Source organism: Stenotrophomonas sp. PvP093 (genome assembly GCF_017876915.1).
In the GTDB taxonomy this organism is placed as follows: Bacteria; Pseudomonadota; Gammaproteobacteria; order Xanthomonadales; family Xanthomonadaceae; genus Stenotrophomonas; species Stenotrophomonas muris.
On the sequence record NZ_JAGIOX010000004.1, the window covers coordinates 2,999,334 to 3,055,947 of the forward strand.

Below are 56,614 nucleotides of genomic sequence, written 5' to 3' on the forward strand. Positions count from 1 at the left end.
GTCACCCACCGCTTCCTTGATGCCGACGATATTGGGGTGGCTGGCCAGTTCGGCCACGGTCTCCGGCTGCATGTCGCAGCCGGTACGGCCGGGCACGTTGTAGAGCACGACCGGCAGCCCGCCCTGGTCGGCCACCGCGCGATAGTGCGCGATCAGGCCAGCCTGGGTCGGCCGCACGTACGGCGGGGTGACCACCAGTGCGTGGCTGGCGCCAAGGGCGGCGGCACGGCGGGTCTGTTCGATGGTCTTGGCGGTGCCCGACAGGCCGGTGCCGGCCATGACCGGGATGCGGCCGCCGATGCGTTCGACGGCGCTGGCCAGCAGCTGGTCGTACTCGGCATCGGTCAGGGTCGCCGCTTCGCCGGTCGAGCCAGCCACGACAACGCCATGGACGCCACCCTCCAGTTGCAGGTGCAGCAGGCGCTGCCAACCATCGGGATCGAGGGCGCCGTCGGCCCGGAACGGGGTCGCCAGCGCGGTGATGAGGCCGGAAAGGGACAAGGACGTGCTGCTCTTGGCTGGGAAGGGAAACGCCCGCCACGAAAGGCTGGGGGCGGCCTGAATGTTACTTGCGGCGCGAAAGCACGGGCAAGTATGCTGGACACCGGTGGATCCCCGCCTCTGGCGGGCATTCAGACTCACGCATGCATTACCCGGAATCGCCTTGACCGACACCACCCCGCGCCCCGCGCCGAGCGAAAACCACCTCCTGATCAACGCCTATACGACGCATCCGGAGTCCCCCCTGCTGTCCGTCACCCGCCGCATCGCCGACAGCGGCTGCAACCTGGTGGACGCACGCCTGGCCACGGTCGGCCGCGATGTCTCGGTCACCGCCCTGGCCACCGGCTCCTGGGACTCAGTGGCCAAGCTCGAGGCGATGCTGACCCGGCTGGAGCGCGAGGAGGGCCTGAAGCTGGTCTGGTACCGCACCGCCGCCAAGCAGGCGCAGTCCAACCTGCTGCCGTACATCGTCGAAGTGATCGCCGCCGACAAGCCGGGCATCCTGTTCCAGCTGGCCGACTTCTTCGACCGCCAGGGCATCACCATCGAGAACCTGCAGAGCACGCGCTACCGCGCCATGCAGACCGGTGCGGAAATGTTCAGTGCACAGGTCACCATCGGCGTGCCGGCCAACATGCACATCGCCGCGCTGCGCGACGATTTCCTTGAGTTCTGCGACCACCTGAACCTGGACGCGATCATGGACCCGATGAAGTTCTGAATGAATTCCTGATTTTTCGCGCGCCTCTCACGGGCGCGTGGCGTTTCATGCAATTGTCTTGGAAAGAACCCAGGCTCGACAGAAGGACCTCATGAACAACGGCGATACCCTGGACAGCACCACCCTCTCCCTGCCGCTGGCGCTGTCCGGTGGCGACCAGGCCACCCTCGGCGACTATGCCGGCCAGTGGCTGGTGCTGTACTTCTACCCCAAGGACAGCACTCCCGGCTGCACCACCGAAGGTATCGACTTCAACGCGCTGCTGCCGAAGTTCAAGAAGGCCGGCGCGGTCGTGCTGGGCGTCTCGCGCGATTCGGTGAAGTCGCACGACAATTTCTGTGCCAGGCAGGGCTTCGGCTTCCCCCTGGTCAGTGATGGCGACGAAGCGCTGTGCAGCGCCTTCGACGTGATCAAGATGAAGAACATGTACGGCAAGCAGGTACGTGGCATCGAACGCAGCACCTTCCTGATTTCCCCCGACAGCCGCATCGTGCAGTCCTGGCGCAAGGTCAAGGTCGCCGGCCATGCCGATGCCGTTCTCGCCGAACTGAAGGCCTCCCAGTCCAAGTGAGTCCCACTGCCTACTGTGTCTGCCATCACCCTGCCAGGCAGCAGGCCGTGGTGGTTTTTCCCTGTCCGTAACCAGGAATCGACGATGACCCGAGGCAAGCGCATCTACGTGCTGGATACCAACGTGCTGATGCACGATCCGACCGCGCTGTTCAAATTCGAGGAGCACGACGTTTACCTGCCCATGCAGGTGATCGAGGAGCTGGACAACGGCAAGAAGGGCACCTCCGAAGCGAGCCGCAACGCCCGCCAGGTGAGCCGCTTCCTCAACGAGCTGGTGCAGGCCTCCGGCCTGGACAACCTGGCCGACGGCATTCCGCTGCAGCGCCCGAATGGGCTGCAGCTGCGCGGCAAGCAGAGCGCCGGCAAGCTGCGCTTCCAGACCAGCCATTTCGACGCTGGCAAGAGCTTCGGCAAGGTGATCCCGGACAACGCCATCCTCGGCGCGATCCTGGCCCTGAAGGAAGAAACCCCCGACCTGCCGGTGGTGTTCGTCTCCAAGGACATCAACCTGCGGATCAAGGCCGCCATCGCCGGCATCGTGTCCGAGGACTACGAGAACGACCGCGCGCTGGACGATTTCAGCCTGCTCTACACCGGCGCTACCGAGCTGCCGGAAGACTTCTGGAAGCGCCACGGCGACGACCTGCGCAGCTGGAGCGACAAGGGCCGTACCCATTACGAAATCCAGGCGCAGGACGGCGAGGAGTGGTACCCGAACCAGTACGTCTACCTGCCCGGCGAAGATGAAGTCGAGCTGCGCGTCAGCCGCGTGGTCGGTGACGGCAAGGTGGTGCTGTCGCTGGTCGATGATTTCCGCCACGGCAGCCACGCCGTGTGGGGCATCAGCGCACGCAACCGCGAGCAGAACTTCGCCCTCAACGCACTGATGGATCCGGAGATCGACTTCGTCACGCTGCTGGGTACCGCCGGCACCGGCAAGACCCTGCTGGCGCTGGCCGCCGGCCTGGCGCAGACGATGGACCAGCAGCGCTACCGCGAGATCATCATGACCCGCGCCACGGTCAGCGTCGGCGAGGACATCGGTTTCCTGCCCGGCACCGAAGAAGAGAAGATGACGCCGTGGATGGGCGCGCTGACCGACAACCTGGAAGTGCTCACGCACAACCAGGAAGGCGGCACGTGGGGGCGCCAGGCGACCAACGACCTGCTGGCCAGCCGCATCAAGATCCGCTCGATGAACTTCATGCGCGGCCGCACGTTCCTGTCGCGCTACCTGATCCTGGACGAGGCGCAGAACCTCACCCCGAAGCAGATGAAGACGCTGATCACCCGCGCCGGCCCCGGCACCAAGATCGTCTGCCTGGGCAACGTCGAGCAGATCGACACCCCGTACCTGACCGAGACCACCTCGGGCCTGACCTACGCGGTGGATCGCTTCAAGAACTGGCCGCATAGTGCACACATCACCCTGCGCCGTGGCGAGCGTTCGCGCCTGGCCGATTACGCTTCGGAGGTGTTGTGAACCGCTGCACCCGCCTGCTGCTGCCCACGGCTGCAATCACCCTCGCAGCCGTGCTGGGCGCCTGCACCACTACGCGCGGCCCGGCCAGTGTGCCCACCGCCGAGCGCACCGGCCAGTCCTGGGTGGTCACCCGCCCGATCATCGCCGCGCAGGTGCTCGACACCTGCTCGCGGCCCAGCCCCGGCCGCGAGGCCGGGCGGGTCAGCGGCTACTGGGCACCCAGCCGGCAGCAGATCGACCAGCTGGAAGCGAATCTGTCTTCGCTGGAGGCCCAGGTGCCGAAGGTGCTCGACTTTGACCGGCAGTACGTCGGTATCGAAAGCGCAGGCCGACGGCTGATCTACATCAATGCCTTCCACCTGCCCGACGACAGCGGCATCAATCCGGCCCGCGAAGCGATCCGCGTCTGCGATGGCGGCGCGCAGTTCTGGGGCGCGGTGTTCGACCCGGCCAGCAACACCTTCAGCGAGCTGCAGTTCAACGGCGGCTTCGGCGGGCCCTGAGGGGCCCCGCCGATGGGAATACGCCTGCCCACCTGGGTCTGGATCGGCGCGGTCGCGCTCTCGTGCGTGGCCGGCATGGTCAACGTGGTCGGCTTCCTCGGTTTCGAGCACCAGGCGGTCAGCCACATGACCGGCAGTACCAGCCAGCTCGGCATGGCACTGGCCCAGGGTGACTGGCGCGCGGTCGGCCACCTGTGGGGACTGCTGATCGCGTTCTCGCTGGGCGCAATGCTCAGCGGCCTGCTGATCCAGGACAGCACCCTGCAGCTGGGCCGACGCTACGGCGTGGCGCTGGCGCTGGAATCGGCTCTTTTGCTGGTGTCCATTCCGCTGTTCGAACAGCACCAGATCTGGGGCGCACTGGCCGCCGCCATGGCCTGCGGCCTGCAGAATGCAATGGCCACCACTTTCAGCGGCGCGGTGGTGCGCACCACCCACCTCAGCGGCATGTTCACCGACCTCGGCATCGGCCTGGGCCACCTGCTGCGCGGGTTGCCACTGCAGGTACGGCGACTGACCCTCAGCGGCCTGATCATCAGCGGCTTCCTCGCCGGCGGCATCCTCGGCGCCTGGCTGTTCGTGCGCTGGCAGTACGACGCCCTGCTTGCCCCCGCCCTGCTCACCGGCCTGACCGGACTGGGTTATGTGCTGTACCAGCAGTGGGCGCGTTGGCGGCATTGAGGGCGGCGCTCCGGGGGGTCAGATCCCTTTTCCTGCGGAAAAGGAATCTGACCCCATCTATCAGCGGCGACGCTACCTCCTTTACGGTGACCACGGCACAATCGCTGGATGAGCCCGACCACTCCCGTTTCCGCCCTCACCATCGCCGGCTCCGACTCCGGTGGTGGCGCCGGCATCCAGGCCGACCTGAAGGCCTTCGCCGCACACCGCGTGCATGGCCTTTCCGCGATTGCTGCACTGACCGCGCAGAACACCCGCGGCGTCATCGCCGTGCATGTGCCGCCGATCGATTTCCTGCGCGCGCAACTGGACGCCTGCTTCGACGACTTCGACATCCACGCGGTGAAGCTCGGCATGCTGGCCAACGCCGAGGTGATCAATGCCGTCGCCGATGCATTGGAGCGCCATCGCCCGCCACACGTGGTACTGGACCCGGTGATGGTCGCCACCAGCGGCGCGCGCCTGCTGGAAGACAGCGCCCTGCAGGCGATGCGCGAGCGGCTGATCCCGCTGGCCACGCTGATCACCCCGAACACGCCGGAAGCAGAGCTGCTGGTCGGACGGAAGATCGGCAACGGCGATGACGCGGAGCGCGCCGCTTCCGCCCTGCTCGACCTGGGCGCCGGTGCGGTGCTGCTCAAAGGTGGCCATCTGCAGGAAGGCAACCGCGTGATCGACCGCTACTTCGACGGCGTCAGCAGCGAAGAATTCATCCATGCCCGCCTGCCGCTGGACGCACATGGCACCGGCTGCACGCTGGCCTCGGCCATCGCCGCGCAACTGTGCAACGGCTTGAGCCTGGCCAATGCCTGCGAAGCCGGTATCGACTACGTTGCACGCGGCCTGCAGCAGGGCTATGCCCCCGGCCGCAGCGAGGTGCTGGTGCTCGATCACTTCGGCGCGGCACCACACGCATGAGCCTCACACCGGACGTCCTCGCCGTGCAGTGCGCTGATGGCCATCGCTACGAAGTGATTGCCTGCGTGCCTGCACAGCCCATCGCGCGCCTGCTGTGGCTGCCTGCACTGGGCGTGGCCGCTCGCCACTACCTGCCGCTGGCGCAGGCGCTGGCGGCGAAGGGCGTGGCGGTGTACCTGCACGAGTGGCGCGGCAATGGCAGCAGCTCACTGCGGCCGTCGCGCACGCAGGACTGGGGCTATCGCGAGGTACTCGAACAGGATCTGCCCACCAGCCAGGCGGTCCTTGTCGCGGCGGATGACGAGGCCGGCGCGCTGCCCTGGATCATCGGTGGCCACAGCCTCGGCGGTCAGCTGGCCTGCGTGCATGCCGGCCGCAATCCGCAGCACTTCAACCGCTTGTGGTTGGCGGCCAGCGGCTCACCGTTCTGGCGTGGCTTCCCACCGCCGCGCGGCTGGCTGCTGCCGCTGGTCTACCGCTTCCTGCCGTGGATCGCACAGCGCCAGGGCGTGCTGCATGGTCGGCGCCTCGGCTTCGGCGGCACCGAAGCGCGCGGACTGATCGCCGACTGGGCGCGCGTGGGCCTGAACAACCACTATGCCGCGGCCGGCATGGACGAAGACCTCGACGCACAGATGGCGCGCGTGCATGGCAGCGCGCAGGCGGTGTTGATGGAACACGACTGGTTGGCACCGACCGGATCGATGCAGACATTGCTGGCCAAGCTGCCGAATGTGGACGCGCAGCTGCGCGTGCTGTCGGGGCAGGAACTGGGCACGCGTGCCGATCATTTCGCCTGGCTGAAGGCCCCTGACGCTGTGGCGGACCGCTTTTTCATTCAGTTGGATGAAAATTTTCACAAAACTGTTGACGGTACGCGCCGACATCCGCATAATTCCGCTCCTGTCGCAGGGCGCCCGTAGCTCAGTTGGATAGAGTACCTGGCTACGAACCAGGCGGTCGGGAGTTCGAATCTCTCCGGGCGCACCACTCGACAGGTTTTCAGCATCCGCCGCTGGAAATGCAGTAAAATTTGATTGTGTACCGCGCGCCCGTAGCTCAGTTGGATAGAGTACCTGGCTACGAACCAGGCGGTCGGGAGTTCGAATCTCTCCGGGCGCACCATACACAGTCAGCACAACAAGTTTATGTAATTGGCGCCCGTAGCTCAGTTGGATAGAGTACCTGGCTACGAACCAGGCGGTCGGGAGTTCGAATCTCTCCGGGCGCACCATTACACCGAAACAGCAGGCCTCGGCCTGCTGTTTTTTTATGCGTGTTTTTCGGCAGGGCTGCGCCCTGCACCCCTGGTAGTGCCGGCCGCTGGCCGGCAACCTCAACGACAACAGCAACAGCACGCATTCCGTGGGTTGGCGGGGCGGTGTCGGAGTGCGGGGACGCCGCAAGTACGTCCATGCAGGCTTGGCAGCCGCTTGCTCGTGTGCGCTTTCCTGCGCACACGGCAAGACCGGGGTTGGGCGTCCTGCCCAACCCGCCCGAGGCATGCCTCGGGCCCATGCGGCTGACACCCCGCACTCCGACACCGCCCCACCTTCGACAGGTTCACGCGGCTGTTGGTAGGTGTCGACCTTGGTCGACACATCTGTCAGATATCGAGTGAATTCAACCACGCATGACGTGGATCCACCGTGTCGACCAAGGTCGACACCTACCAGAGCAGTACGCCGTTCCGACAGATCGCGGAAAACTGTCGAAGGCGGGGTGGGTCCGGTTGCGGGGGCGTGAGCCGCATGGATGCGGCGACCGAGCTTACATGGACGTACTTGCAGCGGCCCCCGCAACCGGACCCACCCCGCCATCTCACGGAATGCACGCTTTTGCTGTTGCTGTTGCTGTTGCTGTTGCTGTTGCTGTTGCTGTTGCTGTTGCTGTTGCTGTTGCTTTGGCCTCGGCGGGTGCAGGGCGCAGCCCTGCCAAACCCCTACCCCTTGGCCATTGCCTGCCACCACTGCGACAGCAGCTCCGGCCTGCGCAGGCGCTCGCGCCACCACCGCAGTGCCGCGCCGTCCTCGCCGGTGCGCCAGGCCAGCCAGAACGTTTCCTCCGGCTTGTGTTCCTCCACCTCGCGGATCACCAGCTGGCCACGCGCCACTGCAGCGCGCGCGCACGGCTCGGGCAGGAAGCCGAAGCCCACACCTTCGCATTGCAGCTTCAGTTTGCTGGCCATGTCAGGCACGGTCAGCATCTCCTGCCCCATCAACAGGCCCACCGTGCGCGGCAGCAACCGCCGCGCCGAATCAGAAACGGCGATCGCGCAGTGCTCGACCAGCTGCTCGCGACCGAGCACGCCCGGCACCTTGGCCAACGGATGATCCGGTGCGACCGCGAACACGAACTCCACCGTGCCCAGCGGCTCGACCACGTAACCACCGCCACTGGGCCCCTCGCCCGGCGCCCCGACCAGCAGGTCGGCGCGGCGGTCCAGCAGGGCCTCCCAGGTGCCGGACAAGGCCTCGCCGATCAGCCGCAGCCGGGTCGGCGCCTCCGCCTCACGAAACGCGGCGATGTCCGGGCCCAGCAGCCAGGTCGGGAACACCGAGTCCACCGCCAGGGTCAGTTCGGTCTCCCAGCCCGACGCCACCCGGCGCACCCGCAGCTCCAGCTCGCGGGCCGCACGCAGGAGATGCCGACCCTCGTCCAGCAGGGCGCGTCCGGCCTCGGTCGGTTCGGCACGCGGGCCGACCCGGTCGAACAGCTGCACGCCGAGGTCCTCCTCCAGCTTGGCCACGGTGTAGGAAATGGTCGAGGGCACCTTGTGCAGGGCCTTGCCGGCGCCGGCAAAGGAGCCGCGGCGGTCGATGGCATCCAGGATCTGCAGGGCATCGAGGCTGAGCTTGAGCATTCGAATTTTTCGATGATGGCCGTCAAAACTATCCGTTTTTCAAACCCCGGGCGCAAGCGGATACTTCTCTCCAACGGGGAAACACGGCAACTACCGCCTCACCCCGCCCCATCGAAACCATCGAACAAGGAGATTCCATCATGCTGCAGATCCGCAAGAGCGCTACCCGTGGCCTGGCCGAGCATGGCTGGCTGTCCTCGCGCCATACCTTCTCCTTCGCCAACTACTACGACCCCCGCTACGTCAGCTTCGGCCCGCTGCGGGTGATCAACGAAGACAAGGTGATCGGCGGCCAGGGCTTCGGCACCCATAGCCACAGCAACATGGAGATCGTTTCCTATGTGCTGGGCGGCGCGCTGGAGCACAAGGATTCGATGGGCACCGGCTCGGTGCTGCGCTACGGCGACGTGCAGCGCATGAGTGCCGGCAGTGGTGTCAGCCACAGCGAATTCAACCACTCGGCCGACGAGACCGTGCACTTCCTGCAGATCTGGATCTTCCCGGACCGCGAGAACATCACGCCGTCCTACGAGGAGACCCACTTCGCCCCGGAGACCAAGCGCGGCCAGCTGCGCCTGATCGCTTCGCCGGACGGTGCCGACGGTTCGCTGCGCATCCACCAGGATGCCCGCATCTTCGCCACCATCCTCGATGGCGGCCAGAAGCTGCACCACGCGCTCGGCAATGGCCGTGGTGCCTATGTGCAGGTTGCCCGAGGCCAGCTGCAGGTCAATGGCATCACCCTGGAAGCCGGTGATGCACTGCAGGTCAGCGACGAAGCGCAGCTGACCCTGGAAAACGGCAACGACGCCGAAGTGCTGGTGTTCGACCTGCCGCTGTAACCACAACGCCCGCGAAGCTGCAAAGCATCGCGGGCGTATTTCCGTAGAGCCGAGCCCACGCTCGGCTGCGGTGTGACAGCCAGCCGAGCGCGGGCTCGGCTCTACAGGACCCGCGTCAGAACCTGTACGTCATCGCCAGCCGCACATTGCGCGGCTCACCCCAGGTGTAGGTGCTGTACCAGCTGAAGATCGTGTAGTAGCGCTTGTCCAGCAGGTTGTTGACGTTGAGCGTGGCCGACAGGCGATCACTGAATTCATAACGCGCCATCGCATCCAGCAACCAATACGGTTGGGTGCGATGTACCACCTTGGCCTGCGTGGCCGGGTTGGTGATCTCGCCGAAGGTGGAATCCTGTCGTGCGGTGCGACGCGCCGCGCGGGCTCAGCCGCCGATGGCGGCGCAGGCCTCCAGGATCAGCGCGGTCACTTCCTTCGGCTGCGAGGCCAGCGAGGCATGGCTGGCATCCAGCTCCAGCAATCGCTTGGGCTGGATGCGCGTGGCCATGGCCTTCTGGTTGTCCGGCGCGATCATGCGGTCCTGGCGGGACAGCTGGTACCAGCTCGGCTTGTGCTTCCAGGCCGGATCGCTGACCGCATCACCGAAGGTGCTCGCCAACGGCGCCTTCTGGGTCACCGCCATCACCCGGCCCTCGTCGGCGCTCAGGTCCTGGCAGAAGCTCTCATGGAACCTGTCCGCACGCAGCCACAGGTAGCCATCGCTGTCGGGTGCCAGGTTCGGCGCTGCCTCCGGCAGGTGCTGCTGGGTGATGCCACCGGGGCTCTCGCCGGCATCAGGCGCGAAGGCAGCGATGTAGACCAGGCCCTTCACGTTGGGCTCGCTACCGGCCTGGCTGATCACCGCGCCGCCGTAGGAGTGGCCGACCAGCAGCACCGGCCCGTCGATCTGCCGGATCATTTTCCGGGTGCGTCCTGCGTCGTCGGCCAGCGAGGTAAGCGGCAGTTCCACCGCCTGCACGCGGTCGTGGCCGTTGCGATGCAGTTCCAGGATCACCTTGGCCCAATGTGCGGCCCCGCCCCAGAATCCATGGACAAGGAGGATGGTCGGTGTCGTGCTCATGTACAGGTCTCCGGCAGCGGCCGGCGGGATGCCGACTGTGCAGCCACTGTCCGTGCGTGGCGTTAATCGCTGGTGACGCAATCGGGTCACTGCAATCGTATGCGTCGTTTGATGTCGTGCATGGCACTTGCCGACCTGGCCTGATAACGATTTCATGGAGCTCTCCCGGAGCTTCGCATCGCGCATGACGCCTTCATCCCCACGTGCCCAGCAGCACGCCACCCGTGCCGCCTTCTTCATTCCCGGCTTCGCCACCGCCGCGTGGGCGCCGATGGTGCCCTACGCAAAGGCCAAGGCCGGGCTGTCCGACGCCAGTCTCGGCGCCGTGCTGCTGTGCCTCGGGCTGGGTTCGTTGCTGGCGATGCCACTGGCAGGTGCGCTGACCGGGCGACTGGGATGCCGTCGGGTGATGGTGATCACCTGCGCGATGATGCTGGGCGCCCTGCCCTTGCTGGTGCTGGCACCCTCGCCCGTGGCGCTGGGCGCAGCGCTGTTCGTGTTCGGCGCCGGCGTCGGTGCATTGGATTGCGCGATGAACATGCAGGCCGTGGCGGTCGAGCGCGACGCCGGGCGCGCGATGATGTCCGGCTTCCACGCCTTCTACAGCATCGGTGGGTTTGTCGGCGCCGGCTGCATGACCGGGCTGCTGATCCTCGGCACGCCGCTGTGGCTGGCCGCGCTGCTTTCGGTGGCCGCGCTGCTGCTGGTTGCCGTGCTGTCGGCACCGCACTGGCGTCCGCAACGGATCCTGCACGAAGGCCCGCTATTGGCGCTGCCGCACGGCGTGGTCCTGTTCATCGGCGTGCTGGCCTTCGTGGTGTTCCTTGCCGAGGGCTCAATGCTGGACTGGAGTGCGGTGTTCCTGGCGGAAGTGCGGCAGGTACCGCGCGACCAGGCCGGGGCCGGCTTTGCGTTGTTCACCCTGGCGATGACCGCGATGCGCCTGTTCGGCGACGGCATCGTCGAGCGCCTCGGCCGGACCCGCACGCTGGTCATCGGCGGCATCACCGCTGCGGCGGGCTTCACCCTGGCCACGCTGGTGCCCTCGTTCCCGGTGGCGTTGGCCGGCTACGTACTGGTCGGGCTGGGCTGCGCCAACATCGTGCCGGCGCTGTTCTCGATGGCGGGCCAGCAGCGGGTGATGCCGGAGAGCATCGCCATCACCGCGGTGACCACACTGGGTTACGCCGGCATCCTCGCCGGTCCGGCAGCGATCGGCGCACTGGCGCATGCCACCAGCCTCGGTTTCGCCTTCCTGTGCGTGGCCGCGCTGCTGCTCGGCGTCGCGGCGTCTGCCCGCGCACTGGCACGACGCGTGGCCTGACAGAAAAAGGGGACGGAGGGGATTAAGTCGTTTCCCGCACACCTGGCCTGGAAACGACTTAATCCCCTCCGTCCCCTTTTTCTCAGCTGCGCGCCAGCCACTCAGCCTGGGCCGGCAGCTGCGGTGCCGGGCACGCGCTCTGCGGATGGTGCTCGTCGCGCGCCATCCAGTCATCGACCACGCCCGCCAGCAGGTCCAGCCGCAGCGGCAGGGTGATGTGGTCCTCGCCGCGCATTTCGATGTAGTGCGCGCGCGGGTTGGCCTGGGCCAGTTCGCGGCCCTGGCTGACCGGAATGTGCTGGTCGCCCTGCCCGTGCAGCAACAGCACGCAGGCGCGGGTATCGGCCAACGCACGCGCGACGTCCACGCGGTCCAGATCGACGTCGATGCGGCGGCTGGCGGCGGCGATCACCTGGTTGATGTCCTGGCCGCCGTAGCGCCAGCGCGCGTACGACGCCACCGCCTGCGCCTTCAGGCCTTCCGGCTGCAGCCCCATCAGGTGCGGGATCATGGTGCGGATCGCCACGCCGGCATTGGCGAACGATTCCATCGCCACCACGCCTTCGACCTGGTCACCCAGCTTGTCGGCGGTGAACACCGCCGTGGCCGCACCATAGGACACACCGAACAGGTACAGCGGCCCGGTCACTTCGCCGCGCGCGCGCAGCTCGCCGATCACATCGACCACGTCATCCGACTCATAGGTGCCATAGCCGGACGGGCCGGTGCCGGACTGGCCATGGTTGCGCAGGTCGAGCGTGACCACGCGGTAGCCGGATTCGGCCAGCTGCAGCGACCATGGCAGCATCGAATCACCGTTCATCATCCACCCATGCAGCAGCACCACGGTGCCGCGCGGCGCCTGCGCGCGGAACGGCTGCGGCACGGCCAGGCTCAGGCCGGTATCCAGCGGCAGGCCGTTCTCGTGGCGCTGCGGCAGGTAGCGGTAACGCGCGCCGTAGTCGCCCGGATCGAATACGCGCCAGAAGATCGGCACGCCATCGCGGCCCGCCGCGAAGCCATGGCGGTTGGGCAGTTCGGCGATGGCCGCGGCGATGCGCGGACGATCGAGCAGGGTCGACACGCCGCCCGGCGCGATCAGCTGATCGGCGAGTGAGGTGGACGAGGCGTTGATCGAGGATGAGCATGCGGCCAGCCACAGGCCGGCGCACGCCAGCAACAACAGCAGCAGGCGCTTCATATCACGTCATAGGGGTGAATCAGACAGATTGGGACGGTAACGCCCAATAGACCGGCCATCTATCGCGCACGGATGACGGCTTGATGACAACGCAGGAACGATTCAGTTTGGTGTAAAAGCTGTATCCGTTCAGTCATTGATCCGGATCAATGAACGCGCGCCCGGGAGTGCCCACAGTGCCGCCATGCGCATCTCGTTCAAGCTCGCCATTGCCCTGGCCGCCACGGTGGCCGCCGCCTACGGCATCGCCCGCAGCACGCCCTACTGGTTCGCACCGCGACAGACCGCGCAGGTCGACATCCACGATCCGGCGCTGATCGCGCAGGGGCGCTACCTGTCACGTGCCGCCGACTGCGCGGCCTGCCACACCGCGCCGGGCGGCAAGCCGTTCGCCGGTGGCCTGGGCATGCAGACGCCGATGGGCACGATCTATTCGACCAACATCACCCCCGATCCGGACTCCGGCATTGGTGCCTACGACTACGCCGATTTCGAACGCGCGGTCCGCCGCGGCATCCGCCACGACGGCCAGCCGCTGTATCCGGCGATGCCGTATGCCTCGTACGTGATCGCCAGCGATGCCGAGATCAAGGCGCTGTATGCCTATTTCATGGGCTCGGTGAAGCCGGTGAAGCAAAGCAACGCCGACAGCACGATTCCATGGCCGGCCAACATGCGCTGGCCTTTGGCATGGTGGCAGCTGCTGTTCGCGCGCCCGCGCAGCTTCAACCCGGATCCGTCGCTGGATGTGGGCCAGCAGCGTGGCGCTGAGCTGGTTGAGGGTTTGGCCCACTGCGGCGCCTGTCATACACCACGTGGGCTGGCGTTCCAGGAGAAGGCGATGGCCGACGATGGCAGCCGCCAGTTCCTGTCCGGCTCGGTGCTGGAAGGCTGGTATGCGAAGAACCTGCGCAATGAATCGACCGGCCTGGCCAGCTGGAGCGAGGGCGAGATCGTCGACTTCCTGCGCACCGGGCGCACCGATCGATCGGCAGCCTTCGGTGGCATGGCCGACGTGGTCGAGCACAGCACGCAGTATCTGTCCGACGCTGACCTGCTGGCCATGGCGCGCTACCTGAAGCAGCTGCCGGCGCGTGAGGGACGCAGTGCGCAGTGGTCGCCTGGTACCGACACCACCACCGCCGCGCTGCGTAGTGGCGACTATCGCGTGGCCGGTTCGCTGGCCTATGCCGAGCACTGCCAGGCCTGCCACCGTGCCGACGGGCGCGGCATGCCACGCGTCTATCCTGCCCTGGCAGGCAACTCGATCGTGTTCGCCGATGATCCCAGTTCGCTGGTGCAGGTGACCCTGATCGGGGGTCGCACCCCGCACACCCCGCACGACCGCATGGCCTTCACCATGCCCGGCTTCGAGCAGCTGCCGAACGCGCAGCTGGCACAGATCCTGACCTTCATCCGCAGCAGCTGGGGCAACCAGGCCAGCGCGGTGAGCGAGGTCGAGGTGGCACGCATGCGCCGGGTGGTGCGTGACAAGCCGGTGCACTTCGTTCCGCAGGAGGCCGCACGATGAAGCGTTCGCGCAAACGTTCCCGCCTGCTGCTCGGTAGTGCGATCACCGTGGTGCTGCTGGCCGGTGCGGGCACCCTCGCCTATCGTCACCTGCACCCGGGCCTGGATGCCGCCGTAGCCAGTACGATCGATATCCTCGATGCACAGGGCAAGTTGGTCGCCCACTACCACGCGCCCAGTGCCGAGGAGATCGCCGGCCTGGGCAATGCCGAATCGGTGATGCTCGGCCGGCGCATCCTCAACGAGACCGCGCGCCTGCTTCCGGACAACGTCGGCAACGATCTGAACTGCAATTCGTGCCACATGGCCGAGGGCAAGCGACCGTTCGGCAACCACTACTTCAATACCGGCGGCGGTGCCTATCCGCGCTACATGCCGCGCCCGGGCAAGGTGATCGGGCTGACCGAGCGCATCAATGGCTGCCTGCAGCGCTCGATGAACGGCAAGCCGCTGCCGAAGGACGCACCGCAGATGCGCGCGATGCTCGACTACATGGCGTGGCTGAGCAGCCCGGTGCCAGAGGGTGCAACAGTGGCCGCGCCCAGTGAGGGCCCCATCGACAGCACGCTGACTCCGGACCCGGTCCGCGGCCAGGCGCTGTATGCCGTGCAGTGCGCCGCCTGCCATGGCGACAACGGCGAAGGCCGACGCGATGCCAGCGGTGACATCGCCTTCCCGCCGCTGTGGGGCGACCACAGCTTCAACATCGGTGCCGGCATGGCGCGCCTGTACAAGGCGGCCGGTTTCATCAAGCACAACATGCCACCGGCAGTGACCCGCGCACCGCCGCTGGGGCAGCAGGTGATGCCGGACCAGGATGCGGTGGACATCGCCGGCTATTTCATCAACCAGCCGCGGCCGGACTTTGCCAACAAGGGCAAGGACTGGCCGCGTGACCCGAAGCCCAAGGACGCACGGTACTGAAGCAGGCGGCGGGTGCCGGCCGTCGCACAACACGATTCCTGCATCGCCACGTCATGCCGATGTCATTGGCGCTGCCGACACTCCGGGGCTTCCCTGCTCTGAAGGTCCGGTCTCGATGCGAACGTCTGCGCGCTTTCCCCGTGTCTCGCTGCTTGCCCTGCTGATCGCTCCCGCACTGGACGCCCTGGCCGAAGCACCGCAGGGCGATGCCGCTGAAGCGCGCAGCAGTGAGGCCCGCACCCTCGACCAGGTGCAGGTGATCGGCCAGGCCACCAGCTATGCCAAGACTTCCGTGCGTGCGGAAACGCTGAACCGGCAGACCGTGATGAGCAGCGTCAACGACGCGCTCAACGAAGTGCCCGGCGTGGTGGTCAGCGAGGCCGATGCCACCGGCTCGTCGGTGTGGGGCACGCAGATCAGCATGCGTGGCTTCGTCACCAACCGTGATACCCAGCAGATCGGCACCACCATCGACGGCCTGCCCAATGGTGGCTCGGGTTACGGCGGCGGCTCGCTGGCCAACCGCTACATCGACACCCTCGACCTGGAAACGGTGGAAGTCAGCCAGGGCACCGCCGATATCTCCTCGCGCTCGAACGAGGCCCTGGGCGGCACCCTCAACTTCCTCACCAGCGATCCGCTGCAGGACAGCCGCCTGCGCTTCGTGGTCGGCGCCGGTGACAACGAGGCGCGCAAGTACTACGTGCGCTACGACACCGGCCTGCTCGGCGGCCACACCCGCGCCTGGGTCAGTGCCTCGTCGGCGCGCGTGCATGACTGGATCGATGGCAGCGGCAAGACCAGCAATGACCACATCGCCGGCAAGTTCATCACCGAACTGGATCGCTGGACCCTGACCGGCTACCTGTCCTACAACGATGCGGACGAGCCGGAGTACACCAGCGTCTCACCGAAGGGCTTCGCGACCAATCCGGATCGCGACAACCTGGTCGGTACCCTCACCGGCATTCCCTACCTGGACCAGAACTACCGTTCCGGCTCGCGTGCGCTGCGCGAGAACACCTTCGGCTACCTGCGCGCGGCCTTCGACGGTGGCAACGGCTTCAAGGCCTCGGTGGCCGCCTACGGGCACCGCATGCAAGGCCGCGGCGACTGGCTGCCACCGTATCTGGCGCAGGTCAGCGATGACGGAGCCGGTCGCCCGGAGTCGGAATACCTCGGTGGCAAGACCGTGTACGGCGGCAGCAACCGTGGCCAGATTTTCTTCGTCAATCCCGATGGCAGTGGCGCGCAGCGCCTGGCCAGCTGCAGCCCGCGCCTTGGCTTCACCGCCGAGTACGATCCGAACTGCTACGCCGGCAACGTGCTGGGCGCGCAGTCGTATCGCCACACCCACTACGACAACGACCGCATGGGCGTGACCGCCGACGTCGAATGGCGCCAGACTTTCGGCGCAGTCGACAACACGATCCGCGGCGGCCTGTGGGTGGAGAAGCTGGACCGTTCGGCACGCCGCGACTGGCATCGCCTGCTCAACGTCGGCCAGGACATCGCCTTCGACCACCAGCCGTACTGGGTACAGTTCGAGGACAAGTACAAGGTCGACGAACAGATGTACTACGTCGAGGACGTGGCCCGCTTCGGCCCGTTCAGCGCGCGCCTCGGCGTGAAGCAGTTCTTCGTGGACCAGTCGCGCCGCCGCGTGATCGGTGCCAGCGAGCACGTCACATCCGACTCCAGGTCCGATCCGCTGCTGTCCACCGGCTTCACCTGGGCGCCCGGCGTGGAAGGCATGGAGCTGTTCGCGGGCTTCTCGCAGAACTTCGCCGCCATCCCCTCCGGCGTGCTCGGCGAGACCGACCCGCAGCGCTTCCGCAACGTCGAGCCGGAGACCGCCGACAACATTGAAATGGGCATGCGCATCAGCCGCTGGCCCCTGACCGCCTCGGTCACGCTGTACAACATCAAATTCGACAACCGCATCGTCTACCTGCCGGCCGGCTTCGTCAGCGGCATCGACTACCTGGGCGAGACCGACGGCGTCTACGAGAACTTCGGCGGCGTGGAAAGCAACGGCCTGGAAGCGGCGTTCGGCTATGGCTGGGACAACGGCTGGCGCCTCAACGCCGCCTATACCTACAACCGCTCCAAGTACCTGGGCAGTGGCGATGCCGCGCGTGATACCCAGCTGGACATCGTCGACGGCGCCAAGGTGATCGGCCAACCCGAACAGACCCTCGTACTCTCGGCGGACTGGCAGGGCGAGAACTGGAACTTCGGCCTGTCCGGCCGTTACCTGGGCACCCGCTACCTCGACGCCGCCAACGTCAACAAGCTGCCCTCGGCCACCGTGTTCAACGCGAACATCGGCTTCGACCTGCAGGGCCTGTCGCCGCGCCTGAAGGGCATGGGTGCCAACCTGGTGGTGAGCAACCTCACCGACAAGCGGTATCTTGCGGGGGTGGACGGCCGCGACAACGCCTTCATCGGCGCTCCGCGCACCGTCGGCATCTCCTTCCGTGTGGACCTGTGAGTGAGCCCGTGACCGATATCGGCCGACGCCGGTTGTTGCAGGCCGGCGTTGCCGCCGGCTTTTCCCCGCTGCTGCCCAGCATCGCCCGGGCCGCCGCGATCGCCCCCGCCGCGCGGACCCGCAGCCTGGAAGACCTGCAGCACATCGTGGTGTTCATGCAGGAGAACCGTTCGTTCGACCACTACTTCGGCACGCTGCCGGGTGTGCGGGGTTTCGGCGATCGCTTCGTCGCTCCGGCGCAGGCACTGCAGGCCGGCGCCCGCGCGCGCAGCCTGTGGCTGCAGCCCGACGCCAGCGGCAAGCGCGCGATTGCGCCGTTCCCGCTGGATACCGCCGCGCACTTCGGCTACATGCGCGTGGAAGGCACGCCGCACACCTGGCCGGATGCACAGCGGGCCTGGGACCACGGACGCATGGGGCAATGGCCGAAAGCCAAGCAGAACCACTCGATGGGCTACTTCCAGCGCAGCGACCTGCCCTTCCAGTTCGCCCTGGCCGATGCCTTCACCATCTGCGACGCCTACCACTGCGCGATGCAGGCCGGAACCAACCCGAACCGGGTGTTCCTGTGGACCGGCCACAACGATGCTGCCGCCCGCGCCGGCGGCCCGGTGATCGCCAACTCGCACGACAACTTCCCCGAGCACGGCGGGCATCCTGCGTCGTACCGCTGGGCCAGCTATGTCGAACGCCTGCAGAAGGCGGGGGTATCCTGGCAGATCTACCAGGACATGGCCGACAACTTCACCGACAACCCGCTGGCCGGCTTCGAGGCGTTCCGCCAGGCCTACCGCGCTGCGCCGGGGCATGACCCGCAGCTGCGCGCACGCGGGGTCAGCACGCGTGGCCTGGCGCAGCTGCGCCAGGACGTCATCGACGGACGCCTGCCGCAGGTCAGCTTCATCATCGCCGACGCGGCCGGCAGCGAGCATCCCGGCCCCTCCAGCCCGGCCCAGGGCGCGGCCTATACCGCGCGCGTGCTGGATGCACTGACCGCCGATCCGCAGGTGTGGAGCCGCACCGCCCTGCTGCTGATGTTCGACGAGAACGACGGTTTCTTCGACCACATGCCACCACCGGCACCGCCTTCGCCGGTGGACGGTGGCTGGGCGGGTGCGTCCTCGGTCAGCACTGAAGGCGAGTACCACCGCCATCCGGCACCGGGAGATGAGAAGTACGACTTCGCCGAACTGCGCGGCCGCCCGTATGGACTGGGCCCGCGCGTGCCGCTGTACGTGATCTCGCCCTGGAGCCGCGGTGGCTGGGTCGATTCGCAGGTGTACGACCACACCTCGGTCATTCGACTGATCGAACGCCGCTTTGGTGTGTCCGCGCCGGACATCTCGCCGTGGCGCCGCGCGGTCTGCGGCGACCTCAGCACTGCGTTCGACTTTGCCCAGCGCGATACCCGCCCGTTCGTCCGCGGCCTGCCCGACGTGAGCGCGGTGGCCGCACGCGCCGCTGCTTTGCCGGGGCGCACCGTGCCCGCGCTGCCAGAGGGGCTGAAGCCAGCGAAACAGGAAAGCGGTGTACGCCCGGCGCGTGCCCTTCCCTATCGACCGCAGGCATCGATTGCTGCGGTCGACGTCGCGGGCGTTGACCTGGCGTTGTCCTGCGAGGGCGCAGCGGCAGTGCTGCATGTCTACGATCGGCTGCGGCTGGAGGCGGTGCCGCGCCGTTACACGCTGCTGCCGGGCATGCCGCTGCGCGAGCGTTGGCCGCTGGACGCCCAGGGCCGCTATGACCTGTGGCTGCTCGGTCCGAACGGCTTCCACCGCCACTTCCAGGGTGCGGCCAAGGCTCCTGCCGTGCAGGCTTCAATTGATCGCGCGGATGGCCAGCTGCGGCTGCACCTGCGCAATCTGGGTGACAGTGCACAGCAGGTGCGCGTGCATGGCGGCGCCTATGCAGGACACATGCCCGAACAGACATTGGCGCTGCCCGCACATGCGCAGACTTCATTGGCGTGGGATGCAACGCCTACCGCCGGCTGGTATGACCTGCGCATCAGCGCGGGTGGGAGTGTGCTGCGTTTGGCCGGCCGCGCCGAGGATGGTCGCCCCGGCACCAGTGACCCGGCGATGGGCACCGAACCGCTGCGGTTCGAGCACGATTGAAGAATCCCTAAAGAGCCGAGCCCATGCTCGGCTGCTTTCGCCCCGGTCGCATTGCCCCGAAAAAAGCAGCCGAGCGTGGGCTCGGCTCTACAGCGCAGACCGGTAGACTCAGGCCTCCTGCAGCCCCGGCCGGCCGTGCTCCACCGCGTAGCGCTTCCAGCTCTGCACGGTACCGTTCGGCCGCATCACCGTATCCAGCGTCTTCATGTCGCCGATCCACGCATCAGGGGTGACATCGCACAGCACATAGCCACGCTTGTCGGTGGTCGCCTTCAGATTGGGGCTGTGCGCAAGCTGGTTGCGGGCGTAAGCGTCCACGCCCTGGCCGTCAGCACCGGAAGTGATCGAGGTGGCGAGGAACTCGCTGGAGACCACGCCCGAGTCACGGTGGTCCTGCACCAGGTCGCTGGCGTAATGCCGGTGCGCGTCGCCACAGGCGGTCACCACGTTGCCGAAGCCGACCTTCTGGATGTGGTCGAGCAGGCGCCGGCGGCTGTCCAGGTAACCCGACCATTGGTCATCGGACGACTGCACCACGCCGTCCTTCTCGCGCATGTAGTTGCCCAGCGCTACCTGGTGGGCGATGGTGTGCCAACGCGGCGCGGCATCGGCCAGGCCATCGAACAGCCAGCGCTCCTGCTTCGCACCGACAATGCTGCGCTCCGGCGATTCCACGTCCTCACGCAGCGCCATGTTCACCTGCTTGCTGCGGTACTGGCGTGTGTCGAGCAGGTGCAGGTCCATCAGCGTTCCGTAGCGTGCGCGCCGGTACAGCTGCATGTGGCCATCGCGCGGGAATGCCGAACGGCGCAGCGGCATGTTCTCGTAGTAGGCCTGGAACGCCTGTGCGCGCCGCAGCAGGAACACTTCGCTGGGCGTATCGTCCTGGTCTTCGGCGCCGGCCCAGTTGTTGTCCACTTCATGGTCATCGAAAGTGACGAACCACGGTGCCGACGCATGCGCGGCCTGCAGGTCGGCATCGCTCTTGTACTGGGCATAGCGGCGGCGGTAATCATCCAGCGTGTAGGTCTGCGGGCCGACGTGGTTGCGCAGGTTGGTGAACGGCTGGCCGTTCATCTTCCGCAGGCCAGGCTGGCTTTCACCTTCGTAGATGTAATCACCGTAGTGGAAGACGAAATCCAGCGGTTCCTCGGCGATGCGCCGCCACGCGGTGTAGTGGCCTTCTTCGTAGTGCTGGCAGCCGGCCACCACAAAGCGCACGCGATCCACCGCTGCCGCGGCTGCCGGCAGCGTGCGGGTACAACCGACTGCACTGGCGTGGCCACCCACGGTAAAGCGGTACCAGTAGGGCCGTCCGGGCGCCAATCCTTCCAGTTCCACGTGCACCGCGTGGCCGAGTTCGGGATGCGCGAGCGCCGAACCCTGGCGTACCACCTTGCGCATGCCTTCGTCCGCTGCCAGCTGCCATTCGACCACCATCGGCCGGGTCGGCATGCCACCGCCGAACACCAGCGGCTCCGTCGCCAGCCGCGTCCACAGCACCATGCCGTCGGCCGTGGGATCACCCGAGGCCACGCCCAGGGTGAAGGGCGTGCTGGCAAAGCGCGGCTTGGCCAGCAGGTTGCGCGGGTTCAGCGTGGTGGCATCGGCCTGCGCGGCCAGCGCGCGTGCCGTGCCCATCCAGGCGCCGGCAGCGGACAGGCCGGCCAGGGCCAGGAATCGCCTGCGATTGATCGTCTCCACGGCTGTGCCCTCAGTTGTAGATGATGTGGAAGTAGAAGAAGCGGCCGTAGTCGTCGATCTCGGTACGGAAGCGCCCGTTCGGGCCGGTGCTGTAGGTCGGCTGGGTGTTGAACAGGTTCTTGGCTTCGTACTTCAGCGTCACGTGCCTGCTGACCTTGTGGCTGAAGGCCATGTTGAAGGTCATGTACGGGTCGTAGTACGAATCCAGCCACTGGGTGTCGCCGAAGTCGACCAGCATCCGGCTGCGGTAGGTTCCGGACAGGCGCAGTTGCGAGTTCTTCCACGGCATGCGCCAGATCACCGAACCATTGAGCGACCAGTCCGGCTGGTACAGCAGCCGGTCCAGGCGTCGCTCGGTGCCATCGGTGATGCGGTAGTTGGTCCTGCCTTCCAGCCGCGTGGCGTTGAAGTACATGTCGAAGCGCTGGCGGCCCCATTGCAGGTTGCGGTTGGCCACCGCGAACTCGACGCCGCGCAGCCTGGACTCATCGGTGTTCATCGGTTGGGTCACCCGGTAACGGGTATCGCCCACGTTCTCGAAGGTGGTCAGGGTGTAGATGTCGTCCTTGATTACCTTGTCGAACAACGCCACCGAGACCAGGCCGTTGTTGCCGTTGAAGTACAGGTCCCATGCAAGGTCGATGTTGGTGGAACGGCGCGGCTGCAGGTTCGCATTGCCCTGCTTGATGGTGCAGAAGCCCCTGCCCTCCTCGTCATCGCCACAGCTGGTGCTGGTGGCCTGGGCAATGTTGCTCGGCGTCGGCCGGCCCAGCGTGCGGCTGGCGGAGAAGCGCAGGCGCTGGTCCTCGCTCAGCTTGAACGTCGCATTCAACGAGGGCAACAGGTTGTTGTAGCCACCGCTCGTGTTGCGGAAGGCGGAGGTATAGGTGGTGCCGCCATCATTGCTGAACGGGCTGTAGGCATCGAAGCGGGTGTGGTCATGGCGCAGGCCACCGATCAGCAGCAGCCGGTCCCAGGCGTAGTGCGCGGACACGTACGCATTGGTGATGTCCTCCACGTACTTGTAGTCACTGGTGAAGTTGGCATTCGGATACGCCGCATTGTTGTTGCCCAGTTCCGGTAGCAGTTCCTCGTTCCACTTGCGGTTGTCGATCAGCGGGAAGCCCGGCACGCTGCCCAGCAGCGTCGATCCCGGATACAGGTAATCGTTGAGCGTGGCGCTGCTCCTGAAGTAGTCGAAGTCGATGTCCTGCCAGATCTTAAGGTGGCGGTATTCCGCGCCGGTGGCCAGGCCGAAGCCACGCGCATCGGCGTCGATGTTGTAGCTGAAGTCGGCGCGCAGGTTGTCGATGCTCTCCTTGGCATCGCGCGGGGAGACATAGGCCTGCGCCGGATTGAGCTTGAACGCCGAGCTGGTCAACAGGCTGGAATCGGACACCGCCACCGCGTTGGGGAAACCGTGGCTGTCGTTCTCGTAGTCGACGAACAGGCTGCTTGGGTAGGCGCGCACACCCCAGTAGACCTGGTTGTTGTGGAAAGTCTCTTCGGTATGGCCGCCACGCAGGCTCAGCCGCGAACGGTCGCCGATGTCCCAGTTGAAGCTGGCGATGGCGCCGCGGTTGCTGCGGTCCCAGCGGTCGTGGCGGTTCTTGATGTAGATGCTGTTGATCTGGGTGGTGCCGCTGTCCTCGGTCTGGTTGCGGATCGGAAACTTGGCGTTGCCGTACAGGTCGGTCTTGTTCATCGTCGAGTTCTCGTAGAACCGGTACGAGTACAGCAGCAGCGATGCGTAGAACGGATCGTCCGACGGCTTCCATTCCAGCTTGGCCGAGCCGCCGAAGTTGGTGATGAAGTTGGTGTAGGTGCCGGTGCTGAAATTGCCGGGCGCACGCAGCCCGTTCCAACCCTTGGCCTCATCCGGCCCGGTGGTGCCGTCGGTGAGGTACTTGCCGGCGTCGTTGTAGTAGTAGTTCGACTCCACCCAGCGCTTAACGCTGTTGCGCGAACGCTGCTCATAGCGTGCCACCGCAACGATGCCGAACTCCTGCCCGGCGCCGAACTGGTTGGAGAACACCATCTTGGCGCTCTTGCCGAAGTGGCCCAGGGTTTCGTGGTTGCCGCCAGCGCTGCGCTCGACGTTGGTCTCGGCCGTGGAATAGATACCTGCCACGTCGGCAAACACGTACTTGCCGGACCGGTCGAAGGCACTGCGGCTGATGATGTCGATCACGCCGCCGATCGCATCCGGTGCCTGCTCCGCACTGAAGCTCTTGTAGATGTCGGTACGGGTGCCGATGTCGCTGGGAATCAGCTGCAGGTTGTTCATGCGTTCGCCGGAGCCACTGCCACCCACGCTGGCAATCGCGATGCCATCGATGGTGGTGTAGTTGAGGTTGGCCTGTACGCCGCGCACCGTCACGTAACGTGGCTCGCCGGCATCCTCCACCGCACTCAGGCCTGGAGCGGCCATCAGGCTCTCGGCCAAGGTCTCGTCGCCGTAGCTGTCCATTTCGTCGTAGACCACCGAATCCTTGATCACCGGTGAGGTCTTCTTCTGGTCGATCACCTCGTGCGCGGCAATCACCTTCACCGTGTCCAGGGTCGGCGCCACCACCGCCTCGGCCTCGCGCGGCTTCGGTGCGCCGGGGTTCGGCGCGTTGCGTACCGGTGCCGGATCGATGGCGATGACATTGCCATCCACCACGGTGTAGCCCAGGCCGGTACCGGCCAGCAGTGCATCCAGCGCCTGCCTGACGGTGGCACCGCGCGGCACCGCACCGGCCATGCGGGCATCGCCATCGGCCGAGTACAGGAACTGCACCCCGGAACTGCGTGACAACTGCTCCAGTGCACGCGCCAGCGGCTGTGCCGCGATCGGCGTGGACACACGCGCCTCCAGGCCATCGGCGGCGGCGGCGAAGGCCAATGGCATGCTGCCGGGAGACAGGGCGAGGATGATCGACAGGTAGAGCGTGTTGCGCATCACGGGTCCTTGGAAGAGAGAAGGCAGCAGGCGCCGCTGCGCGGATCGGCAGCGGCTTCTCCCAAGTAAGAGCCCGCATCCACCAAAGTGGAGAACGCGGATTCGATGAATTTTTTCTGACAGTCCACGGCCACCTCGGCCTCAGCGGCTGCCAACCCGCACTGTGTCGCCCTCGCGGCTCACCACGAAGCGCGGGTCACGTTCGAGGAAGGCCTGCAGCGCACCGATGCGATGCGCATCGAGGCTGCCGGACAACCGTGCCGATGCCGCGCCCTCGTCCAGCACGCGCACCTGCACCTGGTTGTGCCGGTTGAAGGCAGCAGCCACTTCGTCCAAGCGTTCGTCAAGGAAGGACACTTTGCGCTGCTGCCAGTCCAGCAGCATCGACAGTGGCATGTCCAAGGACTCCACCGCATGGCTGCGCGCGTCGACCTGCACCACCCGGCCCTGCCCCAACTGGGCCAGGCGGCGGGCACCCGCGCCTTGGCTCCAGACCTCGACCTCGCCGGAAACCACACCGATGCGCGTGCTCTGCAGCCGTCGCGACACGTCGAAGACTGTGCCGATGTCCCGGATCTCCAGGCCGTTCACCTGCACCTCGAACGGGCGGCGGTCGCGTGCGATGTCGAACGTCGCCTCGCCCTGCAGCAGTTCCGCCTTGCGACTGAACCAGCCCATGCGTACCCGCAGGCGGCTGTCCGCGTTGAGCCGCACCTGTGTCCGGTCAGGTAGCACCAGGTCACGCAGTTCACCGTGGTCGGCGCTGTACAGCTGTTCGGTGGGCATCAGCTGCGGGACCAGGCCCACGCCGAGCAGGGCGATGCAGGCTGCGGCAGCCATCACCCACCCGCGCGTGCGGCGGCGCAGCGGCGCGGCGTGCGGCGCGGCGGGGGCACTATCGAACAGAGGCACCACTTTGGCGGCCGCCTGCCGTGGCGGCGCCGGCGCCTCTTCCGGCAACGGCGATTGCAGTGCCTCGCCGACCTGCCGGTGCAGCGCGAGGGCGTGCATATAGGCGCGCACGTGCTCGGGCGAGCGCTTCATCCAGTCCAGGAACGCAATCCGCTCGGCCTCGTCCAGCACTCCCTCGCGATTGCGCAGAAACCAGTCCATTGCCTCGCAGGCGAGCGTGTCGTCGGCCATGGGCGATGCGTTCCGGTTCATGCGTGCTCCCTGGCGCCCAGCGCCTTCCTGCAGGCCTCCAGACCCTTGCCGATGTGCTTGCGCACCATGTGCACCGACACCTGCAACTGCCGGCTGACTGCCGGGCAGTCCAGCCCGTCGCGGTAATGCAGCTCCATCACCCGTCGCGTGGTCGCCGGCAGACGTGCGATGGTGCTGCGGATATCGTTCCAGCGCTGCGCGCGCTCGAACTCGCCCTCGATGTCTTCTTCGCTTTTCAGCACTTCGGCCAGCTGATCCACGTCTTCCAGCGGCGGCAGCGACAAACGCGCGCGCGCGTGCTCGCGTGCCAGGTTGGCCGCGACCGTGAACAGGTAGGCCTCCGGGTTCTCGATCGCTGCGGCATTCTCGCCGGTGGCCCGCAGCAGCCGCAGGTACACCTCCTGCGCCAGGTCCTCGGCGTCTTCGCTGGCAGAACCGCGACGCAGGAAGAAGCCACGCAGCAGCCGTCGGCGCAGCGCGTAGCTCTTCTCCCAGATCCTCACGCTGTTCACGGCCGGCCAACACCCCGAGGCTGGAAAGCCCCGCAGGGTGACGACCATCGATGACAGTGGCGTTGCAGCAGGCGGCCATGCCAGGCACTCTCCGCCCGGCACATTCGCCCATGATACGGCGCACCGTGCCAACCCTTGCTTGCCAGAGACCCAAGCCGGGCCCGCCTATCGAAGCCGCGGGGCCAGGCCTACGCTTGCCTCCCCGGTGGCCGCCACGGTCGCCCTTCGCGTCACGGCCCCGCCATTGCGACCCCGCTCCAGTGCTGTGCGCCCTGCCGGTGTTGTCGCCCAGGCAGAGCCGGCGCCCTCTGGAGACAGTCATGAACCAAGCCCTGACCCCCTTCGATACCGACCCGCTGGAAACGCGGGAGTGGCGTGAATCGCTGGAGGCGGTGATGCAGGCCGGTGGCCGGCCACGCGCGCATTACCTGATCGACCAGCTCAGCGAGCTGGATGCGCAGCGGCACGGCGATCTGCATGCGCGCGCGTGGACCGCCTACGTCAACACCATCCCGCCGGAGCGCCAGCCGGCCTACCCGGGCGACCTGGCCATCGAGCGCCGCCTGAACGCGATGATCCGCTGGAATGCGATGGTGATGGTGCTGCGCGCCGGCAAGCACTCCAACGTCGGCGGCCACATCGCCACCTACCAGTCGGCGGCGGTGCTGTACGACGTGGGCTTCGACCACTTCTTCCGTGGCCGTACCGACACCTTCGACGGCGACATGATCTACATCCAGGGCCATTCCGCGCCGGGCATCTATGGCCGTGCGTACGTGGAAGGGCGCATCGATCCGGCACGGATGGACAACTTCCGCCGCGAAGCCGGTCGTGACGGCCTGTCTTCGTATCCACACCCGCGCCTGATGCCGGAGTTCTGGCAGTTCCCCACCGTGTCGATGGGGTTGGGCCCGCTGACCGCCGCCTACCAGGCGCGCTACATGCGTTACCTCGAGTACCGCGGCCTGAAGCAGCACCAGGACCGCAAGGTCTGGGCCTTCCTCGGCGACGGCGAGATGGACCAGCCCGAATCGCTGGCGGCGATTTCGCTGGCCGGCCGCGAGCGGCTGGACAACATCGTGTTCGTGGTCAACTGCAACCTGCAGCGCCTGGACGGTCCGGTGCGCGGCAACGCCAAGGTCATCCAGGAACTGGAAGGCACGTTCCGCGCGGCCGGCTGGAACGTGATCAAGCTGATCTGGGGCAGTGGCTGGGACGACCTGCTGGCCCGCGACCACAGCGGCCTGCTGCGCCAGCGCATGATGGAATGCGTGGATGGCGACTACCAGACCTTCAAGTCGCAGAGCGGTGCTTACGTGCGCGAGCATTTCTTCGGCCGTTACCCCGAGCTGCTGGAGCTGGTCGCGCACATGAGCGATGACGACATCTGGGCGCTGGCACGTGGTGGCCACGATCCGCAGAAGGTGTACGCCGCCTACCAGCAGGCGGTGAACACCCGCGGCCGGCCGACGGTGATCCTGGCCAAGACGGTCAAGGGTTTCGGCATGGGCGAAGCCGGCGAAGGCCAGAACATCAACCACCAGCTGAAGAAGATGAGCGCCGATGCAGTACGCGCCTTCCGCGACCGCTTCAACCTGCCGGTCAGCGACGAGCAGCTGGAGGAGATGCCCTATCTGCGCCCGGAACCGGGCAGCGCCGAGGCCGCCTACTTCGCCGAACGCCGCCGCATCCAGGGTGGGCAGCTGCCGGCGCGCCTGGCCAAGGTGGATCCGCTGCCGCTGCCGCCGCTGTCGATCTTCAACACCCAGCTGCAGGGCAGTGGCGATCGCGGCCAGTCCACCACCATGGGCTTCGTGCGCATCCTCACCAGCCTGCTGAAGGACCCGGATCTGGGCAAGCTGGTGATTCCGATCGTGCCCGATGAATCGCGCACCTTCGGCATGGAAGGCCTGTTCCGCCAGATCGGCATCCACTCCTACCTGGGCCAGCTGTACACCCCGCAGGATGCCGGCCAGCTGAGCTATTACAAGGAAGCCAAGGACGGTCAGATCCTGCAGGAAGGCATCAACGAATCCGGTGCGATCTGTTCATGGATCGCCGCCGGCACCGCCTACAGCAACCACGGCCTGGCCACGATTCCGTTCTACATCTTCTATTCGATGTTCGGCCTGCAGCGCGTCGGTGACCTGGCCTGGGCCGCTGCCGACGCGCGTACCCGCGGCTTCCTGCTCGGTGCCACGTCGGGCCGCACCACGCTGATGGGCGAAGGCCTGCAGCACGATGACGGCCACAGCCACGTGCTGTCGTCGGTGATTCCGAGCTGCGTGTCCTACGACCCGACCTACAACTACGAACTGGCGGTGATCATCCACGACGGCCTGCGCCGCATGTATGTCGACCAGAAAGACATCTACTACTACATCACCGTACTCAACGAGAACTACCCGCAGCCGGCACTGCCCGAAGGCACCGAAGCCGGCATCCTGAAGGGCCTGTACCTGCTGCATCCGGCAGCCGCCGACAACGCCTTGCAGCCACGCGTGCAGCTGATGGGCAGCGGCTCGATCCTGCGCGAAGTGGAAGCCGCGGCAGACCTGCTGCAGCAGGACTTCGGCATCGCCAGCGATGTGTGGAGCGCGACCAGCCTGACCGAACTGCGCCGCGACGGGCTGTCCGCCGAGCGCTGGAACCTGCTGCATCCGGCCGAAAAACCGCGCGTGCCCTACGTGCAGCAGTGCCTGCAGGGTCATGAAGGCCCGGTGGTGGTGGCCACCGACTACATGAAGATCGTCGGCGACCAGATCCGTCCCTTCATCAACGACCGCCGCTTCACCGCATTGGGGACCGATGGCTTCGGCCGTTCCGACACGCGTGAATCGCTGCGCACGTTCTTCGAAGTGGATCGCCACTTCATCGTACTGGCGGCCCTGAAGTCGCTGGCCGACGAAGGCCGCATCGAACGCTCGCGGATGCAGGACGCGATCGACAAGTACGGCATCGACACCGGCAAGCGCGATCCGGCCGCCGCCGTGTAACGCCGTTGCATTCACCACGCCTGCCCTGCGGGCGTGGTGAATGCAGCATCGCTACGGCATGCGCTTGAACAGGTTGGTCTGCAGGATCGGCGTACCGTCATGACCGTAGAACGCCTTGGTCTCGGTCATCGTCGCCTGGTCATCCGCCACGGTGTAGATGCGGGTGGAGGCCGGCGTGCCATGGTCCACCAGCTGCATCACCAGCGTGTTCGGTGCAGGCAGTTTCAGGTTGGCCTTGTCCGCGCCATAGGTGCCGGACAGGGCGCCGGGCGTGCCATCCAGGGCCAGCGTGCCGTCGGATTTCATGGTCTTGCCGTCGTTCAGGACGATGTCCACGTGCGAGCTCCAGCGGCCACCACCGGCGTCCTTGAACTCGAGCACCACGTGCTTCGGGCGCTGCGCTTCGGGTAGCGCAGACGTGGCGATATCCAGCGACCAGCGCCCCAGCAGGGGGGAAGGCGAAGTCTCCACTGCCAGCGCCGGAACGGCGGGGAGTGAAAGCGCAGACAACAACACAGCGGACAACAGCTTCATACGTTGCTCCGTTCCAGTGAAGAAGATTCTGCGTGACGCGTTGTGGGGCGCAGCGCCTCGGATCGTGCACAGCATCGGCGCCCGGCGCAAGGCGGGGCGCTGAACACGCGGCAACCTCATTCGCGCCCCCGCGATTTCGGTCTGGCGGCAAGGTCTCATCCGTCCTTGCCGATACAAAGAGTTACGTTATAACATTTCACTTCGCCTTCACGAGTCCTGCCCTGCGTCGCCACCTGCTTGCTGCTGCCATTCTGTTCGCCGTCCACACCGCCCAGGCCGCGGACGAACCCACCCTCCCCACCCTCCAGGTCCAGGCCTCCCAGCCCTCGCGCATCGACAGCCGGGTCACCGTCGACAATCCGCAGGCGCAGAACCGCACCCTCGGCGGCCTGCTCGAACACGTCTCCGGCGTGCAGAGCACCGCCTTCGGGCCGAACGCGGGCGCCCCGGTCATCCGCAGCCTCAGTGGCAACCGCGTGCAGATCCTGCAGGACGGCCAGTCCATCCTCGGCATGAACGCGATCAGCGGCGACATCAACATTCCGTTCGATCCACTGTTCGTGCGCAGCGTCACCGTCAACAAGTCCTCGGACACGGTGCGCTATGGCGGCAATGCGATCGGCGGCAGCGTGGAGATCGATTCGGGCCTGATCTCGCGCAGCATGGAAGACAAGGACCAGTCGATGGAACTGGTCCTGCGCAAGGGCTTCAATGCCGCCGATGCGCAGGGCTTCCGCATGAACTTCAACAACCAGCGCAACCTCTCGACCAACCTGCAGGTCTCGCGCCAGCGCGTCTCGCACTACGACATCCCCGGCAACAGCAAGGCCCGTGTCTGCAACACCCGACTGTTCCCGCCGACCGGCGGCGTCAACTCGGCGCTGGCCGACAGCTGCCAGAAGGAAGCACGCGTACAGCAGATCTACAACAAGGCCTCGCAGCCTTACATCGACCAGTTCATGACCGAGAATCCTGACTGGGCCGATGGTGAATTCTCGTTCTACACCAACAACCCGACCTCGGTCTGGCAGCGCCGCACCTATATCAACCCGGTCAATCCTGCCTATGTCGCCGGCACGCCGTCATACGTGCAGAAGCAGATCAACAATGATGTGACGCCCGACTACCATCATCGGCTGGGCAACAGCCATGCGCGCAACTCGCAGGTGGCCTTCGGCTCGACCCTGTTCTTTGACCGCGGCTACGTCGGTGTCAGCATCGATGCCAAGGACAGCGAGTACGGCGTGCCGGGCTTCTCGATGCAGAACCTGTCGTTCGGTTCCAACCATGCCGATGGCCTGCCGGTGGGCGTGGTGATCAAGCAGCAGCGCTACGCGCTGGAAGCCCTGCTGCGTGATCCGCTGCCGTGGTTCGAGCGCGCGGAACTCCGCGTGTCCAGGCTGGACAACACTTCAGGCGAGCGGCTGGGTACCACCAGGGCAAACGACTACGATTTCGAGAGCACCCAGGCCGAGTTACTGCTCAGCCATCAACGCGTCGGCCCGCTCAGCGGCCTGGTCGGTTTCAGCCACCAGTCGCGTGATGTCAGCGGCAGCGGCTCGCAGCGCTACCTGCCGGACGTGGACACCCGCAGCAATGCGGTATTCCTGAAGGAAACGGTGGACGTCGGCTGGGTTACCTTCGATGCTGGCGTACGCCACGAACGGGTCGACCACGCACTACAGCCCAGCCGCTTCAAGACCGCGCGCAATGCCGCCAACACGAAACTGCAGGACCGCGACTACCGGCTCAACAGCTACAGCCTCGGCTCGTACGTCGAGCTCGGCCCCTGGTTCGCGGCCAAGGTCCGTTACTCATCCTCACAGCGCGCCCCGGAGATCAACGAGCTGTATGCCAGCAACGCGCACTATTCGGTGATGACACAGGAAGAAGGCAACCAGAACCTGGAACCGGAGCGCGCGAAGAACCTGGAACTGACCGGCCTGTTCCACCTCGGCGGTTTCGAGCTGTCCGCCACCGCGTACCGGATGCGGTACGAGAACTACCTCTATCTCGGCTATTCCGGCCTGCAGACCGCCAACCGCCTGCCGCTGAAGTACTGGAAGCAGACCGACACCACGGTGAAGGGCTTCGAGATCGACGCGTCGCAGGCATTGGACCTGGGCCGCTATGGCACGTTGAACGTCTCCGCCTTCGCCGACCTGGTGAAGAACAAGGCCGACCACCCGGATTCGCTGCGCGCCCACAACGACGGCGAGTATCTGCCGAACATGCCGACCAACCGCTACGGCGCCAACCTGCAGTGGCAGCGCGAAGGCTGGAAGGCACAACTGTCCAGCACCTGCTACGACGCGCAGAAGTACCTGGGTCGCAATGTCAGTGAGGAAGTTCCGCTCGACGCATTCAACCTGGTCGACCTGCAGGTCAGCCGCGAACTTCCAGTGCGCAACAGCTACATCGCAGGCGTGGAAGTGTTCGTCAATGGCAGCAACCTGCTCAATGAAGAAGCGCGGCCGCACAACTCGCCGCTGAAGTACATCGCGCCCCTGCCGGGGCGGGGCTTCCAGGTCGGCGTGACGATACGGCTTTGAAGGCCGGCCATAAAGAAAAACGCCTGCAGATCGAGGATCTGCAGGCGCTTCTTTGTATCTGGCGGAGTGAGAGGGATTCGAACCCTCGATAGAGCTTTTGACCCTATACTCCCTTAGCAGGGGAGCCCCTTCGGCCACTCGGGCATCACTCCGGGGTATTCTCCGCGTCTGGTGCGTTGCACCTCAGCGGGGCGTGAATCATAACGTTAATCGAGTGCGAAGGTAAAGCGTTATTCGGCAGAATTTTCGCTACCGGTGCCACCGGCTTCATCACCACGCTGGATGCGCTGGTAGATCTCTTCGCGATGCACAGCGACGTCCTTCGGCGCAGTGATGCCGATACGCACCTGGTTACCCTTGACGCCAAGCACGGTGACGCTCACCGAGTCACCGATCATCAGGGTTTCGCCGACGCGGCGAGTCAGGATCAACATTTTTGTAAGTCTCCATGGAACCGTGTGGAAGGGTATCCCCCACCGGCTTGACGCTCCGTCAAGAAGCGCTACCACGACAAAGGGAAAAGATTCGCAATGGTACCGTCAGCCGTCCCGCTCCTACAAGGAGGGGGACGGCAGGGTTCATCACAGGCGGGGGCTGACCCATTCGACGACTGCAGCCAGCGCAGTGGCAAGGGCGGGCCCGTCCTCGCCACCACCCTGGGCGAGGTCCGGGCGTCCGCCGCCCTTGCCCCCGATCTGACCGGCGATATGGGACAACAGTTCCCCGGCCTTGACTTTGCCCATTGCGCTGCCGTTCACACCCGCGACCAGGGCGGCCTTGCCGTCCTGGGCTCCGGCCAGCACGATCACCGCGTCGCCCAGCTGCTGCTTCAGGCGGTCCATGGCGTCACGCAGGGCCTTGGCGTCGAAGCCCTCCAGGCGGGCAGCCAGCACCTTCACGCCGGCGACCTCGACGGCCTGACCGGACAGGTCGGCCGTGGCACCGGCCGCGACCTTGGCCTTCACGGCCTCCAGTTCGCGTTCCAGCTGCTTCTGGCGCTGGCCGAGGGCACGGATCTTCTCGACCACGTCGGCAGCGCTGCCACCGAGCAGTTCAGCGGCCTCGGCCAAGCGGGCCTCTTCGGCGTCCACGTAGTCCAGGGCGCCCTGGCCGGTAACCGCCTCGATGCGGCGCACGCCGGCGGAAACACCGCCCTCGGAGGTGATCTTGAACAGACCGATGTCGCCGGTACGGTTGACGTGGGTGCCACCGCATAGCTCGGTGGAGTAGTCACCCATCTTCAGCACGCGCACGTGCTCACCATACTTCTCGCCGAACAGGGCCATCGCGCCGAAGTCCAGCGCTTCCTGCATGGCCATGGTGTGCACTTCAGCGGCGTTGTTGGCACGCACCTGCTGGTTGACCTTGCGCTCGATCACCGCCAGCTCTTCCGCGCTGATCGGCTGGAAATGCGAGAAGTCGAAACGCAGGCGGTCCGGCGCGACCAGCGAGCCCTTCTGCTGCACGTGGGTGCCCAGCACTTCGCGCAGCGCAGCGTGCAGCAGGTGGGTGGCCGAGTGGTTGAGGATGGTGGCGCCACGGCGCTCGCCATCGACCTGGCCGGACAGCACATCGCCGACCTTCAGGCCGCCTTCGGACAAGGTGCCGACGTGGCCATGGAACTGGCCGGCGAACTTCTGGGTGTCCTCCACCGCCAGGCGCACGCCGTTGCCGGCCAGCACGCCGGTGTCACCGACCTGGCCGCCGGATTCGGCATAGAACGGGGTCTGGTTGGTGATGACGATGACCGAATCACCGGCATCGGCCGACTGCACCGGACGACCGTCCTTGAGCAGGGCCAGCACGCTCAGGCCGTCGGCCTGCAGGCGGTCATAGCCCAGGAACAGGGTCGGGCTCAGCGTAGCCACCAGCTCGGCCGGCAGGGTCACGCCGCCGCCGAACTTGCCGGCCGCCCGTGCGGTTTCGCGCTGCTGTTCCATCGCGGCATCGAAGCCGGCGATGTCGACGGTCAGGTCGCGCTCGCGGGCAATGTCCTGGGTCAGGTCGAGCGGGAAGCCATAAGTGTCGTACAGGCGGAACGCGTCAACGCCCGGGATCACGCCATTGCTGGCCTTGCCGGCCACGTCCTCGAAGATCTTCATGCCGGCGTCGAGGGTTTCGGCGAAACGCTCTTCTTCGGCCTGCAGCGCACGGGTGACGGTGTCCACCGCCGCCGGCAGCTCTGGATAGGCCTCGCCCATCTGCTCGACCAGGGTCGGCACCAGCTTGCTGAAGAACGGCTGGCGCACGCCCAGCATCCAGCCGTGGCGCAGGGCGCGGCGGATGATACGGCGCAGCACGTAACCGCGGCCTTCGTTGGACGGCAGCACGCCATCGACGATCAGGAACGAACAGGCACGGATGTGGTCGGCAATCACGCGCAGCGACTTGTTCTCCAGGTCGGCGGTGCCGGTCAGCTCGGAAGCCTTGCGGATCAGCGCCTGGAACAGGTCGATCTCATAGTTGGTGTGCACGTGCTGCAGGATCGCAGCCAGGCGCTCCAGGCCCATGCCGGTATCGACGCACGGTGCCGGCAGCGGCACCAGGGTGCCGTCGGGCTGGCGGTCGAACTGCATGAACACCAGGTTCCAGATCTCGATGAAACGGTCGCCGTCTTCGTCCGGGGAACCCGGGGGACCACCGGCAATATGATCACCGTGGTCGTAGAAGATCTCGGTGCACGGGCCGCACGGGCCGGTGTCGGCCATCTGCCAGAAATTGTCCGAAGCGAACGGCGCGCCCTTGTTGTCGCCGATGCGTACGATGCGCTCTTCCGGCACGCCGACCATGTCGCGCCACAGTTCGTAGGCTTCGTCGTCGGTCTGGTACACGGTGACCAGCAGGCGTTCGGCCGGCAGCTTCCAGACCTGGGTCAGCAGCTCCCAGGCCCAGTCGATCGCGTCCTTCTTGAAGTAGTCGCCGAACGACCAGTTGCCCAGCATTTCGAAGAAAGTGTGGTGGCGCGCGGTGTAGCCGACCTGGTCGAGGTCGTTGTGCTTGCCGCCCGCGCGCAGGCAGCGCTGCACGTCGGCCGCGCGCACGTAGCTGCGCTTTTCCGCGCCAAGGAACACGTCCTTGAACTGCACCATGCCGGAGTTGGTGAACAGCAGGGTCGGATCATTGCCCGGCACCAGCGGCGCCGACGGCACGATGGTGTGGCCTTTACCCTTGAAGAATTCAAGGAAGTCGCTGCGGATCTGGGATGTCGTGAATTTGGCGGATGCGTTCATTGGGGGCTGGCAGTCTGCGGGCCGGCGGACCCGGACCACCGGCCGCGTTGGCCAGGGTCGCGAGGGACCGCCGAAAACCTAAAGGGTATCAGGCCCGGCGCCGCCAGTCTCAGTCATCCGGGTCGTAACGGGTCGCGCGGCGGATGCTGTCGCCGTCGAAGCCCCGCCGGGCCAGCAGATCGGCAGCCTTGCGCCGCTGCGTCAGGTCCTGCGGGCCGGCCTCGCCAAAGCGTCGGCGGACCAGATCACGGGCGTTTTCCTGCCAGTCGCCTTCGTAGCTGTCCATCGCTGCGGCAATCGCGGCACTGTCCAGGCCATGGGTCCCCAGCTCGGCGCGGACATGGATCGGCCCATAACCGGTGTTGGCGCGCATCCTCACCAGGTTCTCGGCAAAACGGGTGTCGTCCTGCCAGCCGGCCTCGGTCAACTTGGCGACAGCGGCCTGCGCGGCTTCGTCTTCGATGCCACGGGCCGTCAGCTTGCGGGTGAGTTCCTTGCGCGAGTGCTCGCGGCGGACCAGCAGGCCCAACGCCCGTTGCACGGGGGTCTGCTCACGCGGCCGGCGCTTGCGGCCGGTCGGAATGTCTTCGGCGTCGGACATGGGTACTCCAAGGGTGGCGCCATCCGTGGCGCCCAGCCCATCCCTGGGCGATTCGAACCTGCGGGGCAGGGCGACGTCACTGACGGCGCCACCCTGCCCCACAGCAAGCCTTATTCGTCTTCGCCTTCGTCGTCGCCTTCCTCGCGGGCCGCTTCGGCCGGCTGGAATTTCTCGCGCAGCTCGGCCTCGAGCTTGGCGGCGACAGTCGGGTTGTCGCGCAGGTAGCCGCGGGCGTTGTCCTTGCCCTGGCCAATGCGTTCTTCACCGTAGCTGTACCAGGCGCCAGCCTTCTCCACCAGCTTGGCATCCACACCCATGTCGATCAGCTCGCCTTCACGGCTGATGCCTTCGCCATACAGGATTTCGGTGATGACCTGCTTGAACGGAGGTGCCAGCTTGTTCTTGACGACCTTGATCTTGGTCTGGTTACCGATGATCTCGTCACCCTTCTTGATCGCGCCGATACGGCGGATGTCCAAGCGGACCGAGGCGTAGAACTTGAGCGCGTTGCCACCGGTGGTGGTTTCCGGGCTCTGGCCCGGCATCATCACGCCGATCTTCATGCGCAGCTGGTTGATGAAGATCACCAGGGTGTTGGAGCGCTTGATGTTGCCGGTCAGCTTGCGCAGCGCCTGGCTCATCAGGCGGGCCTGCAGGCCTGGCAGCTGGTCGCCCATCTCGCCTTCGATTTCGGCCTTCGGGGTCAGCGCGGCAACCGAGTCGATCACCAGGATGTCCACCGAACCCGAACGGACCAGCATGTCGGCGATTTCCAGCGCCTGCTCACCGGTGTCCGGCTGCGACAGCAGCAGGTCGTCCACGTTCACGCCCAGCTTGGCGGCGTAGATCGGGTCCAGCGCGTGCTCGGCGTCGATGAAGGCCGCGGTGCCGCCCATCTTCTGGCATTCGGCGATGGCCTGCAGGGTCAAGGTGGTCTTGCCCGAGGATTCCGGCCCGTAGATCTCAACGACACGGCCCTTTGGCAGACCACCAATGCCCAGCGCGATGTCGAGCATCAGCGAACCGGTCGGGATGGCTTCGACGGGCTCGACCACGCGGTCGCCCATGCGCATCACCGAGCCCTTGCCGAACTGCTTTTCGATCTGGCCCAGAGCTGCAGCGAGGGCGCGCTTCTTGTTCTCGTCCATCGGATTGGTCCTTGCAGAGGTCGTGTCGTTGGAGGTGCTGTCTTTGGGGGTCTTCTTTGCCATGGGCTCACTTTAAGTCGGACGTATCGCACAGGCTGAGATTCTGCCCGGCGCTCTGAAAAGAATTATCGGACATCCGTACCAACCTCAGTGGAACCAGAGAATCGCCACAAAAGACCGCGGGGTAATGCGCTACGGAACGGGTCAACGGTTGGGCCGCAACAGGCCGCAATAGAGGCCCTCGATCGCGAAGTCCTGATCCGGCAGCACCTCGATCGGCTTGTAGTCGGGATTGCGCGGCAGCAGGCGGATGCGATCCTTGGCGATCTTCAGCAGCTTGACCGTGATCTCGTCATCGATGCGGGCCACCACGATCTGCCCGGAATGGGCGTCGCGGGTGCGGTGCACGCCGATCAGGTCACCGTCGAAGATGCCCTCATCGATCATCGAGTCGCCCTGCACCTTCAGCAGGTAGTCCGGCGCCGGCGAGAAGAACACCCGGTCCAGCACCACGAAATCGTCCGAGCCGATGTCGGCACCGATCGGCAGGCCGGCCGCAACCCGGCCCAGCACCGGCAGCCGCAGCACGCTGTCGGCCAGGCCCGGCTCGGCCAGCTTCTCGACCGGCGGTGCCTGCACCAGGCGGATGCCGCGGGCCTGACCCGGGATGCGACGGATCGCACCGGCCTGCTCCAGGGCTTCCAGGTGGTACTGGGCCGCGCGCACGCCCTTGAAGCCGAATGCGCGTGCGATTTCAGTCTGCGACGGCGGCGCGCCTTCGCTCTCGATACGCTCGGCGATCAACTGCAGGATCGCCTGCTGGGTGTCGGTCAGGTCCATGGTTAGTAGTATTACTACTAATATGCGCGACTGCAAGTGCCGGGGCGATCGGGGTGGTGCGGGCTTGTTGGGCCGAGGCGTGCTCGGCAGTCGCGCGAATGACGGGGCCGACCCAGGCAAGAGCAGCCGAGCATGGCTCGGCTCTACAGGAATCGCTGCGCGATTCTGCGGTTCCTGTGGAACCGCAACAGGCGCACTTCGTGCACCTGCCTACGTGTGCTTGCCGCTTCTCCATATCGAAACCAGGATCCATACGCCGCAGAAGCCGGCGCCGATGAATCCGCACACGCCCAGCGCCAGCAACCAGCGGCTGGAAACCCCGCCGACGCTGTGCATCACGATCGACGAGCCGATGATCAGCGCGGCCGTGATCACGCCCACCACCAGTCGGTTCGCGGCCCGGTTCACCTGCTCGCCAAAGCCCTGCAGCGCGGTGGTCTCCACCTTCAGCTGGAGGCGCCCACGGCGCGCCGCCTGGACCAGCTTGCGCAGGTCGCGCGGCAACTCGCCGGCGAAGTCGACCAGGCCCAACAGGCTGCGCCGGCCGCGCTTGAGCAGCGCCCTGGGCGCATAACGCTGCAGCACCACGCGCTCCAGGAACGGGCGGGCGGCGCTGGCCATGTCGAAATCCGGATCCAGCTGCCGGCCCATGCCTTCCAGGGTCAGGAAGGCCTTGATCATCAGTGCCAGGTCGGCCGGCAGGGTCAGGCTGTAGCTGCGCAGCAGCTGGGTGATGTCGCCCAGCATCAGGCCGATGCGCAGATCCTTCAGCGGCACGCCACGGTACTGGTCGACGAACTGGCTGATGTCGTGCTGCAGCCGGTTCTCGTCCACTTCCACGCCGCCGGCCCAGTCCAGCAACACGTCGGCCACGCCCTGCGGGTCCTGCTCGACCAGGCCGTGCAGCAGTTGCGCGACCTGGAAGCGGCGCACTTCGGACAGCGCGCCGACCATGCCGAAATCGATCACGCCGATGCGGCCGTCACGCAGGTAGATGATGTTGCCGGGGTGTGGATCGGCGTGGAAGCTGCCGTCCTCCAGCACCATCTTCAGCACGATGCCGGCGCCACGCCGCGCCAGCTCGCGCCGGTCCAGGCCCGCCGCATCGACGCCGGCCAGATCGCGGCCGGGAATGCCGTCGACGAAGTCCTGCACGTTCAGGCTCTCGCAGGTCCACTGCCAGTGCACCTTCGGAATCAGTATGTCGTCACGGCCGCTGAAGTTGCGGGCGATGCGTTCGGCATTGCGGCATTCGGCGGCAAAATCCAGCTCACGGCGCAGCGATACGGTGAACTGCTGCACGACCTCGGCCGGGCGATAGCGACGCAGGTCCGGCAACCGGGCCTCGACGATCTCGGCCAGCCGCGCCAGCAGCCGCAGGTCGGCCTCGACCACGTCGCGGATGCCGGGACGCCGCACCTTCAGCACCACCTCACGACCATCATGCAGCCGGGCGCGATGGGCCTGCGCCAGCGAGGCGGCGGCCATCGGGGTTTCGTCAAGGAAGGCGAATACCTCCGCCGGCGACGCGCCCAGGTCGGCTTCGAGCTGCCCGCGGATCTCGGCGTACGGCAGGGCCGGCACCGCGTTCTGCAGTTCGGACAGCTCGGCAATCCACTCCGGCGGCAACAGGTCGACGCGCGTTGCCAGCACCTGGCCAAGCTTGACGAAGGTCGGGCCAAGATCCTGCATCGCACTGCGCACGCGCACCGGTGCGGTCATCCGCAGCAGCTCCTGCCGGTCCTCGTTCCAGTGCAACAGGCGCCCTGCCCGCTCCAGCGTGCTGGCCAGGCCGATGCGCCGAACCACGTCGCCGAAGCCGTAGCGGATCAGGACAACGGCGATTTCCTGCAGTCGGCCCAGGTCACGGACCGTGCCCAGCGTTTCCCACATCATGCGTGCTCCGGACGGTTACCGGAGCAGCATGTCACAGCTGGGCGTCGATACCGCGCAATGCCGCCGCCACGGTTTGCCGGCGGATGGCTTCGCGGTCGCCATCGAACTGGAACAGCTCGGCGCGGGCGTAGCCACCGCGGCGCTTCCAGCCGATCCAGACACTGCCGACTGGCTTGTCCGGACTGCCACCGCCGGGGCCGGCGATACCGGTCACCGCCACGGCGATGCCGGCACCGGAATTGACCAGCGCACCGGACACCATCTCCAGAACGGTTTCGCGACTGACCGCGCCGAACTGTTCCAGCGTCTGCGCACGCACGCCCAGCAGGCGCTGCTTGGCTTCATAGCTGTAGACCACCATGCCGCAGTCGAAGAACGCCGAAGAACCGGCGATGTCGGTCATGCACTTGGCGATCCAGCCGCCACTGCAGCTTTCGGCCGTGACCAGCTGCAGCGAGGCCTGTTGCAGGCGCTGCCCGAGCGCGGCGGACTGGGCATTGAGATCGGCGTCGGTGGGGATGGACATCGGCATGACGGTGGGGTGAAGAACCCCGTTGTACCGCAGATGACAGCCGGATGTCGCGCCCCTCCGGCACGATTGCGTTGCCGGCCAGCGGCCGGCACTACCAGCCATGGGCCGCTAGCTCACCACTCCGGCAGTTTCTCCGGCAGCAGCGCCCGGATCGGCGCGCCATCGGCACTGGCGGCCAGCTTCTCGGCTTCGGCAATCGGCAGGTCCACCTGCAGCAGCCAGCCCTCTTCATCGGCCTGTTCGCTGCGGATCACTTCCAGCTGGTGCAGGCGCGCACGCAGGCGGCCGGCATCCGGCGGCAGGCGCAATTCACCGGTCACGTGCTGCAGGCCCAGGCGCTTGCCCAGCACTGCCTGCAGCAGCTCAAGGCCCTGCCCGTCACGCGCGGAAATCCAGACACGTTCACGACGCGACTCGTCGGGCACGCCATCCTGGCCATCGTGGCGGACGTCGGCACCGTCGATGCGGTCGATCTTGTTGAACACCAGCAGCTGCGGCAGGTCACCGGCACCGACCGCGGTCAGCACCTCGTCCACCTGGGCGATGCGCTCCTCGCGGTGCGGATCGGCGGCGTCGACCACATGCAGCAGGAAATCGGCTTCGCGTGCCTCGGACAGCGTCGAGCGGAACGCGGCGACCAGATCATGCGGCAGGTCGCGGACGAAACCGACGGTGTCGGCCAGCACCACGCTGCCGGCCGGGACCGCGATGCGGCGCACGGTCGGGTCCAGGGTGGCGAACAGCTGGTCGGCGGCATAGGCCTCGGCGCCGGTCATGGCGTTGAACAGGGTCGATTTGCCGGCGTTGGTGTAGCCCACCAGGGCCACGCGCGGCAGCTCGCTGCGCACACGCGCACGGCGCATCTGGGTGCGCTGCACTTCAACCTTCTCCAGGCGCTTCTGCAGCTGCTCGACCCGCTTCTGCAACAGGCGGCGGTCGGTTTCCAGCTGGGTTTCACCCGGGCCACGCAGGCCGATCGAACCGCCGCGCTGGCGCTCCAGGTGGGTCCAGCCGCGCACCAATCGCGTGGCTAGGTGACGCAGCTGCGCCAGCTCGACCTGCAGCTTGCCCTCGTGGCTGTGTGCACGCTGGGCAAAGATGTCCAGGATCAGACCGGTGCGGTCGATCACCCGGCGCTCGAGGAAGCGTTCCAGGTTGCGCTCCTGACCCGGGCTCAGCGCATGGTTGACCAGGATCAGGTCGGCGCCACTGGCATCGGCCGCGGCCTTGATCTCGTCCAGCTTGCCGCTGCCGATCAGGGTTGACGGATTCGGACGGTCCAGGCGCGCGGTGATCGTCGCGGCGATGCTGGCCCCAGCCGAGCGGGCCAGATCACCGAACTCTTCCAGCACATCGTCTTCCAGCTTGCCGAAATGGGGCTGGATCAACAGGGCGTGTTCGCCCTTTTTCGAGCGGTCAAACATTCACCGCTCCGGTATTACTCGTCTGCTTCATCACCTGCCTGACCACCTTCACCCGACTGCACGTAACCACCGCCCGGACCGACCTTCACGTTGCGTGCCGGAACCACCGTGGAAATGGCGTGCTTGTAGACCATCTGACTGACCGTGTTGCGCAGCAGGACCACGAACTGGTCGAACGACTCGATCGTGCCCTGCAGCTTGATGCCGTTCACCAGGTACACCGAAACCGGCACGCGCTCGCGCCGCAGTGCGTTCAAGAAAGGATCCTGCAGCGATTGCCCCTTGGACATTGCACACTCCTGATTATTGTTCTTATTGGGTTGCCGACGGTTGCCACGGCCCCCGAGCCGCCCGCCGACCGATGATGTTACACGGCTGGCGGGGGTTCAGCGTGCGACGAAGGCCGACACCGCGCCGGCAAGGCGCTCCTGGTCGATATGGGGGTCGAACCAGCGCGCATCAAGCTCGCCGCGCAGCCACGTCAGCTGGCGCTTGGCCAGCTGGCGGGTGGCGAAGATCGCCTTGTCACGGAAACGGGCGGCATCACCCTCCCCGTCCAGGTACTCCCAGGCCTGGCGATAGCCGACCGCACGCACCGCCGGCAGGTCCAACGGGGCCTCCACGGCGGCCATTTCCGGCATCGCGCGCAGTGCCCGCACTTCGTCCAGGAAGCCCTGCGCCAGCATGGTGTCGAAGCGCGCCTCGATGCGCTGGTGCAGTACCGCGCGGTCACGCGGGGCCAGGATCAGCTTGAGGGTGCGCACCGGCAGCGGCGCTACGCCCGGACGGCGCTGCCATTCAGTGATGGGCGTGCCGGTCAGGCGATAGACCTCCAGTGCCCGCTGGATGCGTTGCGGGTCGGTGGCATGGATGCGTGCGGCGGCGGCCGGATCGACCTCGGCCAGCTCTGCGTGCAATGCCGCCCAGCCCCGCTCGGCCGCCTCGGTGCTGAGTGCTTCGCGCATCACCGGGTCGGCCTCCGGCATCGGCGACAGGCCCTGCAGCAGGGCCCGGAAGTACAGCCCCGTGCCACCTGCCAGGATCGGCGTTTTGCCGCGTGCCACGATGTCGGCCACGACCCGGCCGGCATCGGCGGCGAACTCGGCCGCCGAATAGGTCTGCCAGGGATCGCGCAGGTCCAGCAGATGGTGCGGCGCCTGTGCACGCTCGGCCGCATCAGGCTTGGCCGAGCCGATGTCCAGGTGGCGGTATACCAGCGCCGAATCGACGCTGACGATTTCGCCGTCCAGTTGCTGTGCCAAAGCGATTGCGGTGGCGGTCTTGCCACTGGCGGTCGGCCCCATCACGGCGATCGCCAGCGGCCGCCGATCGACGCCCATCAGTCTTCGTCCGGCCAGAGGATCGTCGGCGCAGCGTCGGCACGCGGCGTCGGCACGGCCTCCACTGCCTGCCAGATCTTCAGCGCATCGACGGTGGCCGCCACGTCATGCACGCGCACGATGCGCGCGCCACGTTGGACCGCGATCAGGTGCGCGGCCACCGAAGCCGCCACGCGTTCGGAGGGCGTGTCGCGGCCAGTGAGTTCTCCCAGGCTGCGCTTGCGTGACAGGCCGGCCAGCACCGGCACCCCCAGTTCCAGGAAGCGCTCCGAACGCGCCAGCAGGGTCATGTTGTGGGCGGTGCTCTTGCCGAAGCCAAAACCAAGGTCGATCAGCAGGTTCTTCTTCGCAATGCCCGCCATCTCGGCAGCGAACAGGCGCTGCACCAGGAAACCATGCACCTCGGCGACCACGTCGTCGTAGTGCGGATCGGCCTGCATGTGGCCCGGCTCGCCCTGCATGTGCATCAGCACCACCGGTACGCCGGTTTCAGCGGCGGCGTCCAGCGCCCCCTCCTGACGCAGGGCGAAGATGTCGTTGATCATGCCGGCGCCAGCGGCCACCGCCGCGCGCATCACCTCCGGTTTGAAGGTGTCGATGCTGATCGGCACCCGGGTGCGTGCGGCCAGCTGCTCGATCACCGGAATCACCCGGCGCAGCTCCTCCTCGACCGATACCGGCGCAGCGCCCGGGCGGGTCGATTCGCCGCCGATATCGAGCAGGTCGGCGCCCTCCTCGACCAGCTTCAGGCCATGGGCGACCGCAGCCTCGGTGGTGTCATGCGCGCCGCCATCGGAGAAGGAGTCCGGGGTGACGTTGACGATGCCCATGACCCGGGCACGGTCGAGGCGCAGGATGCGGCCGGCGCAATCGAGCTGGGGCGAGGTATCGAACATGGGCAATCCTGCAGGGACGACGGCGGGTAGTTTAGTTCGGCAGGGCGGCGCCCTGCACCCGCAGAGGCCCGGGCTACAGCAACAGCCGAAGCAACAGCAGGTGTACTGAGGGATGGCGTGGGGTCAGATCCGTTTTCCTACGGAAAACGGATCTGACCCCGAATTGATTCGATATCTGACAGAGATTCATCCACGCATGGCGTGGATCTACCGTGTCGACCAAGGTCGACAACCACCAACAGCAGCAGGAATCTGTCAGAGGTGGGGCGGTGTCGGAGGGCGGGGTGTCAGCCGCATGGATGCGGCTGCCAAGCCCCCATGGATGGGTTCACGGCGTCCCCGCCCTCCGACACCGCCCCACCAAATCGCGGAATGCAGCTGTTGCTGTTGCTGCTGAGGTTGCCGGCCAGCGGCCGGCACTACCGCGGGTGCAGGGCGCAGCCCTGCGGACACCCCTCAACGGCGGCGGCGCTTGCGGTCCACGTACAGGGTTCTGGCGATGCTCAGCACGATGCCGACACCGATACCCACCGCGCAGCCCAGCAGCAGGTTGTCGGCGCCCAGCCCTACGCCCACGCCGACCACGGTGGCGATGATCATTTCGGCGGTGTGGGAAATCGGTTCAGGCTTCGGGGCGGACATGCAGGCTCCAGCATCAGTTCGGTTCGGAAGGGGCCGAAGGCCCGGAAACGACAAGGCCGGGTTTCCCCGGCCTCGTCTGGTGTTACGTGCAGCGGGCCGTCAATGCGATTCGGCCGGGCCTGCGATCGGCGGCAGCGGGCGGGCGTCGCCGCCCTTGTCGTTGCCACCGTCCTTGTTCGACTTGCTCCAGCCCGCCGGCGGCGGCGGATCGCGGCCTTCCATGATGGCGTCGATCTGCGGTGCGTCGATGGTCTCGTACTGCAGCAGCAGCTGCGACATCGCATGCAGCTTGTCGATGTTCTCGGTCAACAGCTGGGTGGTGCGGGCATAGGCCTTGTCGAGGATGTTGCGCACTTCCTCGTCGATCCGGCGCGCCGTGTCGTTGGACACGCTCTTGTGCTGGGTGACCGAACGCCCCAGGAATACCTCGTCGTCCTCTTCGCCATAGGCGATCGGGCCGAGCTGCTCCGACAGGCCCCACTTGGTGACCATGTTGCGGGCCATCTTGGTTGCGCGCTCGATGTCGTTGGAGGCGCCGGTGGTGACCTTGTCCTCGCCGAAGATGAGCTCTTCGGCGACACGGCCGCCGTACAGGGAGCACAGCTGCGACTGGATCGCCACGCGGTTCATCGAGTACTTGTCGCCCTCCGGCAGGTACATCGTCACGCCCAGCGCACGGCCGCGCGGAATGATGGTGACCTTGTAGACCGGATCGTGCTCGGGCACCAGGCGGCCGACGATGGCGTGACCCGCTTCGTGGTACGCGGTCAGGGTCTTCTCGTCCTCGCTCATGGCCATCGAGCGGCGCTCGGCACCCATCAGGATCTTGTCGCGGGCACGGTCGAAGTGGTCCATGCGGACTTCCTTCTCGTTGCCGCGCGCGGCGAACAGGGCCGCCTCGTTGCAGAGGTTGGCCAGGTCGGCGCCGGAGAAGCCCGGGGTACCACGTGCGATCACCATCGGCTCGACATCGTCGGCCAGCGGCAGCTTGCGCATGTGGACCTTCAGGATGTGCTCGCGGCCCTTCACGTCCGGCAGGCCGACCACCACCTGGCGGTCGAAACGGCCCGGACGCAGCAGCGCCGGATCCAGCACGTCCGGACGGTTGGTCGCCGCGATCACGATCACGCCTTCGCCGCCTTCAAAACCGTCCATCTCGACCAGCAGCTGGTTCAGGGTCTGCTCGCGCTCGTCATGACCGCCGCCCAGGCCGGCGCCACGGTGGCGACCGACGGCGTCGATTTCGTCGATGAAGATGATGCACGGGGCGTGCTTCTTGGCCTGCTCGAACATGTCACGCACGCGGCTGGCGCCCACGCCGACGAACATTTCCACGAAGTCCGAACCGGAGATCGAGAAGAACGGCACCTTGGCTTCGCCGGCAATGGCCTTGGCCAGCAGCGTCTTGCCGGTACCCGGCGGGCCCACCATCAGCACGCCGCGCGGAATCTTGCCGCCCAGCTTGGTGAACTTGGACGGGTCGCGCAGGAAGTCGACCAGCTCGCCCACTTCTTCCTTGGCCTCGTCGCAGCCGGCGACGTCGGCGAAGGTGACCTTGATCTGGTCCTCGCCCTGCAGCTTGGCGCGCGACTTGCCGAAGGACATCGCGCCCTTGGCACCGCCGCCACCGCCCTGCATCTGGCGCATGATGAACAGCCAGAAGCCGATGATCAGGATGACGGGCAGGAAATTCATCAGGATCGCGCCCAGGGAAATGCCGCTGGACGGCTCCTCCTGCACGATCTCCACGTTCTTGGTGCGCAGCACGTTGATCAGGTCACGATCGAACGGCGCGGTGATGGTGGACGACTGCCCACCGCGGGTGGTGTAGGTCAGCTGGCTGGTGCCCCCGCGCATGTCGCCGCCGAAGGCGACCTTCTGCACGTTGCCGCTGTCCACCTGGTCCAGGAACTGCGAGTACGACGCGCCCTGCGCGCCGGCCCCGGAGGACTTCGGCGAGAAGCTCTGGAAGACCACCATCAGCACGACGGCGACGACCACCCATAGCAGGAGGTTCTTGGTCAAGTCGTTCATCCTCATTGGCTCCGGTGTTCCTCTCAGTGCTGGCGTTGCGTTGGGGTCGAACTTGCGTACGTTGCGAGCTTACTTCATGTGGGCGCGTTTTCCCTGACCCAAGGCATACACCTCGGGAGAGCGCTTGCGCGACGCCTCCGGCTTGCGGATGGAGACCTTGTCGTAACGGCGGCGCATGTCGCGCACGTAGTCGTCAAAGCCCTCACCCTGGAACAGCTTGATCAGGAACGCCCCACCGGTCTTCAGGTGGTTGTCGGCAAAATCCAGGGCCAGCTCCGCCAGGTGCATCATCCGCGGCTGGTCGACCGCGCCTACACCACTCTTATTGGGGGCCATGTCCGACAGCACAAGGTCTACCGGCTGATCCCCGAGCATGGCTTCAAACTGCGATAGGACGGCTTCTTCCCTGAAGTCACCATGAAGGAACTCCACGCCGGCCAGCGGCGGCATGTCCAGGATGTCCAGCGCCAGCACACGACCGGTATCCCCGATCTGTCTCCGAACCTGCTGAGACCAGCCGCCGGGGGCCGCGCCAAGGTCGACCACCACCATGTGCGGCTTCAGCAGGCGGTCACGTTCGAGCAGCTCCTCGAGCTTGTAGGCGGCGCGCGAGCGCATGCCCTCGGCCTGCGCCTTCTTCACGAAGGGGTCGGAGAAGTGTTCCTTGAGCCAGCGCTGGCTGCTTTTGCTGCGGGTAGCCATTGAAAATAGGGGCTGATGGGGTCCTCATGATACCCTGATCGTCCCATTCAACCGTGTTTTCCTGCATGTCCATCGCCCTGACCGCCTCCCAGACCCGTTTCCTGCGCGGCCAAGCCCACGACCTGAAGGCCCTGCTGCAGACCGGCGGCAAGGGTGTGACCCCAGCCTTCATCGCTGAGCTGAACGAAGTGCTGGAGCGCCACGAACTGGTCAAGGTGAAGGTCGCCGCAGAGGATCGCGACGCCCGTGACGCGATGATCGGCGAGATCGTCGAAGCCACCGAAAGCGCGCTGGTGCAGCGCATCGGCCACGTCGCGGTGCTGTACCGCCCGAGCAAGGAACAGCGCCAGATCGTGCTGCCGCGCGGCTGATCGTCCTACCGTCATGCAGCTGAACCACGAACCGCCGGATTACGCCTACAGCCTGCGTGCCGCAGATGGCCGCTCGGCCAAGGTGAATGACCGGGTGCTGGGCGGCAGTTTCTTCCTCACCCCGGACCAACTGGTCACGCACTGGCCGGTGGCAAGTGCCGCCGCGCTGCAGTTGGCGGACCTGGAGCCGATCCTGGCGCTGAATCCGGCGCTGATCGTGCTCGGCACGGGAGACCGTCAGGTATTCCCGCCCGCGGTGGTGATGGCCGCCTGTCTGTCGCGTGGCATCGGCCTGGAGGTGATGAACAATCCGGCCGCCGCGCGCACCTTCAACATTCTGGCCGGCGAAGGCCGCAAGGTCGCGGCCGCCTTCATCCTGGAAGGCTGAGTTCGAGCCGCCGGGTGCGCCCGGGCACTAGCTGCCCGAAGGTGTGCAGCGGAACGCGGAGAACGCCTGCAGCCGACCGATCAGGTTGCCACCCTGCCCCCAGCGGATATCCGTGACCTTCCAGTCCGGGCCCTGCCGCTGCAGCAGGACCCGGTCGGTCCAGCGATAGTCGCCCACGGCCATGTCGACATGGACCCAGGTGGCGTCACCGCTCGATCCGGGCGCTCCCACCGTTATCGTCTCCGGCCGGTCCGGCGCCAGCAGATACGGGCTCTGGTCGAGCATGTGCGGCTTCTCGTCGGGCGCGGCCAGTGCGGTGCAGGCCTGTTCATATGCACGCTGCGCATCGATGGCTGAGCGGAGGGCATCACCCAGCAGCGGAGCAATCGCCGTTTCGTTCGACTGCGGCGCCTGGATGGCGTCGTAGAGGCGGGTGACCACGTCACGTGGATCGCTGGCGGCGGTCGCCAACGGCGCGACGATGAGCAGCGCGAAAAGGGCTGTTGGGCGAGACATGCGGCACCGGATCGGGAGGCTGGTTCCGTTGAAGCATGCCGCTTCCCTGGCTTGTCGGGGAAGCTTGAGATGTGCCACTCAAGGTCGCAAACGGCCACCCACGGCGGCCAGCGTACAGTGAGTCGAGCACGGCTCGACGCTACAGGTCGGGAACGCCGAGCATTGCCCGGCGCCACCTGATCCCACTGCCTCAGCGCGCCGGCAGGTATTGCTGCGGGTCGACCGGCTTGCCGTTGTAGCGGATCTCGAAGTGGACCATGTCGCGGTTCGCACCGGTGCGGCCCATCTCGGCGATCTGCTCACCGGCCTTCACGCTCTGCCCTTCATTCACCAGGCGCTTGCGGTTGTGGCCATAGGCCGACAGCCACTGGTCGCTGTGCTTGATGATGATCAGCTCGCCGTAGCCGACCAGGCCGGCGCCGGAGTACACCACCACACCGTTGGCGGTGGCCTTGACCGGCTGGCCGCTGGTACCGGCGATGTCCACGCCCTGCTTGGTCGCATCGCCGGCAACGTAGCGGCCGACGATCGCGCCGTCGGCCGGCCAGCGCCAGGCGATGTTGCTCTTCACCGGACCGGCCGGCGCCGGAGTTGGCGCCGTGCTGCCGGCGCTGCTGCCGCCCGGGCGCGGCGCGGTGACCACCGTGGTCGGCGCGCGGCCGCCGCTGGCACCGGCCGGATACAGCCGGATCACCTGCCCCGGATGGATGGTCGAGGGGTTGTCCAGGCTGTTCCAGGCAATCAGGTCGGCCGGGGTGATGTCATGGATGCGGGCCAGCGCATAGATGGTGTCGCCCTTGCGCACCACCACGGTCTGCCCGGGCTTGGGCACCGAGGTCTTCGGCGTGGTCACGCCACCACCGGTGCTGCCACCACCAGGACGAACCACAGTGGCGGTGCCGCAGGCGGCCAGGGTGGAAACCAGCAACGCCAGCGCGCCGATGCGCACTCCCTTGCTCAGACGATCAGGACTCATGCGAACTTCGACCTCCATACAAGCCAGGCGATCAGCACCACCACCAACGCGGTGGCGATCCAGCCCAGCGGTTCAATCCAGCGACGCAGTGCCGCTTCAGCACGCGCACCACCGATACGGATGACCGCAGCCAGCACGAACACGCGCTTGCCGCGACCGATCAGCATGCTCAACAGGTACTGCGGCATCGGTACGCCGACGATACCCGATGCCCACGTGAAGACCTTCATCGGGATGGGCATGAAGCCGCCCAGCACCAGGAAGGTGAACACCGCCCACGGCGATTCGGCCATCTTCGCCTGCACGGTGGTGATGCCCTGCTCGATCGCCGGCAGCATGCCCAGCACTTCAAACAGCGGCTTGATCGCCTCGAAAGCGTAGTGACCCAGCGCGTAGCCGACCAGCGCACCGACCATCGAGCCGGCCAGGCTGAGGGTGGCAAACCACCAGCCGCGCTTGGGCTGGGCCACGCACATCGGCGCCAGCATCACCTCCGGCATCACCGGGAAGATGATCGCCTCGAAGAAGCTCAACACCGTCAGGTAGGTCGGCGCGCGTTCGTGCGCCGCCCACTTCATCGCCCGCTCGTACAGCGGCCCGAAAATCTTCATGCAACCCTGCTCCGTGGATTAGTCGAGCATGCCAGACAGCAGCGGCACGAACGTGACCGGCGCCAGCACGTGTTGTTCGATGCTGCCGTCGGCCTTGCGGTCCAGCTGTACCAGCGACTGCGCCCCAGGGCCACCGACCGGCGCCACCAGGCGGCCGCCTTCGGCCAACTGCTCGATCAGGGCGTCGACCAGTGCCGGCGCCGCCGCAGTGACCACGATGGCATCGAACGGGCCGTGCTCGGCCCAGCCGACGCGGCCGTCGTCGTGCTTGGTGCGGATGTTCATGCCCAGCGCACGGAAGCGCTTGCGGGCCTGGCGCAGCAGATCACCAATGCGCTCCACGGTGTAGACCTCCAGGCCCAACGCGCCAAGGATGGCGGCCTGGTAACCGGAACCGGTACCGACTTCCAGCACCCGCTTCGGCGCGACCTGGAGCACTGCCTCGGTCATCCGCGCAACCACCCAGGGCTGCGAGATGGTCTGGCCATGGCCGATCGGCAGCGCGGTGTCTTCATAGGCACGCGAGGCCAGGGCTTCATCGATGAACAGATGGCGCGGCACCACCCGGATCGCGTTCAAGGTCGGCTCGTCGACGATGCCGGCTTCGCGCAGGCGATCGACCAGGCGGTCACGCACGCGCTGCGAGGTCATGCCGATACCGACGGCTTCCGGCTGCAATCGCAGGCGTGGGCTCATGCCGGCTGGTCCAGCGCGGCGCTGAGGCCGCCGACCCAGCTGGCGACCTTCTCCAGCGCCTGGTAGCGGGTGAGGTCGACCTGGATCGGGGTGATCGAGATGTGGCCGGTGCGCACCGCGTGGAAATCGGTACCTGGACCGGAATCCTGCTCACGGCCGGCAGGGCCGATCCAGTACACCTCGTTGCCGCGCGGATCCTTCTGCGCGATGCAGCCTTCGGCACGATGGCGGTTGCCGAGGCGGGTGACCTCGAAGCCCTTGACCTCGCTCCACGGCAGGTCCGGCACGTTGACGTTGAGGATGGTGTCGGCCGGCAGCGGATCGGCCTTGAGCCGGGCGACAATCTCCACCGCAGCACGCGCGGCGGTCTCGAAGTGCTTCGGATCGTGGTTGCGGCTGACCAGCGAGACCGCCACCGCCGGCAGGCCGAGGAAGCGACCTTCCATCGCCGCCGAGACGGTGCCGGAATAGATCACGTCGTCGCCGAGATTGGCGGCGTTGTTGATGCCGGACACGACAATGTCAGGCTCGAATTCAAGCAGGCCGGTCAGCGCCAGGTGCACGCAGTCGGTGGGTGTACCGGCCACCGAAACGGTGTAATGGTCGATGCGCTTGAGCCGGATCGGCAGGTCCAGGGTCAGCGAGTTGCTGGCGCCGGAACGATCGCGGTCGGGCGCAACCACCGTGACTTCGTGACCGGCCTCGCGCAGGACCGCGGCAAGCATCCGGATGCCTGCGGCGTCGACACCATCGTCATTGCTGACCAGGATTCGCATCTTCGATTTAACCGCTTGATTTTCCAAGAATTCGATTCCATCACCGTGCAGTGTGGGCGGGACCGTCGCGCTCCCCTGCGGAAGCGGTCGACCCTGCAAGGGCATCGTCTATTGTGCCGCATGCGGGCCGCCGGTCCTACCCTGTCAGCGGTCACGGCCGACATCGAACCGTCATAGGCAGACCTGCGCCGGCGGTTTACCCTGTGCGCATGTCGCACCCTGATGACGAAGATCCGGCCGCCTTGTTCCGTGCGGCCATCGGCGAAGTGAAGCCGCTGCGCAAGGATGCCGAGCCGGCACCTGCCGCGCCCCGGCCGAAACCGCGTGCGCGCATGGCCGAACGTGACGAGGCCGAAGCGGCCGGCGAGTTCGCCCGGCTGCTGCGCGACAGTGCGCCACTGGAAGCCGGCGACGTGGCCAGCTATCGCCGCGACAACCTGCCACCACGCCTGTTCCAGCGCCTCAAGCGCGGCCAGTACTCGGTGCAGGACGAACTGGATCTGCACGGCGCCACCGCCGCACAGGCCGAAGCCCTGCTGCGCCAGTTCCTGCTGGAAGCGCATGCACACGAGTACGGCTGCGTGCGCATCATCCACGGCAAGGGACTGCAGTCCGATGGCGGCGCACCGGTGCTGAAGAACCTGGTCGATCGCCTGCTGCGGCTGCGCAACGACGTGCTGGCATTCCATTCGGCACCGACCGGACAAGGCGGCACCGGCGCGGTACTGGTGCTGCTGGCGCGGCGTTGAAAAGGGGACGGAGGGAATTAAGTCGTTTGTGCCACAAACGACTTAATTCCCTCCGTCCCCTTTTTTTCTGTCAGGCCTGCGAGGCGTCTTCGACGGGGCCGAGTTCGTGCAGCACGGCGGTGGCGTAGCAGCCTGGCGGCAACGCGAACGACAGTTCCAGCACGTCGTCGGCCAGCCACTGGTGCTGCAGCAGCGCCGGACGCAGGCGCAACGCGCGGCGCTCCTGCTTCAGGCGCGCATCTTCCAGGCCGGCCCGCAGTGCCTTCGACTCGTCGTCGTCCAGCGCGGCCAGCTCCAGCTCACGCGCAGCGTCGGTGCTGCGCAGCTCGCCTTCGCCCCACAACGGCGCGCTGGGATGGATGTCGAAACGCGCCAGCCGCTCGGCCAGCACATCCGTGTACGGCTCGGGGCCGAACACGCTGCGACTGCCATCGAGCATCCAGACTTCGCCATCGAGCGGCTGGTCCCAGCTGCCCTGCTCCACGCGCGCGGCCAGCACGCGGTTGAACAGCGCCGAACGGGCTGCAGAGAGCAGCAGCGAACGCTGGTCCTTGCGCATGCGGCGGCCACCGAACATCGCCAGTGCAGCCGGCACGTTGCCACCGTCGCGGCCGAAACGCTGTTCACCAAACCAGTTCGGCAGGCCGCGCGCGGCAATCTGCTGCAGGCGCTCGCTGATCGCGGCGGGATCGCCCTGCACCTCGCGCAGCACCAGCTTGAAGCGGTTGCCGGCCAGTGCGCCGCGCTGCAGCTTGCGGTTGTGCCAGGTTGCCTCGATGACTTCGATTTCGTCACTGGCCAACTCGGCCAGGTCCGGCGCAATGCGCTTGGGCAGGTGCACGCTGAAACGCTGGGTTGTGACCGCGTGGCGGTCTTTCATCCCGGCGTAGCTCACCGCCATTTCCGGCAGGCCCGCCCATTTTGCCAGCACCTTGGCCACATGCACGGTGTTGGCGCCGCGCTTGCGGATGTGCAGCAGCAGATGCTCGCCTTCACCGCTCGCCTCGAACGCCGGCAGTTCATCCACCTGGAAATCGTCCGGCGTGGTGCGGATGCGCGCCGTCAACAACGGCGCACCAAACGCCAACGGCAGCGGGATCATGCCGCCACCAGCAACACGACCGCCTGCGCGGCGATGCCTTCACCACGGCCGGTGAAGCCCAGCTTCTCCGAGGTGGTGGCCTTGACGCTGACCGCGTCCAGCGGCAGCTGCAGCAACCCACCGATGCGCTCACGCATCGCAAGCGCATGCGGGCCGACCTTCGGCCGCTCGCAGATCACGGTGATGTCGGTGTTGCCGACGCGCCAGCCGCGCTCACGCAGCAGGCTGTCGCAGTGGCGCACGAACTCGCTGCTGTCGGCCCCCTTCCAGCGGTCGTCACTGGGCGGGAAATGCTGGCCGATATCGCCCAGCGCCAGTGCGCCGAGCATGGCATCGCACAGGGCGTGCAGGATCACGTCGCCGTCGCTGTGTGCAAGCACGCCGCAGCTGTGCGGCACGTTCACTCCGCCAAGCATGATGTGGTCGCCTTCACCGAAGGCATGGACGTCGTAGCCCTGGCCGATGCGGACGGGCGGGAACGGTGCGGTGCTCATGGATGCAACCCTTGCTGCAGGGCCGCGCGGACGGTCAGCCGGCGCGGCGGGAAAGTACGAATTCAAACCGGTCCAGATCGGCCGGGGTGGTGACCTTGAAGTTGTCCTCGCTGCCTTCCACCAGCAGCGGGCGCTGGCCCTGGCGCTCCATGGCCATGGCCTCATCGGTGACTTCAACACCGGCGGCGGCGGCTTCGGACAGCGCGCGGCTGAGCTGGTGGCGGCGGAACAGTTGTGGTGTCAGTGCGCGCCACAGCCGCTCGCGCGGCTCGGTGCCATCGATGCCACCGTCGTCGCCCGCACGCTTGAGGGTGTCGCGTACCGGTGCGGCCAGGATCGCCCCGACCGGATCGGCACGACCGACTTCAAGCAGGCGGCCGAGATCGACCAGGGACAGGTTCGGCCGCGCGGCATCGTGGACCAGCACGAATTCATCAGCGCGCACCGTCTCCGGCAGCGCCTGCAGGCCAGCCAGCACCGAAGCGGCACGGGTCGCGCCACCGATGCAGGTCAGCACCGGCTTGCCCGCCCACTCGTTCCAGCCGGGCCAGTCGGCGTCGTCCGGGCCGATCACTACCATTGCCCCGGCTACGGCCGGATGCGCCAGCAGGGCGTCCAGGGTATGGGCGAGCAGGATCTGCCCGCCCGCCTGCAGGTACTGCTTGGGCAACGGCGCGCCAAAGCGGGTGCCACGGCCAGCAGCCGGAACCACGACCCAGATCGCCGAACTCATGGCACGTCCGCCGGGTGGTCGCCACCCTGCGCACTGACACCTGCCGCAGGCTGCGCCGGGTGGACCGGCGCATCCTCGACCACGCGATAGAACTTCTCGCCGGGCTTGATCATGCCCAGCTCGCTGCGCGCGCGTTCCTCGATGGCGGACTGGCCTTCCTTGAGGTCCTTCACTTCCGCAGCGAGCGCATCATTGCGCTGCTGCAGGCCCTCATTGTCCCGCTCCTGGTTGGCGACCTGGGCTTCGAGCATCATCACTTCACCCGAATTGCCCGGACCAAACCAGAAGCGGTACTGCAGCCAGCCCAGCAACAGGGCCAGCACCAGCAGCATCCAGCGCCAGTCGCGCATCGGCTCAGCGCTTCAGCGAAACGAACGCGTCACGACCGGCGTAACGCGCGCCGGCGCCGAGGGCTTCCTCGATGCGCAGCAGCTGGTTGTACTTGGCCACGCGATCACTGCGGCACAGCGAACCGGTCTTGATCTGGGTGGCGGTGGTGGCCACTGCGATGTCGGCGATGGTGGTGTCTTCGGTTTCGCCCGAACGGTGCGAGACCACGGCGGCGTAGCCGGCACGATCGGCCATGGCGATCGCTTCCAGGGTTTCGCTGAGGGTGCCGATCTGGTTGACCTTGATCAGGATCGCGTTGGCGGTGCCCGAGTCGATGCCTTCCTGGAAGATCTTCGGGTTGGTCACGAACAGGTCGTCGCCGACCAGCTGCACCTTCTTGCCGATGCGGTCGGTCAGCAGCTTCCAGCCGGCCCAGTCATTCTCGGCCAGGCCATCTTCAATCGTGATGATCGGGTACTGCGCGGCCCAGTCGGCGAGGAAGTCGACGAACTGCTCGGAGGTCAGGCGCTTGTTCTCGCCGACCAGGTTGTACTTGCCGTTCTCGAAGAACTCGCTGGAGGCCACGTCCAGGCCCAGCAGCACGTCTTCACCGGCGGTGTAGCCCGCCTTGCCGATCGCTTCGAGAATGGTGTCCAGCGCTTCGACGTTGCTGCGGAAGTCCGGCGCGAAGCCACCTTCGTCGCCGACCGCGGTGCTCAGGCCATGGCCCTTCAGCACCGACTTCAGCGAATGGAAGATTTCGGTACCGGCACGCAGCGCTTCGGAGAACGAGGTGAAGCCAACCGGCAGCACCATGAACTCCTGGAAGTCGACGTTGTTGTCGGCATGCGCGCCGCCATTGATGATGTTCATCATCGGCACCGGCAGCGCCGGGGTCACGCCGGTCCTGGCGGCCAAGTACTGCCACAGTGCCTGCTTGTTCGATGCAGCGGCGGCATGCGCGGCGGCCATCGAAACACCCAGCAGCGCGTTGGCACCCAGGCGGCCCTTGTTCTCGGTGCCGTCCAGATCGATCAGGCGACGGTCGAGGCCGGCCTGGTCGGTGGCCTCAAAGCCCTTCAGCGCGGCGGCAATCGTGGTGTTGACGTTGTCGACGGCCTTGCGCACGCCCTTGCCCAGATAACGGGTCTTGTCACCGTCACGCAGCTCGACCGCTTCCTTGGTGCCGGTCGAGGCGCCGGAGGGAACCGCGGCACGACCGAACGAACCGTCCTCCAGGATGACTTCGGCTTCCAGCGTGGGGTTGCCACGGCTGTCAAGGATTTCACGGGCGTGGATGCTGCGGATCGTACTCATGGTCGGGCCGGTTACCTGTCTGGAGAGGGGGCGACAAAACGAATGCCGCGTGATTATCCCCGGCTGCCCGCCACTTGCCAAATGGCCTGGGCGGCATCAGCCCCAGCT

Annotated in this window: 52 protein-coding genes, 4 tRNA genes and 1 pseudogene (2 of these 57 only partly in view); 21 read left to right on the plus strand and 36 right to left on the minus strand. The window is 66.5% G+C overall.

Annotation, left to right across the window (positions count from 1 at the left end; translation table 11 throughout):
* Positions 1–501, minus strand: partial view of a 4-hydroxy-tetrahydrodipicolinate synthase gene (gene dapA, locus J3A72_RS16480; RefSeq protein ID WP_014646744.1) — the 5' portion only. It extends 393 nt beyond the left edge of the window; only the first 501 of its 894 coding nucleotides appear in the window; its start codon is at positions 499–501; its stop codon lies beyond the left edge, outside the window.
* 163 nt (positions 502–664) lie between these two features.
* Here dapA and J3A72_RS16485 point away from each other — a divergent pair, with 163 nt between their 5' ends.
* The 10 genes from J3A72_RS16485 to J3A72_RS16530 all read left to right on the plus strand — a co-directional run bounded on the left by J3A72_RS16485 (position 665) and on the right by J3A72_RS16530 (position 6,617).
* A complete protein-coding gene (locus J3A72_RS16485) occupies positions 665–1,225 on the plus strand; it encodes a glycine cleavage system protein R (RefSeq protein ID WP_005409051.1) in 561 nt (186 codons plus the stop codon).
* Between the two features lie 91 nt (positions 1,226–1,316).
* A complete protein-coding gene (locus J3A72_RS16490) occupies positions 1,317–1,796 on the plus strand; it encodes a peroxiredoxin (RefSeq protein ID WP_014646743.1) in 480 nt (159 codons plus the stop codon).
* 84 nt (positions 1,797–1,880) lie between these two features.
* Positions 1,881–3,281 carry a PhoH family protein gene (locus J3A72_RS16495; RefSeq protein WP_014646742.1) on the plus strand — a complete coding sequence of 467 codons (1,401 nt, stop codon included), beginning with the start codon at positions 1,881–1,883 and terminating at the stop codon, positions 3,279–3,281.
* A complete protein-coding gene (locus J3A72_RS16500; RefSeq protein ID WP_053495350.1) occupies positions 3,278–3,784 on the plus strand; it encodes a hypothetical protein in 507 nt (168 codons plus the stop codon). Before J3A72_RS16495 ends, J3A72_RS16500 begins: the two co-directional genes overlap by 4 nt.
* Positions 3,785–3,796: 12 nt before the next feature.
* Entirely contained in the window at positions 3,797–4,465 is a 669-nt protein-coding gene (locus J3A72_RS16505; RefSeq protein ID WP_046429933.1) for a YoaK family protein, read from the plus strand.
* 108 nt (positions 4,466–4,573) lie between these two features.
* Positions 4,574–5,383, plus strand: coding sequence for a bifunctional hydroxymethylpyrimidine kinase/phosphomethylpyrimidine kinase (thiD, locus tag J3A72_RS16510; protein ID WP_046429932.1), 810 nt, complete (start codon positions 4,574–4,576; stop codon positions 5,381–5,383).
* Positions 5,380–6,306, plus strand: coding sequence for an alpha/beta fold hydrolase (locus tag J3A72_RS16515; protein ID WP_049420095.1), 927 nt, complete (start codon positions 5,380–5,382; stop codon positions 6,304–6,306). The genes thiD and J3A72_RS16515 overlap by 4 nt, the downstream gene beginning before the upstream one ends.
* Positions 6,297–6,373: transfer RNA gene (locus J3A72_RS16520), tRNA-Arg, on the plus strand. The genes J3A72_RS16515 and J3A72_RS16520 overlap by 10 nt, the downstream gene beginning before the upstream one ends.
* Positions 6,374–6,431: 58 nt before the next feature.
* A tRNA-Arg gene (locus tag J3A72_RS16525) sits at positions 6,432–6,508 on the plus strand.
* 32 nt (positions 6,509–6,540) lie between these two features.
* Positions 6,541–6,617 (plus strand) — tRNA-Arg (locus tag J3A72_RS16530).
* A 708-nt stretch (positions 6,618–7,325) separates the two neighbouring features.
* On the opposite strand, the gene J3A72_RS16535 is transcribed toward J3A72_RS16530, so the two are convergent.
* Complete coding sequence (locus tag J3A72_RS16535; protein ID WP_046429929.1) at positions 7,326–8,246, minus strand: LysR family transcriptional regulator; 921 nt, start codon at positions 8,244–8,246, stop codon at positions 7,326–7,328.
* Positions 8,247–8,386: 140 nt separating this feature from the next.
* Here J3A72_RS16535 and J3A72_RS16540 point away from each other — a divergent pair, with 140 nt between their 5' ends.
* Complete coding sequence (locus tag J3A72_RS16540; RefSeq protein ID WP_014646736.1) at positions 8,387–9,088, plus strand: pirin family protein; 702 nt, start codon at positions 8,387–8,389, stop codon at positions 9,086–9,088.
* A gap of 115 nt (positions 9,089–9,203) precedes the next feature.
* On the opposite strand, the pseudogene J3A72_RS16545 reads toward J3A72_RS16540, so the two are convergent.
* Both J3A72_RS16545 and J3A72_RS16550 read right to left on the minus strand, forming a co-directional pair.
* Positions 9,204–9,446, minus strand: a pseudogene (locus J3A72_RS16545) (TonB-dependent receptor); the annotation flags it as partial.
* A 24-nt stretch (positions 9,447–9,470) separates the two neighbouring features.
* A complete protein-coding gene (locus tag J3A72_RS16550) occupies positions 9,471–10,166 on the minus strand; it encodes an alpha/beta hydrolase (protein ID WP_014646735.1) in 696 nt (231 codons plus the stop codon).
* A 184-nt stretch (positions 10,167–10,350) separates the two neighbouring features.
* Here J3A72_RS16550 and J3A72_RS16555 point away from each other — a divergent pair, with 184 nt between their 5' ends.
* Positions 10,351–11,490, plus strand: coding sequence for an MFS transporter (locus tag J3A72_RS16555; protein WP_032957729.1), 1,140 nt, complete (start codon positions 10,351–10,353; stop codon positions 11,488–11,490).
* An 82-nt stretch (positions 11,491–11,572) separates the two neighbouring features.
* On the opposite strand, the gene J3A72_RS16560 is transcribed toward J3A72_RS16555, so the two are convergent.
* Positions 11,573–12,691, minus strand: coding sequence for an alpha/beta fold hydrolase (locus tag J3A72_RS16560; RefSeq protein ID WP_014646733.1), 1,119 nt, complete (start codon positions 12,689–12,691; stop codon positions 11,573–11,575).
* A 184-nt stretch (positions 12,692–12,875) separates the two neighbouring features.
* On the opposite strand from J3A72_RS16560, the gene J3A72_RS16565 reads away from it, so the two are divergent.
* The 4 genes from J3A72_RS16565 to J3A72_RS16580 all read left to right on the plus strand — a co-directional run bounded on the left by J3A72_RS16565 (position 12,876) and on the right by J3A72_RS16580 (position 19,756).
* Entirely contained in the window at positions 12,876–14,222 is a 1,347-nt protein-coding gene (locus J3A72_RS16565) for a cytochrome c (protein WP_075076267.1), read from the plus strand.
* On the plus strand, positions 14,219–15,145 hold the full coding sequence (locus tag J3A72_RS16570; protein WP_075076268.1) for a c-type cytochrome: 927 nt from the start codon (positions 14,219–14,221) through the stop codon (positions 15,143–15,145). The genes J3A72_RS16565 and J3A72_RS16570 overlap by 4 nt, the downstream gene beginning before the upstream one ends.
* A gap of 115 nt (positions 15,146–15,260) precedes the next feature.
* Complete coding sequence (locus tag J3A72_RS16575) at positions 15,261–17,639, plus strand: TonB-dependent receptor (RefSeq protein ID WP_075076269.1); 2,379 nt, start codon at positions 15,261–15,263, stop codon at positions 17,637–17,639.
* Positions 17,640–17,647: 8 nt separating this feature from the next.
* On the plus strand, positions 17,648–19,756 hold the full coding sequence (locus J3A72_RS16580; protein ID WP_075076270.1) for a phospholipase C, phosphocholine-specific: 2,109 nt from the start codon (positions 17,648–17,650) through the stop codon (positions 19,754–19,756).
* 108 nt (positions 19,757–19,864) lie between these two features.
* On the opposite strand, the gene J3A72_RS16585 is transcribed toward J3A72_RS16580, so the two are convergent.
* From J3A72_RS16585 to J3A72_RS16600, 4 genes are all read right to left on the minus strand, one after another.
* Positions 19,865–21,460: an alkaline phosphatase D family protein gene (locus J3A72_RS16585; protein ID WP_075076271.1), complete on the minus strand. Its 1,596-nt coding sequence runs from the start codon at positions 21,458–21,460 to the stop codon at positions 19,865–19,867.
* Positions 21,461–21,470: 10 nt separating this feature from the next.
* The gene (locus tag J3A72_RS16590) at positions 21,471–24,404 is read right to left on the minus strand and encodes a TonB-dependent receptor (protein ID WP_075076272.1); all 2,934 of its coding nucleotides are present in this window, start codon (positions 24,402–24,404) and stop codon (positions 21,471–21,473) included.
* A 141-nt stretch (positions 24,405–24,545) separates the two neighbouring features.
* Positions 24,546–25,568, minus strand: a complete 1,023-nt coding sequence (locus J3A72_RS16595) for a FecR domain-containing protein (RefSeq protein ID WP_075076273.1) — start codon at positions 25,566–25,568, stop codon at positions 24,546–24,548.
* Positions 25,565–26,080: a sigma-70 family RNA polymerase sigma factor gene (locus J3A72_RS16600; protein ID WP_075076274.1), complete on the minus strand. Its 516-nt coding sequence runs from the start codon at positions 26,078–26,080 to the stop codon at positions 25,565–25,567. Before J3A72_RS16600 ends, J3A72_RS16595 begins: the two co-directional genes overlap by 4 nt.
* Before the next feature lie 320 nt (positions 26,081–26,400).
* On the opposite strand from J3A72_RS16600, the gene aceE reads away from it, so the two are divergent.
* The gene (aceE, locus tag J3A72_RS16605) at positions 26,401–29,076 is read left to right on the plus strand and encodes a pyruvate dehydrogenase (acetyl-transferring), homodimeric type (RefSeq protein ID WP_075076275.1); all 2,676 of its coding nucleotides are present in this window, start codon (positions 26,401–26,403) and stop codon (positions 29,074–29,076) included.
* A 51-nt stretch (positions 29,077–29,127) separates the two neighbouring features.
* Here the strand turns inward: aceE and J3A72_RS16610 are convergent, their stop codons facing one another.
* Positions 29,128–29,610, minus strand: coding sequence for a LuxR family transcriptional regulator (locus J3A72_RS16610; RefSeq protein ID WP_075076276.1), 483 nt, complete (start codon positions 29,608–29,610; stop codon positions 29,128–29,130).
* A gap of 221 nt (positions 29,611–29,831) precedes the next feature.
* Here J3A72_RS16610 and J3A72_RS16615 point away from each other — a divergent pair, with 221 nt between their 5' ends.
* Positions 29,832–32,162 (plus strand): TonB-dependent receptor, encoded by a 2,331-nt coding sequence (locus tag J3A72_RS16615; protein WP_075076277.1) that lies wholly within the window; start codon positions 29,832–29,834, stop codon positions 32,160–32,162.
* A gap of 59 nt (positions 32,163–32,221) precedes the next feature.
* Here J3A72_RS16615 and J3A72_RS16620 read toward each other — a convergent pair.
* The 15 genes from J3A72_RS16620 to rlmE all read right to left on the minus strand — a co-directional run bounded on the left by J3A72_RS16620 (position 32,222) and on the right by rlmE (position 47,447).
* Positions 32,222–32,314, minus strand: a tRNA-Ser gene (locus J3A72_RS16620).
* Positions 32,315–32,392: 78 nt separating this feature from the next.
* Positions 32,393–32,596: a carbon storage regulator CsrA gene (gene csrA / locus J3A72_RS16625; protein WP_004152909.1), complete on the minus strand. Its 204-nt coding sequence runs from the start codon at positions 32,594–32,596 to the stop codon at positions 32,393–32,395.
* A 147-nt stretch (positions 32,597–32,743) separates the two neighbouring features.
* The gene (alaS, locus tag J3A72_RS16630) at positions 32,744–35,392 is read right to left on the minus strand and encodes an alanine--tRNA ligase (RefSeq protein WP_075076278.1); all 2,649 of its coding nucleotides are present in this window, start codon (positions 35,390–35,392) and stop codon (positions 32,744–32,746) included.
* 109 nt (positions 35,393–35,501) lie between these two features.
* Positions 35,502–35,993 carry a recombination regulator RecX gene (gene recX / locus J3A72_RS16635; RefSeq protein WP_005409024.1) on the minus strand — a complete coding sequence of 164 codons (492 nt, stop codon included), beginning with the start codon at positions 35,991–35,993 and terminating at the stop codon, positions 35,502–35,504.
* Positions 35,994–36,103: 110 nt separating this feature from the next.
* The gene (recA, locus tag J3A72_RS16640; protein WP_005412937.1) at positions 36,104–37,141 is read right to left on the minus strand and encodes a recombinase RecA; all 1,038 of its coding nucleotides are present in this window, start codon (positions 37,139–37,141) and stop codon (positions 36,104–36,106) included.
* Between the two features lie 204 nt (positions 37,142–37,345).
* Complete coding sequence (lexA, locus tag J3A72_RS16645; RefSeq protein WP_032962190.1) at positions 37,346–37,981, minus strand: transcriptional repressor LexA; 636 nt, start codon at positions 37,979–37,981, stop codon at positions 37,346–37,348.
* Positions 37,982–38,191: 210 nt separating this feature from the next.
* The gene (ubiB, locus tag J3A72_RS16650) at positions 38,192–39,874 is read right to left on the minus strand and encodes a 2-polyprenylphenol 6-hydroxylase (protein WP_032962195.1); all 1,683 of its coding nucleotides are present in this window, start codon (positions 39,872–39,874) and stop codon (positions 38,192–38,194) included.
* Positions 39,875–39,908: 34 nt separating this feature from the next.
* A complete protein-coding gene (locus tag J3A72_RS16655) occupies positions 39,909–40,403 on the minus strand; it encodes a nicotinamide-nucleotide amidohydrolase family protein (RefSeq protein WP_005409020.1) in 495 nt (164 codons plus the stop codon).
* A 119-nt stretch (positions 40,404–40,522) separates the two neighbouring features.
* Positions 40,523–41,833 carry a ribosome rescue GTPase HflX gene (gene hflX / locus J3A72_RS16660; RefSeq protein ID WP_075076279.1) on the minus strand — a complete coding sequence of 437 codons (1,311 nt, stop codon included), beginning with the start codon at positions 41,831–41,833 and terminating at the stop codon, positions 40,523–40,525.
* 14 nt (positions 41,834–41,847) lie between these two features.
* The gene (gene hfq / locus J3A72_RS16665) at positions 41,848–42,123 is read right to left on the minus strand and encodes an RNA chaperone Hfq (RefSeq protein WP_004152891.1); all 276 of its coding nucleotides are present in this window, start codon (positions 42,121–42,123) and stop codon (positions 41,848–41,850) included.
* Positions 42,124–42,219: 96 nt separating this feature from the next.
* Positions 42,220–43,173, minus strand: a complete 954-nt coding sequence (miaA, locus tag J3A72_RS16670) for a tRNA (adenosine(37)-N6)-dimethylallyltransferase MiaA (protein WP_014646715.1) — start codon at positions 43,171–43,173, stop codon at positions 42,220–42,222.
* Complete coding sequence (folP, locus tag J3A72_RS16675) at positions 43,173–44,069, minus strand: dihydropteroate synthase (RefSeq protein WP_075076280.1); 897 nt, start codon at positions 44,067–44,069, stop codon at positions 43,173–43,175. The genes miaA and folP overlap by 1 nt, the downstream gene beginning before the upstream one ends.
* A 456-nt stretch (positions 44,070–44,525) precedes the next feature.
* The gene (locus tag J3A72_RS16680) at positions 44,526–44,711 is read right to left on the minus strand and encodes a hypothetical protein (protein WP_075076281.1); all 186 of its coding nucleotides are present in this window, start codon (positions 44,709–44,711) and stop codon (positions 44,526–44,528) included.
* Positions 44,712–44,810: 99 nt separating this feature from the next.
* Complete coding sequence (gene ftsH, locus J3A72_RS16685) at positions 44,811–46,745, minus strand: ATP-dependent zinc metalloprotease FtsH (protein WP_005409015.1); 1,935 nt, start codon at positions 46,743–46,745, stop codon at positions 44,811–44,813.
* A 69-nt stretch (positions 46,746–46,814) separates the two neighbouring features.
* Complete coding sequence (gene rlmE / locus J3A72_RS16690) at positions 46,815–47,447, minus strand: 23S rRNA (uridine(2552)-2'-O)-methyltransferase RlmE (protein ID WP_005409014.1); 633 nt, start codon at positions 47,445–47,447, stop codon at positions 46,815–46,817.
* A gap of 65 nt (positions 47,448–47,512) precedes the next feature.
* On the opposite strand from rlmE, the gene yhbY reads away from it, so the two are divergent.
* Together yhbY and J3A72_RS16700 are read left to right on the plus strand one after the other, a co-directional pair.
* Positions 47,513–47,818 (plus strand): ribosome assembly RNA-binding protein YhbY, encoded by a 306-nt coding sequence (gene yhbY, locus J3A72_RS16695; RefSeq protein ID WP_014646711.1) that lies wholly within the window; start codon positions 47,513–47,515, stop codon positions 47,816–47,818.
* Between the two features lie 13 nt (positions 47,819–47,831).
* A complete protein-coding gene (locus J3A72_RS16700) occupies positions 47,832–48,206 on the plus strand; it encodes an Mth938-like domain-containing protein (protein WP_053495070.1) in 375 nt (124 codons plus the stop codon).
* 27 nt (positions 48,207–48,233) lie between these two features.
* Here the strand turns inward: J3A72_RS16700 and J3A72_RS16705 are convergent, their stop codons facing one another.
* The 5 genes from J3A72_RS16705 to surE form a co-directional block, all read right to left on the minus strand.
* Positions 48,234–48,722 (minus strand): hypothetical protein, encoded by a 489-nt coding sequence (locus J3A72_RS16705; protein WP_075076282.1) that lies wholly within the window; start codon positions 48,720–48,722, stop codon positions 48,234–48,236.
* A 190-nt stretch (positions 48,723–48,912) separates the two neighbouring features.
* Entirely contained in the window at positions 48,913–49,698 is a 786-nt protein-coding gene (locus J3A72_RS16710; protein ID WP_046429908.1) for a peptidoglycan DD-metalloendopeptidase family protein, read from the minus strand.
* Positions 49,695–50,309 carry a YqaA family protein gene (locus tag J3A72_RS16715; RefSeq protein WP_014646707.1) on the minus strand — a complete coding sequence of 205 codons (615 nt, stop codon included), beginning with the start codon at positions 50,307–50,309 and terminating at the stop codon, positions 49,695–49,697. Before J3A72_RS16715 ends, J3A72_RS16710 begins: the two co-directional genes overlap by 4 nt.
* Positions 50,310–50,327: 18 nt before the next feature.
* The gene (locus J3A72_RS16720) at positions 50,328–51,005 is read right to left on the minus strand and encodes a protein-L-isoaspartate(D-aspartate) O-methyltransferase (RefSeq protein ID WP_010485977.1); all 678 of its coding nucleotides are present in this window, start codon (positions 51,003–51,005) and stop codon (positions 50,328–50,330) included.
* Positions 51,002–51,781, minus strand: coding sequence for a 5'/3'-nucleotidase SurE (gene surE, locus J3A72_RS16725; RefSeq protein ID WP_032959183.1), 780 nt, complete (start codon positions 51,779–51,781; stop codon positions 51,002–51,004). The genes J3A72_RS16720 and surE overlap by 4 nt, the downstream gene beginning before the upstream one ends.
* 209 nt (positions 51,782–51,990) lie before the next feature.
* On the opposite strand from surE, the gene J3A72_RS16730 reads away from it, so the two are divergent.
* Positions 51,991–52,530, plus strand: a complete 540-nt coding sequence (locus J3A72_RS16730; RefSeq protein ID WP_032959185.1) for a Smr/MutS family protein — start codon at positions 51,991–51,993, stop codon at positions 52,528–52,530.
* A gap of 70 nt (positions 52,531–52,600) precedes the next feature.
* Here the strand turns inward: J3A72_RS16730 and truD are convergent, their stop codons facing one another.
* From truD to J3A72_RS16760, 6 genes are all read right to left on the minus strand, one after another.
* On the minus strand, positions 52,601–53,632 hold the full coding sequence (gene truD / locus J3A72_RS16735) for a tRNA pseudouridine(13) synthase TruD (protein ID WP_075076283.1): 1,032 nt from the start codon (positions 53,630–53,632) through the stop codon (positions 52,601–52,603).
* Complete coding sequence (gene ispF, locus J3A72_RS16740) at positions 53,629–54,126, minus strand: 2-C-methyl-D-erythritol 2,4-cyclodiphosphate synthase (RefSeq protein ID WP_014646702.1); 498 nt, start codon at positions 54,124–54,126, stop codon at positions 53,629–53,631. The genes truD and ispF overlap by 4 nt, the downstream gene beginning before the upstream one ends.
* A gap of 34 nt (positions 54,127–54,160) precedes the next feature.
* Positions 54,161–54,859 (minus strand): 2-C-methyl-D-erythritol 4-phosphate cytidylyltransferase, encoded by a 699-nt coding sequence (ispD, locus tag J3A72_RS16745; protein WP_053494899.1) that lies wholly within the window; start codon positions 54,857–54,859, stop codon positions 54,161–54,163.
* On the minus strand, positions 54,856–55,209 hold the full coding sequence (gene ftsB / locus J3A72_RS16750) for a cell division protein FtsB (RefSeq protein WP_053494900.1): 354 nt from the start codon (positions 55,207–55,209) through the stop codon (positions 54,856–54,858). Before ftsB ends, ispD begins: the two co-directional genes overlap by 4 nt.
* 4 nt (positions 55,210–55,213) lie before the next feature.
* Positions 55,214–56,506: a phosphopyruvate hydratase gene (gene eno / locus J3A72_RS16755; protein ID WP_014646700.1), complete on the minus strand. Its 1,293-nt coding sequence runs from the start codon at positions 56,504–56,506 to the stop codon at positions 55,214–55,216.
* Between the two features lie 96 nt (positions 56,507–56,602).
* Positions 56,603–56,614 carry the 3' portion of a hypothetical protein gene (locus J3A72_RS16760; RefSeq protein ID WP_049442298.1) on the minus strand. The gene runs 318 nt beyond the window's last position, so 12 of the gene's 330 nt are visible here — the last part of the coding sequence; the start codon falls outside the window, past its right edge — the gene reads right to left on this strand; its stop codon occupies positions 56,603–56,605.

Bases quoted from the DNA above. Each gene is read 5' to 3' on its own strand.
- csrA (WP_004152909.1), bottom strand. From the start codon at position 32,596: ATGTTGATCCTGACTCGCCGCGTCGGCGAAACCCTGATGATCGGTGAC.
- J3A72_RS16700 (WP_053495070.1), top strand. From the start codon at position 47,832: ATGCAGCTGAACCACGAACCGCCGGATTACGCCTACAGCCTGCGTGCC.
- ispD (WP_053494899.1), bottom strand. From the start codon at position 54,859: ATGAGTTCGGCGATCTGGGTCGTGGTTCCGGCTGCTGGCCGTGGCACC.
- J3A72_RS16505 (WP_046429933.1), top strand. From the start codon at position 3,797: ATGGGAATACGCCTGCCCACCTGGGTCTGGATCGGCGCGGTCGCGCTC.
- recA (WP_005412937.1), bottom strand. From the start codon at position 37,141: ATGGACGAGAACAAGAAGCGCGCCCTCGCTGCAGCTCTGGGCCAGATC.
- folP (WP_075076280.1), bottom strand. From the start codon at position 44,069: ATGTTCGATACCTCGCCCCAGCTCGATTGCGCCGGCCGCATCCTGCGC.
- truD (WP_075076283.1), bottom strand. From the start codon at position 53,632: ATGATCCCGCTGCCGTTGGCGTTTGGTGCGCCGTTGTTGACGGCGCGC.
- J3A72_RS16555 (WP_032957729.1), top strand. From the start codon at position 10,351: ATGACGCCTTCATCCCCACGTGCCCAGCAGCACGCCACCCGTGCCGCC.
- J3A72_RS16595 (WP_075076273.1), bottom strand. From the start codon at position 25,568: ATGAACCGGAACGCATCGCCCATGGCCGACGACACGCTCGCCTGCGAG.
- yhbY (WP_014646711.1), top strand. From the start codon at position 47,513: ATGTCCATCGCCCTGACCGCCTCCCAGACCCGTTTCCTGCGCGGCCAA.
- thiD (WP_046429932.1), top strand. From the start codon at position 4,574: ATGAGCCCGACCACTCCCGTTTCCGCCCTCACCATCGCCGGCTCCGAC.
- alaS (WP_075076278.1), bottom strand. From the start codon at position 35,392: ATGAACGCATCCGCCAAATTCACGACATCCCAGATCCGCAGCGACTTC.
- J3A72_RS16535 (WP_046429929.1), bottom strand. From the start codon at position 8,246: ATGCTCAAGCTCAGCCTCGATGCCCTGCAGATCCTGGATGCCATCGAC.
- lexA (WP_032962190.1), bottom strand. From the start codon at position 37,981: ATGGACCTGACCGACACCCAGCAGGCGATCCTGCAGTTGATCGCCGAG.
- ftsH (WP_005409015.1), bottom strand. From the start codon at position 46,745: ATGAACGACTTGACCAAGAACCTCCTGCTATGGGTGGTCGTCGCCGTC.
- recX (WP_005409024.1), bottom strand. From the start codon at position 35,993: ATGTCCGACGCCGAAGACATTCCGACCGGCCGCAAGCGCCGGCCGCGT.
- ubiB (WP_032962195.1), bottom strand. From the start codon at position 39,874: ATGTGGGAAACGCTGGGCACGGTCCGTGACCTGGGCCGACTGCAGGAA.
- J3A72_RS16655 (WP_005409020.1), bottom strand. From the start codon at position 40,403: ATGTCCATCCCCACCGACGCCGATCTCAATGCCCAGTCCGCCGCGCTC.
- ftsB (WP_053494900.1), bottom strand. From the start codon at position 55,209: ATGCGCGACTGGCGCTGGATGCTGCTGGTGCTGGCCCTGTTGCTGGGC.
- eno (WP_014646700.1), bottom strand. From the start codon at position 56,506: ATGAGTACGATCCGCAGCATCCACGCCCGTGAAATCCTTGACAGCCGT.
- rlmE (WP_005409014.1), bottom strand. From the start codon at position 47,447: ATGGCTACCCGCAGCAAAAGCAGCCAGCGCTGGCTCAAGGAACACTTC.
- J3A72_RS16710 (WP_046429908.1), bottom strand. From the start codon at position 49,698: ATGAGTCCTGATCGTCTGAGCAAGGGAGTGCGCATCGGCGCGCTGGCG.
- J3A72_RS16540 (WP_014646736.1), top strand. From the start codon at position 8,387: ATGCTGCAGATCCGCAAGAGCGCTACCCGTGGCCTGGCCGAGCATGGC.
- J3A72_RS16590 (WP_075076272.1), bottom strand. From the start codon at position 24,404: ATGCGCAACACGCTCTACCTGTCGATCATCCTCGCCCTGTCTCCCGGC.
- J3A72_RS16575 (WP_075076269.1), top strand. From the start codon at position 15,261: ATGCGAACGTCTGCGCGCTTTCCCCGTGTCTCGCTGCTTGCCCTGCTG.
- miaA (WP_014646715.1), bottom strand. From the start codon at position 43,173: ATGGGCGTCGATCGGCGGCCGCTGGCGATCGCCGTGATGGGGCCGACC.
- J3A72_RS16680 (WP_075076281.1), bottom strand. From the start codon at position 44,711: ATGTCCGCCCCGAAGCCTGAACCGATTTCCCACACCGCCGAAATGATC.
- J3A72_RS16570 (WP_075076268.1), top strand. From the start codon at position 14,219: ATGAAGCGTTCGCGCAAACGTTCCCGCCTGCTGCTCGGTAGTGCGATC.
- J3A72_RS16515 (WP_049420095.1), top strand. From the start codon at position 5,380: ATGAGCCTCACACCGGACGTCCTCGCCGTGCAGTGCGCTGATGGCCAT.
- J3A72_RS16565 (WP_075076267.1), top strand. From the start codon at position 12,876: ATGCGCATCTCGTTCAAGCTCGCCATTGCCCTGGCCGCCACGGTGGCC.
- J3A72_RS16720 (WP_010485977.1), bottom strand. From the start codon at position 51,005: ATGAGCCCACGCCTGCGATTGCAGCCGGAAGCCGTCGGTATCGGCATG.
- J3A72_RS16495 (WP_014646742.1), top strand. From the start codon at position 1,881: ATGACCCGAGGCAAGCGCATCTACGTGCTGGATACCAACGTGCTGATG.
- surE (WP_032959183.1), bottom strand. From the start codon at position 51,781: ATGCGAATCCTGGTCAGCAATGACGATGGTGTCGACGCCGCAGGCATC.
- hflX (WP_075076279.1), bottom strand. From the start codon at position 41,833: ATGTTTGACCGCTCGAAAAAGGGCGAACACGCCCTGTTGATCCAGCCC.
- J3A72_RS16715 (WP_014646707.1), bottom strand. From the start codon at position 50,309: ATGAAGATTTTCGGGCCGCTGTACGAGCGGGCGATGAAGTGGGCGGCG.
- J3A72_RS16705 (WP_075076282.1), bottom strand. From the start codon at position 48,722: ATGTCTCGCCCAACAGCCCTTTTCGCGCTGCTCATCGTCGCGCCGTTG.
- hfq (WP_004152891.1), bottom strand. From the start codon at position 42,123: ATGTCCAAGGGGCAATCGCTGCAGGATCCTTTCTTGAACGCACTGCGG.
- J3A72_RS16610 (WP_075076276.1), bottom strand. From the start codon at position 29,610: ATGAAGCTGTTGTCCGCTGTGTTGTTGTCTGCGCTTTCACTCCCCGCC.
- ispF (WP_014646702.1), bottom strand. From the start codon at position 54,126: ATGAGCACCGCACCGTTCCCGCCCGTCCGCATCGGCCAGGGCTACGAC.
- J3A72_RS16560 (WP_014646733.1), bottom strand. From the start codon at position 12,691: ATGAAGCGCCTGCTGCTGTTGTTGCTGGCGTGCGCCGGCCTGTGGCTG.
- J3A72_RS16730 (WP_032959185.1), top strand. From the start codon at position 51,991: ATGTCGCACCCTGATGACGAAGATCCGGCCGCCTTGTTCCGTGCGGCC.
- aceE (WP_075076275.1), top strand. From the start codon at position 26,401: ATGAACCAAGCCCTGACCCCCTTCGATACCGACCCGCTGGAAACGCGG.
- J3A72_RS16490 (WP_014646743.1), top strand. From the start codon at position 1,317: ATGAACAACGGCGATACCCTGGACAGCACCACCCTCTCCCTGCCGCTG.
- J3A72_RS16550 (WP_014646735.1), bottom strand. From the start codon at position 10,166: ATGAGCACGACACCGACCATCCTCCTTGTCCATGGATTCTGGGGCGGG.